At 41.8% G+C, this 57,671-nt stretch carries 52 protein-coding genes and 6 tRNA genes; 45 read left to right on the forward strand and 13 right to left on the reverse strand.

Annotated elements, in window-relative coordinates; translation table 11 throughout:
• Positions 1 to 81 precede the first annotated feature (81 nt).
• The 7 genes from EP58_RS00005 (at position 82) to EP58_RS16840 (ending at position 9,198) form a co-directional block, all read left to right on the forward strand.
• Entirely contained in the window at positions 82 to 1,365 is a 1,284-nt protein-coding gene (locus EP58_RS00005) for a lipopolysaccharide biosynthesis protein (protein WP_036088745.1), read from the forward strand.
• On the forward strand, positions 1,346 to 2,671 hold the full coding sequence (locus EP58_RS00010) for a hypothetical protein (RefSeq protein ID WP_036088747.1): 1,326 nt from the start codon (positions 1,346 to 1,348) through the stop codon (positions 2,669 to 2,671). The genes EP58_RS00005 and EP58_RS00010 overlap by 20 nt, the downstream gene beginning before the upstream one ends.
• Entirely contained in the window at positions 2,628 to 3,758 is a 1,131-nt protein-coding gene (locus EP58_RS00015; protein ID WP_036088749.1) for a glycosyltransferase family 4 protein, read from the forward strand. Before EP58_RS00010 ends, EP58_RS00015 begins: the two co-directional genes overlap by 44 nt.
• Position 3,759: 1 nt before the next feature.
• On the forward strand, positions 3,760 to 4,953 hold the full coding sequence (locus tag EP58_RS00020) for a glycosyltransferase family 4 protein (protein WP_159106203.1): 1,194 nt from the start codon (positions 3,760 to 3,762) through the stop codon (positions 4,951 to 4,953).
• Positions 4,928 to 5,617, forward strand: a complete 690-nt coding sequence (locus EP58_RS00025; RefSeq protein ID WP_077917775.1) for a sugar transferase — start codon at positions 4,928 to 4,930, stop codon at positions 5,615 to 5,617. The genes EP58_RS00020 and EP58_RS00025 overlap by 26 nt, the downstream gene beginning before the upstream one ends.
• Positions 5,547 to 6,671: an aminotransferase class I/II-fold pyridoxal phosphate-dependent enzyme gene (locus EP58_RS00030; RefSeq protein WP_036088750.1), complete on the forward strand. Its 1,125-nt coding sequence runs from the start codon at positions 5,547 to 5,549 to the stop codon at positions 6,669 to 6,671. Before EP58_RS00025 ends, EP58_RS00030 begins: the two co-directional genes overlap by 71 nt.
• A 118-nt stretch (positions 6,672 to 6,789) precedes the next feature.
• Positions 6,790 to 9,198, forward strand: a complete 2,409-nt coding sequence (locus EP58_RS16840; protein WP_052171317.1) for an LPXTG cell wall anchor domain-containing protein — start codon at positions 6,790 to 6,792, stop codon at positions 9,196 to 9,198.
• A gap of 310 nt (positions 9,199 to 9,508) precedes the next feature.
• Here EP58_RS16840 and EP58_RS17620 read toward each other — a convergent pair whose 3' ends face one another.
• From EP58_RS17620 to EP58_RS00045, 3 genes are all read right to left on the reverse strand, one after another.
• Complete coding sequence (locus tag EP58_RS17620) at positions 9,509 to 9,754, reverse strand: SGNH/GDSL hydrolase family protein (RefSeq protein WP_241480991.1); 246 nt, start codon at positions 9,752 to 9,754, stop codon at positions 9,509 to 9,511.
• A 47-nt stretch (positions 9,755 to 9,801) separates the two neighbouring features.
• On the reverse strand, positions 9,802 to 10,074 hold the full coding sequence (locus EP58_RS17625) for an SGNH/GDSL hydrolase family protein (protein ID WP_241480992.1): 273 nt from the start codon (positions 10,072 to 10,074) through the stop codon (positions 9,802 to 9,804).
• A gap of 374 nt (positions 10,075 to 10,448) precedes the next feature.
• On the reverse strand, positions 10,449 to 11,159 hold the full coding sequence (locus tag EP58_RS00045) for an SGNH/GDSL hydrolase family protein (protein ID WP_036088753.1): 711 nt from the start codon (positions 11,157 to 11,159) through the stop codon (positions 10,449 to 10,451).
• 208 nt (positions 11,160 to 11,367) lie between these two features.
• Here EP58_RS00045 and EP58_RS17400 point away from each other — a divergent pair, with 208 nt between their 5' ends.
• The 10 genes from EP58_RS17400 to EP58_RS00090 all read left to right on the forward strand — a co-directional run bounded on the left by EP58_RS17400 (position 11,368) and on the right by EP58_RS00090 (position 20,615).
• A complete protein-coding gene (locus EP58_RS17400) occupies positions 11,368 to 11,520 on the forward strand; it encodes a hypothetical protein (protein ID WP_156110577.1) in 153 nt (50 codons plus the stop codon).
• A 32-nt stretch (positions 11,521 to 11,552) separates the two neighbouring features.
• Positions 11,553 to 12,203 carry a uracil-DNA glycosylase gene (locus tag EP58_RS00050; RefSeq protein WP_036088755.1) on the forward strand — a complete coding sequence of 217 codons (651 nt, stop codon included), beginning with the start codon at positions 11,553 to 11,555 and terminating at the stop codon, positions 12,201 to 12,203.
• A gap of 110 nt (positions 12,204 to 12,313) precedes the next feature.
• Positions 12,314 to 12,823, forward strand: coding sequence for a GyrI-like domain-containing protein (locus tag EP58_RS00055; RefSeq protein WP_036088757.1), 510 nt, complete (start codon positions 12,314 to 12,316; stop codon positions 12,821 to 12,823).
• Between the two features lie 211 nt (positions 12,824 to 13,034).
• Entirely contained in the window at positions 13,035 to 13,850 is an 816-nt protein-coding gene (locus EP58_RS00060; RefSeq protein ID WP_036088759.1) for a formate/nitrite transporter family protein, read from the forward strand.
• 295 nt (positions 13,851 to 14,145) lie between these two features.
• The gene (abc-f, locus tag EP58_RS00065) at positions 14,146 to 15,711 is read left to right on the forward strand and encodes a ribosomal protection-like ABC-F family protein (RefSeq protein WP_036088761.1); all 1,566 of its coding nucleotides are present in this window, start codon (positions 14,146 to 14,148) and stop codon (positions 15,709 to 15,711) included.
• Positions 15,712 to 15,780: 69 nt separating this feature from the next.
• Positions 15,781 to 16,995, forward strand: coding sequence for a GNAT family N-acetyltransferase (locus tag EP58_RS00070; RefSeq protein WP_036088763.1), 1,215 nt, complete (start codon positions 15,781 to 15,783; stop codon positions 16,993 to 16,995).
• A 234-nt stretch (positions 16,996 to 17,229) separates the two neighbouring features.
• Positions 17,230 to 17,931, forward strand: a complete 702-nt coding sequence (locus tag EP58_RS00075; RefSeq protein WP_036088765.1) for a carbonic anhydrase — start codon at positions 17,230 to 17,232, stop codon at positions 17,929 to 17,931.
• A gap of 88 nt (positions 17,932 to 18,019) precedes the next feature.
• Positions 18,020 to 18,562, forward strand: coding sequence for an HD domain-containing protein (locus EP58_RS00080; protein WP_036088767.1), 543 nt, complete (start codon positions 18,020 to 18,022; stop codon positions 18,560 to 18,562).
• 136 nt (positions 18,563 to 18,698) lie between these two features.
• A complete protein-coding gene (locus tag EP58_RS00085; RefSeq protein WP_036088769.1) occupies positions 18,699 to 19,571 on the forward strand; it encodes an ROK family protein in 873 nt (290 codons plus the stop codon).
• 114 nt (positions 19,572 to 19,685) lie between these two features.
• Positions 19,686 to 20,615, forward strand: a complete 930-nt coding sequence (locus EP58_RS00090; RefSeq protein WP_036088771.1) for a nitronate monooxygenase — start codon at positions 19,686 to 19,688, stop codon at positions 20,613 to 20,615.
• Between the two features lie 67 nt (positions 20,616 to 20,682).
• On the opposite strand, the gene EP58_RS00095 is transcribed toward EP58_RS00090, so the two are convergent.
• The 3 genes from EP58_RS00095 to EP58_RS00105 form a co-directional block, all read right to left on the reverse strand.
• Complete coding sequence (locus EP58_RS00095) at positions 20,683 to 21,090, reverse strand: VOC family protein (RefSeq protein ID WP_036088774.1); 408 nt, start codon at positions 21,088 to 21,090, stop codon at positions 20,683 to 20,685.
• A 126-nt stretch (positions 21,091 to 21,216) separates the two neighbouring features.
• A complete protein-coding gene (gene argH, locus EP58_RS00100; RefSeq protein WP_036088776.1) occupies positions 21,217 to 22,587 on the reverse strand; it encodes an argininosuccinate lyase in 1,371 nt (456 codons plus the stop codon).
• Between the two features lie 3 nt (positions 22,588 to 22,590).
• On the reverse strand, positions 22,591 to 23,805 hold the full coding sequence (locus EP58_RS00105; RefSeq protein ID WP_036088777.1) for an argininosuccinate synthase: 1,215 nt from the start codon (positions 23,803 to 23,805) through the stop codon (positions 22,591 to 22,593).
• Between the two features lie 241 nt (positions 23,806 to 24,046).
• On the opposite strand from EP58_RS00105, the gene EP58_RS00110 reads away from it, so the two are divergent.
• From EP58_RS00110 to EP58_RS00135, 5 genes are all read left to right on the forward strand, one after another.
• Positions 24,047 to 25,093 carry an alpha/beta hydrolase gene (locus EP58_RS00110; RefSeq protein ID WP_036088780.1) on the forward strand — a complete coding sequence of 349 codons (1,047 nt, stop codon included), beginning with the start codon at positions 24,047 to 24,049 and terminating at the stop codon, positions 25,091 to 25,093.
• Positions 25,094 to 25,177: 84 nt separating this feature from the next.
• Positions 25,178 to 25,867, forward strand: coding sequence for a response regulator transcription factor (locus EP58_RS00115; protein ID WP_036088782.1), 690 nt, complete (start codon positions 25,178 to 25,180; stop codon positions 25,865 to 25,867).
• A gap of 627 nt (positions 25,868 to 26,494) precedes the next feature.
• Positions 26,495 to 27,415 carry an ABC transporter ATP-binding protein gene (locus EP58_RS00125; RefSeq protein ID WP_036088785.1) on the forward strand — a complete coding sequence of 307 codons (921 nt, stop codon included), beginning with the start codon at positions 26,495 to 26,497 and terminating at the stop codon, positions 27,413 to 27,415.
• On the forward strand, positions 27,412 to 28,209 hold the full coding sequence (locus tag EP58_RS00130) for an ABC-2 family transporter permease (protein ID WP_036088787.1): 798 nt from the start codon (positions 27,412 to 27,414) through the stop codon (positions 28,207 to 28,209). Before EP58_RS00125 ends, EP58_RS00130 begins: the two co-directional genes overlap by 4 nt.
• Before the next feature lie 36 nt (positions 28,210 to 28,245).
• Positions 28,246 to 29,130 carry a sensor histidine kinase gene (locus tag EP58_RS00135; protein ID WP_052171318.1) on the forward strand — a complete coding sequence of 295 codons (885 nt, stop codon included), beginning with the start codon at positions 28,246 to 28,248 and terminating at the stop codon, positions 29,128 to 29,130.
• A gap of 61 nt (positions 29,131 to 29,191) precedes the next feature.
• Here EP58_RS00135 and EP58_RS00140 read toward each other — a convergent pair whose 3' ends face one another.
• The gene (locus tag EP58_RS00140) at positions 29,192 to 30,316 is read right to left on the reverse strand and encodes an AI-2E family transporter (RefSeq protein WP_036088790.1); all 1,125 of its coding nucleotides are present in this window, start codon (positions 30,314 to 30,316) and stop codon (positions 29,192 to 29,194) included.
• 181 nt (positions 30,317 to 30,497) lie between these two features.
• Between EP58_RS00140 and EP58_RS00145 the strand changes: the two genes are divergently transcribed.
• Entirely contained in the window at positions 30,498 to 30,890 is a 393-nt protein-coding gene (locus EP58_RS00145) for a GntR family transcriptional regulator (protein ID WP_036088793.1), read from the forward strand.
• The gene (locus tag EP58_RS00150; protein WP_036088796.1) at positions 30,890 to 31,993 is read left to right on the forward strand and encodes a DUF1648 domain-containing protein; all 1,104 of its coding nucleotides are present in this window, start codon (positions 30,890 to 30,892) and stop codon (positions 31,991 to 31,993) included. The genes EP58_RS00145 and EP58_RS00150 overlap by 1 nt, the downstream gene beginning before the upstream one ends.
• A 50-nt stretch (positions 31,994 to 32,043) precedes the next feature.
• On the opposite strand, the gene EP58_RS00155 is transcribed toward EP58_RS00150, so the two are convergent.
• The 6 genes from EP58_RS00155 to EP58_RS00180 form a co-directional block, all read right to left on the reverse strand.
• Positions 32,044 to 32,116: transfer RNA gene (locus EP58_RS00155), tRNA-Lys, on the reverse strand.
• Positions 32,117 to 32,122: 6 nt separating this feature from the next.
• Positions 32,123 to 32,197: transfer RNA gene (locus EP58_RS00160), tRNA-Gln, on the reverse strand.
• A gap of 6 nt (positions 32,198 to 32,203) precedes the next feature.
• Positions 32,204 to 32,287, reverse strand: a tRNA-Tyr gene (locus tag EP58_RS00165).
• An 8-nt stretch (positions 32,288 to 32,295) separates the two neighbouring features.
• A tRNA-Thr gene (locus EP58_RS00170) sits at positions 32,296 to 32,369 on the reverse strand.
• A gap of 61 nt (positions 32,370 to 32,430) precedes the next feature.
• Positions 32,431 to 32,506: transfer RNA gene (locus EP58_RS00175), tRNA-Val, on the reverse strand.
• A gap of 72 nt (positions 32,507 to 32,578) precedes the next feature.
• Positions 32,579 to 32,650, reverse strand: a tRNA-Glu gene (locus EP58_RS00180).
• A gap of 322 nt (positions 32,651 to 32,972) precedes the next feature.
• On the opposite strand from EP58_RS00180, the gene EP58_RS00185 reads away from it, so the two are divergent.
• The 21 genes from EP58_RS00185 to glmM all read left to right on the forward strand — a co-directional run bounded on the left by EP58_RS00185 (position 32,973) and on the right by glmM (position 57,654).
• Positions 32,973 to 34,796: an APC family permease gene (locus tag EP58_RS00185; RefSeq protein WP_036088798.1), complete on the forward strand. Its 1,824-nt coding sequence runs from the start codon at positions 32,973 to 32,975 to the stop codon at positions 34,794 to 34,796.
• A 365-nt stretch (positions 34,797 to 35,161) separates the two neighbouring features.
• Complete coding sequence (locus EP58_RS00190; RefSeq protein WP_036088800.1) at positions 35,162 to 36,061, forward strand: arginase family protein; 900 nt, start codon at positions 35,162 to 35,164, stop codon at positions 36,059 to 36,061.
• Positions 36,062 to 36,294: 233 nt separating this feature from the next.
• Positions 36,295 to 36,537: a hypothetical protein gene (locus tag EP58_RS00195; protein WP_052164781.1), complete on the forward strand. Its 243-nt coding sequence runs from the start codon at positions 36,295 to 36,297 to the stop codon at positions 36,535 to 36,537.
• Positions 36,538 to 36,693: 156 nt separating this feature from the next.
• Complete coding sequence (locus EP58_RS00200) at positions 36,694 to 37,659, forward strand: LacI family DNA-binding transcriptional regulator (protein WP_036088803.1); 966 nt, start codon at positions 36,694 to 36,696, stop codon at positions 37,657 to 37,659.
• Positions 37,660 to 37,793: 134 nt separating this feature from the next.
• On the forward strand, positions 37,794 to 39,545 hold the full coding sequence (locus EP58_RS00205) for a glycoside hydrolase family 13 protein (RefSeq protein WP_036088806.1): 1,752 nt from the start codon (positions 37,794 to 37,796) through the stop codon (positions 39,543 to 39,545).
• A gap of 262 nt (positions 39,546 to 39,807) precedes the next feature.
• On the forward strand, positions 39,808 to 41,070 hold the full coding sequence (locus tag EP58_RS00210) for an extracellular solute-binding protein (protein ID WP_036088808.1): 1,263 nt from the start codon (positions 39,808 to 39,810) through the stop codon (positions 41,068 to 41,070).
• Positions 41,071 to 41,175: 105 nt separating this feature from the next.
• Complete coding sequence (locus EP58_RS00215) at positions 41,176 to 42,480, forward strand: carbohydrate ABC transporter permease (RefSeq protein ID WP_036088809.1); 1,305 nt, start codon at positions 41,176 to 41,178, stop codon at positions 42,478 to 42,480.
• 1 nt (position 42,481) lies between these two features.
• The gene (locus tag EP58_RS00220; RefSeq protein ID WP_036088811.1) at positions 42,482 to 43,333 is read left to right on the forward strand and encodes a sugar ABC transporter permease; all 852 of its coding nucleotides are present in this window, start codon (positions 42,482 to 42,484) and stop codon (positions 43,331 to 43,333) included.
• A 239-nt stretch (positions 43,334 to 43,572) separates the two neighbouring features.
• Entirely contained in the window at positions 43,573 to 44,358 is a 786-nt protein-coding gene (locus tag EP58_RS00225; protein ID WP_390176041.1) for a DUF1189 family protein, read from the forward strand.
• Positions 44,355 to 46,637, forward strand: a complete 2,283-nt coding sequence (locus EP58_RS00230) for a glycoside hydrolase family 65 protein (RefSeq protein ID WP_036088812.1) — start codon at positions 44,355 to 44,357, stop codon at positions 46,635 to 46,637. Before EP58_RS00225 ends, EP58_RS00230 begins: the two co-directional genes overlap by 4 nt.
• Positions 46,638 to 46,826: 189 nt before the next feature.
• Positions 46,827 to 48,836, forward strand: a complete 2,010-nt coding sequence (locus tag EP58_RS00235; protein ID WP_036088815.1) for a BglG family transcription antiterminator — start codon at positions 46,827 to 46,829, stop codon at positions 48,834 to 48,836.
• A 5-nt stretch (positions 48,837 to 48,841) separates the two neighbouring features.
• Positions 48,842 to 49,321 (forward strand): PTS sugar transporter subunit IIA, encoded by a 480-nt coding sequence (locus EP58_RS00240; protein ID WP_036088817.1) that lies wholly within the window; start codon positions 48,842 to 48,844, stop codon positions 49,319 to 49,321.
• Entirely contained in the window at positions 49,318 to 49,593 is a 276-nt protein-coding gene (locus EP58_RS00245) for a PTS sugar transporter subunit IIB (protein ID WP_036088820.1), read from the forward strand. The genes EP58_RS00240 and EP58_RS00245 overlap by 4 nt, the downstream gene beginning before the upstream one ends.
• Positions 49,594 to 49,620: 27 nt before the next feature.
• Positions 49,621 to 50,967: a PTS galactitol transporter subunit IIC gene (locus tag EP58_RS00250; protein ID WP_036088822.1), complete on the forward strand. Its 1,347-nt coding sequence runs from the start codon at positions 49,621 to 49,623 to the stop codon at positions 50,965 to 50,967.
• The gene (locus tag EP58_RS00255) at positions 50,964 to 51,896 is read left to right on the forward strand and encodes a 1-phosphofructokinase family hexose kinase (protein WP_036088824.1); all 933 of its coding nucleotides are present in this window, start codon (positions 50,964 to 50,966) and stop codon (positions 51,894 to 51,896) included. The genes EP58_RS00250 and EP58_RS00255 overlap by 4 nt, the downstream gene beginning before the upstream one ends.
• Positions 51,897 to 51,903: 7 nt before the next feature.
• The gene (locus EP58_RS00260) at positions 51,904 to 52,554 is read left to right on the forward strand and encodes a class II aldolase/adducin family protein (protein ID WP_036088826.1); all 651 of its coding nucleotides are present in this window, start codon (positions 51,904 to 51,906) and stop codon (positions 52,552 to 52,554) included.
• Between the two features lie 6 nt (positions 52,555 to 52,560).
• Positions 52,561 to 52,761 (forward strand): hypothetical protein, encoded by a 201-nt coding sequence (locus EP58_RS00265; RefSeq protein WP_036088827.1) that lies wholly within the window; start codon positions 52,561 to 52,563, stop codon positions 52,759 to 52,761.
• 275 nt (positions 52,762 to 53,036) lie between these two features.
• Positions 53,037 to 53,522 carry an SGNH/GDSL hydrolase family protein gene (locus EP58_RS00270; RefSeq protein ID WP_036088828.1) on the forward strand — a complete coding sequence of 162 codons (486 nt, stop codon included), beginning with the start codon at positions 53,037 to 53,039 and terminating at the stop codon, positions 53,520 to 53,522.
• Between the two features lie 335 nt (positions 53,523 to 53,857).
• On the forward strand, positions 53,858 to 54,679 hold the full coding sequence (cdaA, locus tag EP58_RS00275; protein ID WP_036088831.1) for a diadenylate cyclase CdaA: 822 nt from the start codon (positions 53,858 to 53,860) through the stop codon (positions 54,677 to 54,679).
• A complete protein-coding gene (locus tag EP58_RS00280; protein ID WP_036088834.1) occupies positions 54,676 to 56,091 on the forward strand; it encodes a CdaR family protein in 1,416 nt (471 codons plus the stop codon). The genes cdaA and EP58_RS00280 overlap by 4 nt, the downstream gene beginning before the upstream one ends.
• 207 nt (positions 56,092 to 56,298) lie before the next feature.
• Positions 56,299 to 57,654 (forward strand): phosphoglucosamine mutase, encoded by a 1,356-nt coding sequence (gene glmM, locus EP58_RS00285; RefSeq protein WP_036088835.1) that lies wholly within the window; start codon positions 56,299 to 56,301, stop codon positions 57,652 to 57,654.
• The last annotated feature ends 17 nt before the right edge of the window (positions 57,655 to 57,671 follow it).

The following is a 57,671-nucleotide window of genomic DNA, read 5'->3' on the forward strand; positions in this document are numbered from 1 at the left end:
ATGTTTCAAGGGGAAAATAGCGAGAAAGTCTTTCGTATCGGTTCTGGGTTGCCAGAGCGTACTGCGATGATGCAATAGGGAATGAAGAAAGCTTTTCAATCTTCCTTTTTGAAGAATTTGACGAAAGTGTTTTCTGGAAATGTCGTGGCGCAACTTATTTTAGTCGGGTTATCGCCCATTTTGACACGGATTTTTACGCCGGCGGATTTCGGGATATTCGGAACGTATACGAGTTTGCTAGGGATATTCTTGGTGATTTCGGCGTTTGCGTATGAGAAGGCGATTCCGATGGAGGAAGATCGGGATCATGTTCGCCATATTGTGTGGCTGTGTATCGGGATTTCGCTTGTCTGGTTTTTAAGTGGCTTGATGCTGTATGTGGCAACAGGATGGTCGGTGTTTAGCTTGATGGGCGTACCGGTTGCGTATGTTGTGCCGATTTTATTCGGGATTGGTGTTTTTGCCGCAAGTATCCAGCAGATTTTGACGTATTGGGCGATTCGACAGGACCGATATGGACCGATTTCATTCGCCAAAATATCGCAAAGTGGTGTGAATGGAGTGGCGCAAATTGGCTTGGCGGGCGTGATAACGAAGACGGGTGTCGGACTTGTTACGGGTGATGTGCTGGGCCGGATCGCGGGCTCGATGAACTTATTGGTTCGATTTGTGAGGCAGGAAGGTTTTTCGTGGCAACGCGGTAAGTGGCGATTATTGGTCAAGAAATACCGCAAGTTCCCGCTGTTAGGCATGCCATCCCTCGTGTTGAATAATGTGGCGATACAGTTACCGACGTTACTGTTTGTTGTTTTCTTCGGTGTTGCGGCGAGCGGGCAGTTTTCGTTAACGCAGCGGATGGTTGGGATTCCCATCGCGATGATTACAACGGCGGTTGGGCAAGTGTTTTACGGCAAGGCAAGTGAATTACTACGAGAAAATCCAGACGCATTGCAAAAAGTGTACTGGAAACTAACGAGTCGCTTGTTTCTGGTTTTTCTATTGCCGATGGGATTGTTTGCCGCAGTGGCCCCGATGCTCTTTGCTTGGTTGTTTGGACCGAGTTGGGAGATGGCGGGTGTATATGCGCAACTATTGACGCCGATGTTTTTTGTGCAGCTGGTTGTACTTCCGGTGTCGCAGATTTTATATATTACGGGGAATCAAGGGTGGCAGCTCGTTTGGGATAGTTCGCGGTTTGTGTTATTACTCGCCGGTTTCTTCTTGATTTATCAGTTGGAATTGGGCATGACGGCCGCGGTTTTATTTTTCAGCATCACGATGACGTTGAGTTATGTGTTCCTATTTTTACTTGGCAATTGGGGGATAAAACGAAAGGATACGGTATATGCAGATCAAATGGAATAAAATTGTACTGATTATCGGTATATCGCTTTATGTGTATGGCTTGAAATTAGCGTATACCGACTTTATCTCCCCAGCCTTTTCTTATTTTGGATTTATTAATCTTCATCCGAGCGCGATGGAGCAGTTCGTGTCGATTGTATTCGTGTTTATCCCGATTTTGTGGTCGAATACGCATGCTTATCGACCGTCGCGAATCGTGTATTGGATTTTGTATATGATGGTGTATGTCCCGGCGATGATTGTTCCGGATTATGTGCGAATGAACAATTTTGATGCGATTATCGCGCTAAAATGTGTTCTGCTGTTCTGTATGGCGCTGATTTACATGACCGGAAATTTCAGGCTGATTCCTGTTTATTATACAAAAGTGAAGACGAATGTCATGCTGTTTGTGATTGCTTTGTTTTCCCTTTCTTTGTGGGGCATCATCATTCAGACGTTTGGGATTCATTTCAACTTTTCGCAAGTCGATGATGTGTATGACTTGCGGGAAGCGTATCGGGATCAGGTAAACCGATTGTCAGGATATGCAATGAACTGGCAGTCGAAAATTATCAACGCGTTACTTCTGGCGCTTGGATTTGTGAATAAGAACAAGTTACTCATTTGTATCGGGGTATTGGGACAACTCTTCATCTTCTCTATCACGGGGCAAAAGAGCGTCGCGTTATCGAGTGTTTTTATTCTTGTGATTATCTTCTGCTTACGAAAAAGTGGCCGTGATTTTGTCTTGTATTTTGTGTATGGAATCACAGCATTAGTATTTTTGACGATGGCACTAGACTTAGTGACGAATAGTTCAGAGTATACTTCGTTGTTTATTCGCCGGATGTTGATTACGCCAGGACTTTTGCTTAGTTATTATTTTGATTTCTTTTCGGTCAATCCGCAAGTACACCTTTCGCACAGTATTTTAGATCCATTTTTAACGTATCCGTACGATAAATTGCCACCGTTTTTGATTGGGGAGCATTATTTCGGGCGTGTTGGTTTGGCAGCAAATGCGAACCTTTGGGCAGACGGTTTTGCGAATTTTGGATATGCAGGGATTATCGGTTTTACAGTATTGCTTGTTGGCATCTTGTATCTGTACGATAGTATTTCGGCGAATCGGAACTTTATTGTGAGTGCGGCATTGATTGCGATGCCAGCTTGGAGTCTGGTCGATACGTCGTTGATTACCAGCTTACTGACTCACGGTATAGTCATTGCTTTCATCATTAATTATTTTTTGAAAACAGAAAGGAAGGTCGATCCGCTTTATGAAAAAGATCATCGTCTTAAGCTCCGTTCATCCTTGGAATGATTCGCGAATTTACCATAAAGAAGTGCTGACATTGCTTCGTGCTGGTTATCAAGTCGATTATTACGCAGTAGAGGGTACGAATGCTACTATGCCAAAGGATTCTCGTTTGACGGTAACGCTGTTGCCAAGAAGGAGTTTAGCGAAACGGTTCCTGACGTGGTGGTATTTCTTGCGGGAAATAAAGCGGAAACAGCCAGACGCGGTACATTTACATGATCCAGAGTTGTTGTTTTTAGTGCCCCGAATCAAAAAAGTAACGCGAGCTAAGATTGTGTTCGATATGCATGAGGATTTTCCTTCCGCGCTGAAGAGTAAGCGGATAAAAGGGATTTCGGTGCCTAATTGGTGCATCAAACGCATTGCGACGTATGAAAAAAAGCGATTGGCGCAGGTGGACACGATTTTGTTTGCGGAGAAATATTATAAAGCAAATTACTTGGACATCGTAGTACCTAAAGAAGACATTTTGAATTATCCCTTTTTGAAAGAAGAAGTAGATGCCACTGATAAATTTGAGGTAATGACATTGGTCTATGCTGGGGCGATACATGAAATTCGTGGTTTTAAAGAGATGTTGGAAGTTGCAAACATGTTGAAGCAACGAGGCCACGATTTTCAATTGTTGATTATCGGGCAGGTTCCAGAAAGGTTGCAGGAATGGGCCGCAAGCTATTTGGAGGCGAATGGATTAGAAAAAGTCGTGTATTTGAAAGGACGGCTAGATTTAGAAAGGCTCAATCACTACTACGAAAAGTCGGATATTGGGCTTGCTCTTTTGCATCCAGAACCGAATTACTTGAAATCATTGCCGACGAAGCTTTTTGAGTACATGTCGTTTGGCTTACCTTACGTGGCTTCTGATTTCCCACTGTGGCGCAAGTTAATGGAGGATAGTGGAAGCGGGACTCCGGTTAATGTCAAGAATATAGCTGAAATTGTGGGGGCTATTGAGGAGCTTTTGAGTCAATCAGAAACGTACATGAATTATGTGGAAAACGGTCGATATGAGCATGTTTCGCGATTTAATTGGCAACACGAGGAAAAAAAATTGTTGAATGCTTATGAACTACTTTTTGAAAGGATATGACATGAAATTACTTTATATTCATCAACACTATGAAGAGACTCAAGGTGCCACTAGATCTTATGAGCTGTCTAAGCGTTTTTTAGAGAATGGGGCTGAGGTCGTCATGGTAAGTGGTCAGGGTGATTCGCACGTAACAAAGGAAGGTATTATTGTGAAGTCTACGCATACGGCATACAATCAAAAAATGTCGAAACTAAGACGGATATTAGCGTTTATTCATTTTTCCCTAAAGAGCATCCTGATAGGCATACGAGAAAAAAACATTGATAAAATATATGTCACATCGACGCCGCTGACAGTTGGGTTGGTGGGTCTGATTTTAAGTAAATGGAAGCGAAAACCGTTTATTTTTGAAGTGCGGGATGTATGGCCAGATGTGCCAATTGCGTTAGGGTTCATCCGAAATAGAGTTGTGATTCGATTACTGAAATGGTTAGAGATTCAGATTTATAAAAGTGCTACGCATATCGTTGTTTTGTCGGAAGGAATGAGGCAGAATTTGTTACAAAAAAATATTCCAGTGAGCAAAGTGACCATCGCAGAGAATTTTGCAAATCAAAGACTTGTGAAAGAAAGTAAGGAGATGCCTTTAAAAGATGTATTGTTAGCGAATTGGATGAAAGGTAAATTCGTTGTTGTACACCCTGGTACAATGGGGCTTGTGAATGGCGTACACTATGTCATCGCTTGTGCAGAGAAGCTGAGGCACAATGACTCGATTCATTTTCTACTCATCGGTGAAGGTTCTGAGAAACAAAAAATGCAAGCTGAGATTAAAAAGAGGCAGCTTACTAATATTCGTATTTTAGATGCGAAGCCAAAGAAAGAGACGTTGCAAATCGCTTCTCGGTGCCAAATGGGAACGATGCTCATCAAAAATGAACGAATTTTATGGGATAACAGTGCGAATAAGTTTTTCGATTTTCTGGCGTGTGGATTGCCAGTTGTGCTGAATTATCAAGGTTGGCAGAAGCGAGCATTAGAAGAGAGCGGTGCTGGGAAAGGCTTTGCGCATGCAGATGTGGACGCGTATTGTTCGTATGTACAACATCTAGCTGCAAATCAGCAAAGTTGGGAGCAGGCGCACCAAGCGTCGAAGCAGTTAGCTGAAAATTATGATGTAGACAAAATAGCCAATCGAGTTTGGCGTGTTATTACAAATAGGAGGAATGTTCCTGGTGAAACGCTGTATTGATTTTTGTTTTGCGATGCTGTTACTCGTTCTTGCAAGTCCGATTATTTTGATGTGTGGCGGTATTTTTTACGCCTTATATCGCGAGAAACCATTTTATATTAGTCAACGTGCGGGTAAGGATGGGCTGCCTTTTACGATTTATAAATTGAAGTCCATGCGCACGCAATATGATATGGATGGGCAGTTGCTTCCTGATGCGGAGCGCTTAACGAAGTACGGTCACTTGATTCGTAAATTGAGTCTCGATGAATTGCCGCAACTTCTCAATATATTAAAAGGCGAGATGAGTTTTATCGGGCCGCGGCCACTGCTTTTAGAATACAACGCGCTTTATACGGAGGAGCAGAAGGTGCGACTGACTGTGTTGCCGGGAATCACTGGTTTGGCGCAGGTGAAGGGAAGAAATAGCCTGAGCTGGGAAGAAAAATTCGCTTTTGATTGCGATTATGTACATCATCAATCCCTCTTACTAGACTTGAAAATAGCCGTATTAACGATTTACAAAGTAGTACAACGAGATGGTATTTCACAAGACAACCAAGCAACGATGTCCAAATTTACAGGAGTAACTCCGAAACGAAAGGAAAGTATATATGAATCAGATTCCATTAGCCGTCCCTCACATGAGCGGGAACGAACAGAAATATATCCAGCAAGCTTTTGATACGAATTGGATTGCGCCACTTGGACCAAATGTGGATCAGTTTGAAGCTAATTTAGCGACGTATACTGGTGCCAATGGTGTCTTAGCTACTAGTTCTGGGACAGCTGCGATTCATTTGGCGCTGACACTTTTGAACCTACAGCGCGGTGATACAGTATTTTGTTCCACATTTACATTCATCGCAAGCATTAATCCAGCGCTCTATCTTGGAGCGACACCAGTTTTCATCGATTCTGAAACCGACACGTGGGGAATGAGTCCAGTCGCACTCGCGAAAGCACTGGAGGATGCAGCGGCTAAAAATAAACTACCAAAAGCGATCATCATTGTACATCTCTATGGTCAAAGCTGCAAAATGGACGAAATCATGGAACTTGCGAATCGTTACGACATCCCGGTTATTGAAGATGCGGCGGAATCGTTAGGCTCTACTTATAAAGGGCGCAAACTAGGAACAATTGGCACGTTTGGCATCTATTCTTTCAACGGCAATAAAATTATTACAACATCTGGCGGCGGAGCTCTCGTATCCAATGACGCCAAGCAAATCGAAAAAGCGCGTTATCTTGCGGCTCAAGCAAAAGAAGATGCGCCGTATTATTCTCATAGCGAAGTCGGCTTCAATTATCGACTCAGCAATGTGTTAGCGGGAATCGGCATCGCGCAACTAGAAGTTTTAGACGAGCGGATTGCGAAGAAGCGGGAAATATTTGAGGCGTATAAAGCTACATTTGAAAACAACGCAACGCTCACTTTTTTACCAGAATGGCAGGAGACATTCAATAATCGCTGGCTATCGACGGTTTTATTAGAGGGTATCGCACCAGAAAAAGTAATGGAACAATTAGCGAAAAAAGGGATTGAAAGCAGACTCCTATGGAAACCGATGCACACGCAGGAGCTATTTCAAGATGCCGCATATTATAGTGAAAAGATAGAGGGAAGTAATGCAGATATGTTATTTCAGAAAGGGCTATGTTTGCCATCTGGCACGCAGCTTACAACGAATCAAATTGACTATATTTGTGAAATGCTCAGGGAAATAATTGCATAATTTTGTGTAAGAGGCGTCATCTATGCAGATGAAGTCTTATATGCCAGGAAAGCTGAACCTGTGGCTTTTGGAAGGTCATCAGGTTTTTATATAGATAGTCAATAAGAGGAGGGGGAAAATGATGAAAACAGTCTTTAGAATACTTATCATCTTAGTTTTACTTTTAAGTAGCATCCCAAATGTGGCCAATGCTGCAACATCCACACATGAGGTGGTGAAAATAAGCATTACGGGAGATACATCCAGGAACACAATTAGTATACCAGTAGAAAAAGCACCCCGAGAAAAGAAATTAGATTTAGTTATTGTGCAAGATTTATCGGGGAGTTTTCGTGATACGTATTCTAATGTAGCGAATGAGCTGAAACAAGCCATCGATTTAATGAGCCCAGTGATTGACCGTTCGCAGTTCATTGGTTACACTTCCATAAAAGCTAGTGATACAGACTTGCCGATATACAACGACCCAAAAACAACGCTAGAAGCTCAGAATGAAGGGCAGTATAATGAATTTTTCAATGTGCTTTATAAAAATGAGATGACGCATTCGCTCACGGATACAAAAGCAACGATTGATAATGTGACAACAAAGCAATTGTATGGTAATGGGACACCAACAGCCTACGGAATTCAAGAAGCATTAGAGGATTATCAAGCGAATAATCCAATCAAAGAATCGAACCGAGAGACACTTTTTCTTGTTGTAACAGATGGTTTTCCGAATGGTGATATAGATGGCAAAGCCTTGACACCAAGTACCTCGATGGTTCAATTGCTCGGTCCAACCACAGGTATTAATGCAGCATTAAGTCATGTTACATCTGCAGGCTACTTAACTTCTTTTGGCTTATGGCAGAATAAAGTTTCACTAGAAGCAGAATGGGGGGCTAGCCTATACAATAACTACAACAATTATATTAATACGAATGTACCCAATTTCGTTTCTCGTAGCGAATTTTTCTTCAATATGAATAACAACGATAATTCAATTGGAGAGTTTGCATCTGAAGTGAAGGATATTATTCAAACAAACCTAAACGATCAATTGAGTATATCAGAAAAAGTAAGCGCTGGACAAACCTATGTTGCAGGTAGTGCGAAAGTGGAGAACAGCGCTGGTCAAACAATCGCTATCCCCGCACCATATCAAGAACCAACTTTCGTGAATCAAACGCTAACATGGAACTTAGATGCTTTACCAGAAGGCGAGTACACTGTCACATTTGACGTTACCGGAAAAGTGCCAGTTAGCAGTACCCCAAGTATTACAGCAGAAGATATAACGCTATCAGAAGGAGCCATGTTTGATCCCATTCAAACAGTGAATCCAACAGCAACAGATACAGCATCGAACAATTTAACGTCCAAGATTAGGGTAAAAGCAAACGATGTAGACACGAGTAAGCCTGGAGTGTATCATGTTACGTATGAAGTTATGGGAGAACTTCCTGCCAACGCCAATCAAGCTATTTCACTCATAGACTCAGGCGAAATTACGTACCGGGACGCCTTGCTAAAAACTTTAGAAAAACTAGATTTTGTACCAAGTGTTACTAGGAAAGTGGCTACAAAGACAATTAAAGTCACGGTAACAGGCAAACCAATCATTGAAGCAAAAGATCATACCATCTATGTAGGCGATAATTTTGATCCGTTGGCAGAAGTCAGCGCGAAAGATGCGAAGGACGGAGACCTGACAGGTAAACTAGAGCTAATCAAAAATGACGTAGATAACATGACCCCCGGCGTATATGACGTTACGTACCAAGTAACGAATAGTGTAGGGGAAAGCACAACCAAGACCATCCAAGTAACCGTTTTAAGCAAACCAATCATTGAAGCAAAAGATCATACGATCTATGTAGGCGATAATTTTGATCCGTTGGCAGAAGTCAGCGCGAAAGATGCGAAGGACGGAGACCTGACAGGTAAACTAGAGCTAATCAAAAATGACGTAGATAACATGACCCCCGGCGTATATGACGTTACGTACCAAGTAACGAATAGTGTAGGGGAAAGCACAACCAAGACCATCCAAGTAACCGTTTTAAGCAAGCCAATCATTGAAGCAAAAGATCATACGATCTATGTAGGCGATAATTTTGATCCGTTGGCAGAAGTCAGCGCGAAAGATGCGAAGGACGGAGACCTAACAGGAAAACTAGAGCTAATCAAAAATGACGTAGACAACATGACTCCAGGCATATATGAGGTTACGTACCAAGTAACAAATAGTGTAGGGGAAAGTGCTGTTATTACAGTTAAAGTAACCGTGCTTGAAAGGGCAATAATACCTGAGAAAGTAAATCCAGAGAAACCAGAGAAACCAGTAAATCCAGAGAAACCAACAAAACCCGTTCTTGGAGTAGCAGAGACGCCAATTGAAAAAGTTCTATCGGTAGAGAGTAATACCATAGAATCGGAGAGAAGATTACCGAAAACAGGTGACAGCAATGGTCCATCAACATTAATTGGTTTAGGAATTATTGTTTGCACAGCATTGTTTGTACGTAGAAGAATTAAGTAAGTACACGATGCCAATAGAAAGCACTGGTTTTAATATTCGGTCTATCGGTTTTGGGTATCGCTTTTGAATTCAAGTGACATAAATGTTATGAGCTAAAATATAATAATATTAGTAGGTAAGGCTAGGAGTATGGTCTTGCCTACTATTTTTATGTGTCTAGCATGTGATGAAAGGTTACGACAAACTTGGTGGGAAAAACTGAACTGACGGATAGAAAACGCATAAAAGGCTGTAGATAGATGGAATTGATAAATAAAGATAAAAAAACCCAGAACAAAGGCATCAAACCTTGTCCTGCGTTTATTATCTATTACAATCCCTTAATAAAAACTTCCATCGTATCAGCGAGGTGACGATGGCCTTTATTGTTCAAATGAATCCCATCCCCAACGCTATAACCGTTTACATCCGGCTTTGATAAGTCAAAGGAGTCTAGATTATATAAATTCAAATGTTTAATATTATAACGATGACAAACTTCGATGGAAGCGTTGATGTATGCGTAATCTGGAATACCTAATTTGTTCGTTGGCGGGAAGAATGATTGCTTATACATAGAAATAAAGCCAATTTTTTGACCGGGATATTTTTTAATCAGACCTTTTATAGGACATCGAGTGCGCCGTAATATGTTTTATTTGTCGTGTCACTTGGCATGCCGAGCGCTTGGCCTTTGCCGTAGTCATTTATACCTGCAAAAACGGTAATCAGGTTAGCACTATTGTCCATTGTTGTATAACGCTCACTTATCGGTGCGAAAAGGTTGCCAACTGTGGAGCCATTCATACCATAGTTGTTGACTTGCTTGATGTGTAGATCCTCTTGAATGTAATTAAAATACCGTTTCGTTGCCAGTGTATTGTTCTCTGTTGTCAAACTGTCCCCCATGACAGTCCGTCCAAGTGACCTTTGTCCAATCTGTTGTTTCTGCAGCGCTTACTTTACTCGTGCTCATAGATAAGGCCAATAAGAGTAAAAGAAGGCCTAGCGCTATTTTCCCCCATGTTTTGTTTTGTTGCATCTGAATCTCTCCTTCATAGTTAGTTTGTTCTAGCCGCCGAAATGACGTTTAAAACTATTTTAATTTACCACGAAAAAAGATTTTTAGTAATATTGAATTTATAATGAGTAAAAAGGTATAAATATTTGCAATTCTTCTGTTAATTTATAGGGAATTTCGATTGCTAGTGCGAGGTTAAAATAAAGAAATCCCTCTAAACTAGATAAATTAGTTTGAAGGGATTTCGATGCTATGGTAATTCTTTAATAAATTTCTCCATTATTTTGGCTAGGTGTTGATGCCCAGCATTATTCAAGTGAACGCCATCGAGAGCTCTAAATCCCTGTGCTCCTGATAGAGAAATATTAATTGAATCCATTTCATATAAATTCAAATGTGGGATGTGATATCGCTCGCAAATCTCGATTTCAGCATTAACATAGGCATAATCAGGAATCCCTAATTTATTCACTGGTGGAATAAAGTTTCGAGCGTACATTGAAATATAAGCTATTTTTTTATTAGGGTATTTTTTAGTTAAGCCTTTCATGAGAACATCAAGGGCTCCGTAGTATGTGCGGTTTGTCGAATCACTTGGCATACCAAGGTCTTCATTTTTACCATAATCATTCAAACCTGCGAAAACAGTAATCAAATCAGCATCATTCTCCATGGATGCGTAGCGCACACTGATTGGCGAAGAAACGCTACCAACTGTGGAAGCACTTATACCGTAGTTATTGATTTTTTTTATGTGTAAATTTTCTTGAATAAAATCAAAATATCGCTTTGTTGCATAAGTATTGTCTTTGGCAGTTAAACTATCTCCTATGACATTCCAAGTGACATTCGACCAATCTGTTGTTTCTGCCGCGTGCACATTATTTGTACTTGCAGTTAAAGCGGCTAGTAACAAAATAAGGGCTAGTAACACTTTTCCCCATGTTTTCTTGTGTTGCATCTGTATCTCTCCCTAATCAGTTAGTTGTTTTAAAGCCCGAATGACGATGAAAACTATACCAGTCTATCATGAAAAAATTCAAATAGCAAATTAGAACTATAAATAGGTAATAAATCTTATTTATTTCTATTTATTATGTAAATTAATATACTTTGTGTTTTTCTTAAAAAGAAGCTATACTTGTGATGAAAAGAAGGGAGCTGTCATTATGTGGTTTATTATTGTACTCCTTATTATAATAGTAGCTATTTTGTTTTTCCTACCAAGTTTGTCAGATAGAAAAAAATCAGATAATCAGGAACGAGCAATGGCTGATGTTCGAGAAAAAATGAAACAAAATGATCAAGGACCGCATCTATAAAGCGGGTATACATAAAGAAATGAGGAATTTTTATGCAAAATGATTGGCAAGCACTTTTAAAAGAGGAGCAGGAGAAGGCGTATTTTCAGGATTTACAGCGGTTTGTAGAGGAGGAATATGAGACGGCAACTGTTTATCCACCGCGTGAGGCGATTTATCATGCCTTGGATTTGACGAGTTATGCGGATACGAAAGTGGTGATTCTGGGGCAGGACCCATATCATGGCCCAAATCAAGCGCATGGTTTGAGTTTTTCCGTGGCATCAAGTGAGGCGAAATTCCCGCCGTCTGTTCGAAATATGTTTAAGGAACTCGATACGGATTTGGGCGTGTCGCGGACGGATATCAACTTGACGGATTGGGCGGAACAAGGCGTGTTGCTTCTGAACACGGTGTTAACGGTACAAGCTGGAAAAGCGGCATCTCACCGCAAAAAAGGTTGGGAGCAGTTCACCGATTCAATCATTCGACTGCTAAACGAGAAAGAAGAGCAAGTGATTTTCGTGCTTTGGGGTGCAGACGCGAAGAAAAAACAGGTTTTGATTACGAATCCGCAGCATAAAGTGATTACGGCAGTCCATCCGAGTCCTTTATCCGCTTACAATGGCTTTTTTGGAAGTAAGCCGTATAGTCAAATTAATGCTTACTTGGAGTCCGCCGGAAAAGCTCCGATTTCTTGGTAGAAACTAAATTGTCATTTTATTCATACTTATTATGAGATTATTTTTACGTTTTGTGGTATGATTTACGTGATTAGAAGAAGCAATGAAATCCCATGAAGGAGTTGATTAAAATGGCTTTATCAGCTGCACGTTTTGAAGAACATGAAGGATTTACTGCGCTTGCTTTTGTTTGGAAGGGCACTTTTGAGGAAGCGTTTCACGGTGAGGTGCACAAAACAATCAAGAGAATACAAAATTGGGCAGAGTCCGAAGCTAGTCTGAAGCACGATAAGACGCTACTTGGGATGTCTGTGCATAATTTAGAGGATGGTTTCACGTATTATTCTGCTGTGAAGGCCAATTGGAAACCAGAGAATATCCCGGATGACATGGAGTGGATCGAAATTCCAGCACATACGTATTTTGTGTGCGACCATATCGCGGGTACGGATATTAATGAAACGTACAAAGAAGTCGCGGAACGCATTGCAGCACGCGATTATCGACCATATATTACGGTGGAATATCCCGTTTTTGACGAATTACCGTTCAAAATTGAGGTGTATAATAGCGCAATAGATGTGCCAAGAGCGGAACAGGAATTTCATATTATGATTCCTATCGTGAAGCATCTAGGTTAGAATGCAGAACCGAATAAGCAGCTTTTCGCAGAGTTGTTTATTTGGTTTTACATAGTATAAAAGTAACCGGTTACAACTACTTGGTTTACCACAAATCAAGAAATGCAAGGCTCTTTCGGCGTGTTATTGTGATATAGCGAACATATTCTAAGTGTGGGGACTCCAAGATCAATATAAATAAAACATACATGAGCAGAAAGAGGGGATTTTTGTGGCTGCATATTTCACACCACAAGAGGTGGTAGACGAAACAATAAAGAAAGGGGTAGCAAAAGCTAGTTCTTCCACGCTGGCACTCATTATTTTGGGCTTTCTAGGTGGCGCTTTCATTTCACTGGGTTTTTTACTTTATATTCGCGCAGTTGGAACGATGCCGCATGAATGGGGAAGTTTTGCGACGTTTATTGGGGCGAGTTTGTTCCCAGTTGGGCTAGTCTGTATTTTACTTGGCGGGGGCGAGTTGATTACAGGAAACATGATGGTTGTAGCGCTTGCATGGTTCGATCGCAAAATTTCTGTTAAGCAGCTACTGCGGAATTGGGCGATTGTAACCGTTATGAATTTTGTCGGCGCGATTGCGGTTGCGTTTTTCTTCGGACATTTTGTAGGTCTCACAGAAGGCGATTTTCTTGCAAAAACAGTTGCCACGGCAGGCGCGAAAATTAAAGATCCGTTCTGGGTCGCATTCGTATCGGGAATTGGCTGTAACTGGTTCGTGAGCATCGCTGTTTGGCTTTGCTACGCCGCGAAAGATTTCACCGGCAAAATTTTAGGCATTTGGTTTCCCGTTATGGCATTCGTTGCGATAGGTTTTCAACACGTTGTCGCCAACATGTTCATCATTCCAGCCGCGATTTTTGCAGGAAGCTACTCATGGGGACAGTTCATCAATAATGTTATTCCAGTTTACCTAGGTAATGTTGTCGGCGGAGCGGTATTTGTTTCACTATTCTACTATTTGGCCTACAAAAAGAAAACCGCACCAAAAGAAAAAGAATTTGAAGCAAAGATTCCACTAGAAGATTGATGGTTGTAGTTTCATGAAGGTTGATTTTTTTTGAGAAATGCGTTATGATGAACCCAACAAATGCAAAGGGGTGTCTTTTGAGCCGATGAAAATGTAATCCTATTTTTTTAAGAGAATTCGAATAAGCGTGAAATGAACTGGACTGAGGTCGGTTTATTCGCGAACGAAATTTTCTAGAATGGGATTGCTGTGCTCAAAATGACGCAGAGCGAATAAAGACGGGTTTGTGTGTTGGCAAAATGGCTAACAGGCTTGTTTTCTGACTTCCTATTCTAGAGAAATAGGAGGTTTTTTTATGCTGATTTTAGAGATTAATGATGTGAAAAAAGAGATAGCGGACCGGGTTTTGTTTGAAATTCCGCATGTGATGGCGAATCGTGGGGAACGGATTGGGATTGTTGGCCGAAATGGGCTGGGCAAGACGACGTTGCTTGAGATGATGGCTGGGGTCACGACGCCGGATCAAGGGATTGTGACGCGAAACGGAACGACGGGTTATTTGCCGCAAATTTTGCCGGAGGATGCAAAACTTTCTGGTGGCGAAAAAACGCGGAAGGCTGTGCAGAGGATTTTGGCGGAGCAGCCGAACTTACTTTTTGCTGATGAGCCGACGTCTAACTTGGATGTGGATAGCGTGAAACATTTGGAGCGCCAATGGAAGCGGTATGCTGGGACGTTGTTTGTTATTTCGCATGATCGGATGTTTTTGGATGCGATTTGTACGACGATTTGGGAGCTGGATCAGGCGCGAATCACGGTTTATCCAGGGAATTACAGCGCGTATGAGGCGGCGAAACAGGCGGAGCGAGATAAGGCTGAGGCTGGATATGAGCAGTATCAGGCGAAGAAACGGAAACTGGAGGAATCGCAACAACATCATGAGAAGACTGCACAAGGTCTGCGGAAGCCGAACAAGCGATTTTCGTCAAGACAGATTCGGGCAGCGAAACCGGGCAAAGGTGTGCAGGAGAAGAAACAGCACAAAACCATTAAGGCGCTGGAGCAACGCATTGATCGTTTGGAGAGAGTGGACAAGCCGTTTCACCAAAAAGCGATTAAGATTATGCTTCCTGAACAGAACCAAATCAAGCAGGGAAATACCGTGATTCGTGTTAATCAACTTAGCACAAGGGTTGGCAAACGGGTCTTGTTTTCGGATGCGACGTTTAGTTTGAAGAGCGGTGAAAAAGTGGCACTTATCGGGAAAAATGCGAGCGGGAAAACGACTTTTTTACGTCAAATTATGCAATCAAATGAGGCGATTAAGCGTGGCGATAAAGTGAAGATTGCTTATTTTGATCAGCAGTTAAAGCAGGTAGATTTGACGAAGACGTTGTGGGAGAATATTCAAGCAGTGAGTATTCATGATGATCAGATGAACCGGGATTGTCTTGGTAGTTTGCAGTTTGTCGCGGCTGATTTGGCGAAAGATACGACGGTTTTATCTGGCGGAGAACGGGTGAAGTTGGCGCTCGCGATGCTACTTTTGAGTGATGCTAATGTGCTTATTTTGGATGAACCGACGAATTATTTGGATATTAATGCAATGAAGGCGTTGGAAAGCTTGATTAGCGGCTATTCTGGGACGGTACTTTTTGTATCGCATGATCGGACTTTTGTTAGGAAGGTCGCGACTTCGCTTTTAGTTTTGGAAGAGGAGAAGTTGACGTTGTTTGACGGGACGTATGCGGATTGGGAAAATGCGAAAAAGACAGTGGAGACGCGGGTTGAGGAGGATAAATTATTGCTGGAGATGGAGATGTCAGCGATTGCGGCCAAATTAATGGAACCAAGGTTAACGGCTACCGAAAAAGCGGAACTTGAGAAACGTTACCAAGAAGTTGTCGCGAAACGGAAGTAAAGGAATTGCGAAAGGGTGTGACTTCAATGTACAATAGAGAGGTAGATTTTGAGGAGAGAGGTAGAAAATATGGGGCAGCAGAATGTCCAAGATAGGTTGAAAATGAAAACATTGGAGATGGAGCATTTAACGCAATTCAATGATTTGCTACGGTACGTGTTCCAGGTAACGAATCAGGAGCTGCATGAAGTTGGCTGGGCGGAGGACGAAATTGAGCAAGCCAAACGCCCAGTCTTGCGAAAAGCGGATGTTATTGGCTGGTTTGATGGGGATAAATTGATTTCGCAAATGGCCGTGTACCCGATGAATGTGAATATTTTTGGTGAGATATATAAAATGGGCGGTGTGACAGGGGTTGGGACGTATCCTGAGTATGCGAACTTTGGATTGATGCACCGTCTGATGCGACAAAGCTTGAAGGAAATGCGTGACCGGGAGCAGACGATTTCTTATTTGTATCCGTATTCTATTCCGTATTATCGCCGGAAAGGTTGGGAGATTATTTCGGACGTGATGACGTTTACGATTAAGGATACGCAGCTTCCGGAGAATGTTCCTGTGAAGGGGATGGTGGAGCGCCTCGATATTGAGCATGAAGATGTGTTGAAAACGTATGACCGTTTTGCAAGGAATCAGCACGTTGCGATGATTCGTGATTCGCTGGCCTGGGAAGAATACTGGCGCTGGGAACGCGAAGAGATGATTGCGGCTGTGTATTATGACGAGGCGAACGAACCCCAAGGATTTATGTATTATTGGATTGCTGATGATATTTTTCATATGAAGGAAATGGTGTATTTAACGCAAGAGGCGCGGCATGGTTTGTGGAACTTTATTAGTGCGCATTTTTCGATGGTGACGCATGTGAAAGGGAAAATGTACACGAATGCACCGATTGCTTTTTTGATGGAGGATAGTGATATCACGGAGACGATTCATCCGTATTATATGGCGCGAATTGTGGATGTGGAAGGCTTTTTTAAGATGTATCCTTTTGCGGAGAAGCAGGCGGATTTTCATTTCAGGGTGACGGATGATTTGCTGGATTGGAATCAGGGTATTTTCGCTTTTACGTGGGATGAGAACGGTGATTTTGAGATGGTCAAAGAGGCGCGAGGGGAGGCGGTTGAGATTGATATTCAGACGCTGACGACGATGTTTTTTGGCTACAAACGCCCGAAATATTTGCGCAAAATTGGGCGGTTAATGGCGAGTGATATGGTCGTGAAGCAGCTGGAGAAAATGATTCCTAACGAGACGCCGTATTTTTCAGATTATTTTTGAGTGTGGAGGAGACTACTGAGTTTAGTGGTCTTCTTTTTTTGCGTGACGATTGGCTATTTAGCGGGATTTTGAAATTATTTTTTCCACTTTCGAGAAAACATACTGGCAATTTGACGGATTTTCAGTATAATAAAAAGAACACAAAAAAATAACTTGAAGAACTATTCACGAAATATTCGCATAATAAGGATTACAAAATAGAGCGCAATTTTTTTATGAAAAGAGGAATGATGCATGACAGAGCCGCTTGTGAAATGGTCCTATAAAGGGGAAAAGGGACCGCATTATTGGGGACATATTTGTGATGAGTATGAAATCGCGCACACAGGAAAGAATCAGTCACCAGTTGATATTCATATGGAGAAAGTGATGGAAGTACAGGGGGCTCCGCCGCTCGAACTGGATTACAAGGAAACGAAATATACGGTGAGACGTGTGGAGAATTCGGTACATCTTTTTCCGCAGAGTAAGGAACAGGGCTTGACTTATGGTGGGCAGCGGTATAATTTGATTGCTTTTCATGGTCATGTTCCGAGTGAGCACACGCTAAACGAGCATTATTTTGCGATGGAATGGCATTTGGTGCACATGAATGAAGCGGGTGAACGACTTGTTTTGGGCATTTGGATGGAGCAGGAATTGGAAGGTAGCGATTTTGGTGAGTTAGCTTCGATTTTTCCAGAGGTATTTGCTGATTTTGGCATTGAAAAAGAACTTCCGCTAGATGTTAGTGGATTTTTACCTGAAAATAGGGCATACTTTACGTATCAGGGATCACTCACGACGCCACCAACTTTTGAAGGTGTGACGTGGATTGTGCTGAGAGATGCGACAAGCGTTGCTGAAGAAGATTTTGAAGCTTTCCAAGATATTATCGAGGATACGAATCGGCCGCTTCAAGCGCTTGGTGATAGGCAAATTCATCACAGCGCGTGACGACAAACGTTGTATTTTTAAAGAAATGCACTCAAACTGGGGCTTTGGTGATTTCCAAAGCCCTTTTAAAAAATAGGAGGGAATTGGGATGTATCGGCGAGCGAGTGATTTTGCAGAACAGGCGCATCGGATGCAGCGTCGTAAGATAACGGGAGAGCCTTATTTTTCGCATCCGCGGAATGTGGCTCATATATTACGTGATGCGGGTTTTCGTGAGGAAGTTGTCGCAGCGGGATTTTTGCATGATGTGGTGGAGGACACGCCGGTAACGCTGGATGAGATTCGAGCGGCTTTTGGTGATGATGTGGCAGAGCTTGTGGCTTCTCATACGGAGGATAAATCGCAGTCATGGGAGGAGCGCAAAAGTCATACGATCGATGTTGTTCGCACGGGAACATTGGAGCAAAAAGCTATTATTGTGGCGGATAAATTGGATAATTTACAGTCGATTAAATATGCGCTCAGCTCTGAAGGAAACAAGGTTTGGGGCTATTTTAAGCGCGGATATGATTTGCAGAAATGGTATAATGAGAGCATTGTGGCGAATATGTACGTGGGACTTGAAAAAGAGGAGATTCCGAGTTATTTTAAGCAATTTGAGCAGTTGTGCCAGTGGATTTTTAGGAAGTAATTTTCCTTGATTTTAATTATCTGTTAAATTAGGTATATATAATCTTATTTGATAATTGTTAGACAATAAGCTTCTCAAGTTGCGATTTTTGATGTAGAATGAAAACGAATACATAATGAAAGAGGAGTGGATTGGAATGGTTTTTGGAGCGATTGAAGCTGGCGGTACGAAGTTTGTTGTGGCGGTTGGCGATGCGTCGGGTAAGGTTTTGAAACGGGAGACGTATCCTACGACAGAGCCGGCTGAGACGATGAAGTCTGTGGAACGGTTTTTCAAGCAGTATGAGGGGGATTTGGAGGCGATTGGTGTTGGTTCGTTTGGTCCGATTGATGTGCGGAGATCGAGTCCTACGTATGGCTATATCACGTCGACGCCAAAATTGGCATGGCGGAACTATGATATTGTCGGCGCGCTGAAAAAAGCATTTGATGTACCGATTGGCTTTACGACGGATGTGAACGCGGCGGCGCTTGGCGAGGTGACGCTTGGCGCGGCAGAAGGGCTTTCGAGTTGCATGTATATCACGATTGGAACAGGTATCGGTGCTGGAGCTGTGGTAAATGGCAAAATGTTAGAGGGTTATTCGCATCCAGAAATGGGGCATATCATGGTTCGCCGGCATAAGCATGATCGCTATCAAGGCAATTGTCCGTATCATGATGATTGTTTGGAAGGGCTTGCAGCTGGTGGTGCTATCGAAAAACGCTGGGGTAAAAAAGGCGTGGAACTAGCGGAAAATGAGGAAGTTTGGAATCTGGAAGCGCATTATATCGCACAGGCTTTGATGAATTATAGTTTGATTTTGTCGCCGGAGCGAATCGTTATTGGTGGCGGGGTTATGAAGCAACGCCAAGTTTTCCCACTCGTTCGCCAGAAATTAAAAACGCTAATTGCGGGCTATATTCAGTTGCCGGATTTGGAGGAATATATTGTGCCGCCGAAATTGGAGGATGATGCGGGGATTATGGGATGTATTTTATTAGCCGTGCAGACGAAGAATGAAGCTTAAATTTTGCTAGAAAGACAGCCATTTTTAGGAGAGGTGGTTGTTTTTTAGATGTCTTTGTGAGAAAATATACATGAAATAAGGAACGTATGCAAAATTGTATCGGAGGAAAAAATCATGTCAATAACAGAATTGCTACACATTAAATATCCAATTATGCAAGGGGCGATGGCACAAATCGCGAAGGCACCGCTTGTTGCAGCTGTATCGAATGCTGGTGGATTAGGAATTATCGCGTCTGGTGGTATGAGCGGAGAGGAATTGCGCGCGGAGATTCAGAAAACGAAGGCATTGACGGATAAACCGTTTGGTGTCAATTTAATGCTGATGATGACAAATATTGAGGAATTGACAGCGGTTATTATAGAAGAAGGTGTGAAAGTTGTGACGACTGGGGCTGGGACGCCGAAAACGTATATGCCGATTTGGAAGGAAGCTGGGATTACGGTGATTCCGGTTGTGCCGTCTGTGCTGATTGCGCGCAAGATGGAGCAGCTTGGCGCAGACGCGGTTGTGGCGGAGGGCACGGAAGCGGGTGGACATGTTGGCGAAACGACGACGATGGCGCTTTTACCGCAAGTAGTTGATGCTGTTTCGATTCCGGTCATTGCGGCTGGTGGAATTGGCGATGGGCGCGGGATTGCGGCTGCTTTTGCATTGGGAGCTCAAGGTGTACAAATTGGCACGCGCTTCCTGGCAACCGATGAATGTCCGGTTCACGAGAACTTTAAATTGGCGTGTTTGAAGGCGAAAGATCGCGATACGGTTGTGACAGGTCGCCGAAATGGTGCGCCGGTTCGTAGTATTAAAAATAAGATGATTAAAGAATACCAGCGCTTGGAGGATGAGAACGTGGATCGCGATGTGTTGGAAGAATTGACACTCGGTTCATTGCGTAAAGCGGTGCAGGAGGGCGACACGGAAAATGGATCGGTGATGGCTGGGCAAATTACGGGCATGATCACTGAAATAAAACCCGTAGATGCGTTGATTCAAGAAATGATGACGCAAGCAACAGAAACGGCAAGTGCATTGACTGTAAAATAAGTTTTGTATAAAAAAGACAGTCTTGAGAACCTACGAGATGTAGGGGGATCAAGACTGTTTTATATATTTATTGTACGAAGTTGGGATCCATGTACATGACTTCCCACAAGTGTCCGTCGATATCTTGGAAACTTCCGCTATACATGAAGCCGTGATCTACTTTTTCGTTGGATGGAGAACCACCAGCAGCGAGCGCTTTCTCAACAAATGTGTCAACACCTTCGCGGCTATCGGCAGAAAAACCTAAAATAGCTTCAGTTGATGTTGTAGCATCCGAAATATTTTTCTTTGTGAATGTTTTGAAGTAGTTTTCTACGACCAACATAACAAACGTCGTATCATTTAAAATCAGACATGTCGCATTTTCATCCGTGAATTGCGGGTTGAATTCAAAGCCAAGTGCTGTGAAAAAGTCCACCGATGCGTTTAAATTTTTTACAGGTAACGTTAGAAAAACCATTTTTGCTTGTACCATTTTTTCACTCCTTAATAGTTGTAATCCTCATTATTATACTTTATTTTTATCGAAATTTGTATTTTCAGAACTCGCGCCTAAGAAATAAGCTAGGACTGCTCGGAATATTGGCAGGCCTAGCTTATTTTATAGTGTTTGTTTTGCTTTTTCAATCATGGCTCTAATTTGGTCAAAGCCAGTGCCGCCGTAAGAGTTACGTTTTGCGACTGCGGTATAAGAGGCGAGCGCGTCATAGATATCTTCCTCAATAACGGGCTGAATCGCCTGATAATCTTTGAGCGCTACATCTTGCAAATAGATCCCTTTTTGCGTGCAATCAAGAACGAGTTTCCCAACAATTTCGTGGGCTTCGCGGAAGGGCACGCCTTTTTTAGCGAGGTAATCAGCCAGTTCGGTCGCATTTGAGAAATCTTTTTGCGTCGACTGTTCCATCACGGACGTGTTGACTTTCATTGTTTCAATCATCCCAGCGAAGATATCAAGACTTGTTTTTACCGTATGAACCGTGTCAAACATGCCTTCCTTGTCTTCCTGAAGATCCTTGTTATACGCGAGCGGCAAGCCTTTTAGCACCGTCAGCAAGCCGAAGAGGTTACCGTAAACACGACCGGTTTTCCCGCGAATTAGCTCGGCCATATCTGGGTTTTTTTTCTGAGGCATAATGCTACTTCCCGTCGCGAACGCGTCAATCAACTCGACAAACTGAAATTCATGACTCGTCCATAAAATCAATTCCTCACAAAAACGCGATAAATGCGTCATCAAAAGGGCGCTATTACTCAAAAACTCAATAATAAAATCGCGATCACTAACGCCGTCTAAACTGTTATCGTACATCGCGCTAAAACCGAGCTGTTCGGCACTATACGCCCGATCAATCGGAAAAGTCGTCCCAGCAAGCGCCGCGCAACCGAGCGGAGAAATATCAATCCGCTTCACGCTCTCCGTCAAACGCTCCAAATCACGACTAAACATACCGTAATAAGCCAATAAATGATGCGCAAAAGAAATCGGTTGCGCGTGCTGCAAATGCGTATAACCAGGCATAATCGTCTCGACATGGTCCTCCGCTTTCGTCACAAGCACCGTCCGCAAATGCGCCAACGAAGCGATAATCTCCGTCACGGCATCCTTCAAATACAAATGCATATCCGTCGCGACCTGATCATTCCGACTCCGCGCCGTATGTAACTTCCCAGCAACAGGTCCAATCTCTTCGTGCAGCAATTTCTCAATATTCAGATGAATATCCTCATTCACAACGCTAAATTCGAGCTCACCAGCCGCCAATTTTCCAGCAAGAACCTCAAGTCCCACCTTGATTTGCGCCGCTTCATCTACCGAAATAATGCCACATTTCCCGAGCATCGCGACATGCGCCAAGCTTCCCGTAATATCCTGTTTTGCCAGTTTTGCATCAAAGGAAATCGAGGCGCCGAATTCATCGATCCACGCCTCACTTTTACCTTGAAAACGACCGCCCCATAATTTTTCCATGGTTTACACCTCTGTTTTCGCGTTTAATTTTGCATTGACCTCAGCGCTAACTTTCGTTGGTAGGCCCCAAAGTTTGATGAATCCAACCGCAGCATCTTGATCGAATGTATCCGCCGAAGTATACGTCGCCAAGTTCTCATCATACAGCGAATTCGGTGATTTCCGACCTTCCACAATCGCGTGTCCTTTGAAAAGTTTCATCCGAATCGTGCCGTTCACATATTTTTGCGTATCTTTCAAGAAGGCCACGAGAGAACTTGTAAGCGGTGAAAACCAAAGCGCGTTGTAGATCACTTCACTGATTTTCTGCTCAATCACCGGTTTGAAATGCGCGACTTCACGAACAAACGTCAAATCTTCCAGTTCTTTATGCGCCGTAATTAACGCAACCGCGGCAGGGCACTCGTAAACTTCCCGTGATTTAATGCCGACAAGACGGTTTTCAATATGATCAATCCGACCAACACCGTGCGCGCCGGCGATCTTGTTTAATTTTTGAATCAAAACGGCTAAACTTAGCGTTTCACCGTTCAAAGCAACAGGAACACCTGCTAAAAACTCGATTTCGATGATTTCGGGTGTGTTTGGCGTATCTTCAAGGGCAACCGTCAAATCATACGCCGCTTCTGGCGGAGCAATCCACGGATTCTCTAAAACGCCACACTCATTCGAACGTCCCCACAAGTTTTGGTCGATAGAAAACGGATTATCGAGGTCAATCGGAACTGGGATATTATGTTTTTGTGCGTATTCGATTTCTTCTTCCCTCGACCATTTCCAGTCACGAACGGGCGCAACAACCTTCAAATCTGGTGCTAATGCGTGAATCGCGACTTCGAAACGAACTTGATCGTTCCCTTTTCCAGTACAACCATGAGCGATAGCGGCAGCGCCTTCTTGTCTAGCAACCTCCACGAGTTTCTTCGCAATCAATGGACGAGAAAGCGCTGAAATCAGTGGATATTTTCCTTCATAATAAGCATGGGCTTGCAAAGCGATTAGAGCAAATTCTTCCGCAAATTCTTCCCGCGCGTCAATCGTGTACGACGCAGATGCACCGACAGTCAGGGCTTTTTCTTTAATGAATTCCAAGTCTTTTCCTTCGCCAACATCTAAACAACAAGCAATCACATCATAATTTTCCTCGGTTAACCATTGAATCGCAACGGAGGTATCTAAACCACCAGAATAAGCAAGAACGATTTTTTCTTTTGTCATCTCTACATCCCCTTTTATTAATAAATATACATTTCGATAAAACTAATAATACCATCATACGAATGTTATTTCAACTATTTTATTTATTATTATTCATAAAAATGATTAAATATCCATAAAAATAAAAGCGAAATCGCATCAACTTGCGCGTTTTCCTAGCCTACAAATTGGTTAAAATTTTTCAAAACTGCTATACTTATAAGGTGAATGACCTGAGATTATTTTGGAGGAGTGAGCGTAATTGAAACAGACATTGAAATGGATTGGTATTGTTTTAGTCAGTATCGTATTGTTACCGCTAGTTGCTATTTTCTTCATCTACAAGAAGGCAACCGGTAAACGGGAGTACGATCCAAAGGTTCTTGACAATCTAGAAGAAGCAGCACAAGATTATGTGAAAAAGACAGCACCATTATCGGATGTAGATTCGCGTTATAAGTACATCCGCCTAGCTGAAAAAGCACTTCCAGCAGCAAAAAATATCGAAGTTGGCGAAATTGAAAATAAGAAAATTGATGGCCCAGGTGGCAAAATTAGTCTTCGTATTTATTCACCAGAAGCAGACGGCCCGTATCCTTTAATGGTATATTTCCACGGTGGCGGCTTTGTAACGGGTAGCGTGCAGTCAACAGATGGCATTGCCCGTAAATTAGTCCAAACAACAGGATATCGCGTGATTTCGGTTGATTACCGCTTAGCACCAGAAAATCCATTCCCAGCAGCGATTGAAGACGCCTATGCGACGGTCGCTTGGGTTTCGAAGCATTTAACAAGTTTACGTGCGAAATCAAAGGATATCGTTGTAGCAGGGGACAGCGCTGGCGGGAACATCGCGGCAGTTGTTGCCCAATTAGCGAAGTCAAAAGGAACACCGAACATCTCGAAACAAATTTTGCTGTATCCGCCTGTTGATATTTTCTCACGGGATGCGTCCGTGCTTTATCCGTCGATGGATGAGTTTGCGGAAGGTTATGTTTTGACGAAAGAATCATTGGATAAATATTTCAAACTCTACTTATCTGGTGCGGGCGATCGTAAATATGATCCACTTGTTGCGCCAATTCGTCATAAAGACGTTTCTGATTTACCAGCAGCATTTGTAGCGACGGCTGAATACGACCCATTGCGCGATCAAGGCGAGGCGTATGCGGAGAAATTAAAAGATGCCGGCGTGCCAGTTTACGCGAAACGTTTGGAGAAGGTACCACATGGCTTCATGAGTACACCTTCTGCGGCAACGGATGAGACGTACGAATTGATCAGCGAATTTTTACAAGAGAAATTATAAGCGACGAAAAAGGTAGCGATCTTGGATTGCTATCTTTTTTTGCGATTTTGAGCTACTATGGATAAAAAGAAGGAGCGTGAGATTATGAGCTTAGGAAAAATTTTGATTGCAGAGGACGATAATGATATTAACCATCTGATTTCAGACGTGTTGACGCGCGAAGGCTATACCGTTACGCAAGCATTTTCAGGGACAGAGGCAAAATTGTATTGGAACAGTGAAACGTTTGACTTGTTGCTGTGCGACTTGATGTTGCCAGGGCTAACTGGTGAGGAATTGGTGGCGGAAATTACAGCGAAGCAAAACGCGGCGATTATCGTGATTTCGGCTAAAAACACGGTGATGGATAAAGTGGATTTGTTGAAATTAGGAGCTAGCGATTACATGACAAAGCCGTTTGATATTGAAGAATTAGTGGCGCGCGTGGAGGTTCAGTTGCGAAAAGCGAATGTTGCGTCGCTGGGTGACAAGGACGATGCGCTGGTTTGGAATGGTTTATCGTTGTCGGAAGATCGTTATAGCGCCCAGGTTGATGGTGTGGATGTTCGTTTGACTGCTCGCGAGTTTGGAATTTTGCAATTGTTACTTAGTAATCCGAGCAAGGTTTTCACGAAAGAGAACATTTTTGCGTCTGTGTGGGGTGAGACGGAGTTTATTGATGAGAATACGGTGAATGTACATATGAGTAATATTCGTGGGAAATTGGGAAAAGTAGCGCCGGATCGCGAGTTTGTGGAGACAGTTTGGGGGATTGGGTTTAAAATGAAAAATTGAAAGAGCTAAAGGAAGGCAGTTTCATTCCACTGCATATGGAGGTTCTAAAAAGGCAAACGACGCTTTTTAGGACCACAACAAAGCAGGATCCTAAGGCGGGGAACGTGATGTAACGTATGGAGATGTATACTCACTGACGTTCCTATACATCTGATTATATAAGAGAAGACTGAGCGGGGGACACCGTTCGGTTTTTTCGTTTGGTTTGGAGGAACATACGATTTTAGAGATTGGTGGGGCGTCATACTCGGCGCCTCCGGATCCAGCTTCAACGGCCAGACCCTCGAAATTTTCGTGACCTCCGCAAAAACCAAGTGCGGGTTTTTACTGCGCCCCCTATGTTGTGGCTCTTATAAGGCATCACTTGCCGATTTAGAGCCTCAATACGAGTGCGAACAGAGTGAGCATTCGTTCCTTGCATTCTGTCGAGGCTAAACGGGCCGTTTCAGCTTTGTTGTGGTTCTTATGAGGCATCACCTGCCGATTTAGAACCTCAATATGCATGAGAACGCAGTGAGCATGTAATCCATTTTTCATTCTTAATACTTTCTTAAGCTCCCCTTCACACATCCTTGAGACCTCCTTGTTATAGTTAACCTATCGAAAAGAAAGAAGGGATTGAGCGATATGAGAGAAACGATTTTGGAGACCGCTGCGCTTTCGAAAAAATTTGGGGACAATTATGCGGTGGATCATGTGAATATGACGGTTCAAAAGGGGGATATTTATGGCTTTATTGGTAAAAATGGTGCTGGGAAAACGACTTTTATTCGTCTGGTAACGGATCTAATGCATACGAACGGCGGCGATGTTACGCTGTTTGGCTCGAGTCACCCGAAAGATATTCGCCAGGCTCGGACGCGAATCGGCGCAGTTATTGAAGGCCCGTCTTTATATCCAAACTTAACAGCTTATCAAAACTTAAATTACTATATCCTCCAAAAAGGGATTCCGGATAAAAAACGTATCGATGAAGTGTTAGAATTTGTAGGCTTGGAGAACACCGGACGCAAAAAGTATCGCAATTTTTCCATGGGGATGAAACAACGGCTTGGCATTGCGCTTGCCATCTTACATCATCCGGACTTCTTGATTCTAGACGAACCGATTAACGGACTTGATCCGATGGGCATTATCGAAATTCGAAATATCATTCTAAAATTAAACGAAACGTATGGCACAACAGTCTTCATTTCGAGTCATATTTTGACAGAATTGGCGCTCGTCGCAAACCGTTACGGTATTATCAACAACGGCCGTCTCGTGAAGGAGCTCTCAAAAGAAGATTTAGAATCCGAAAGCAGGCGCTACCTCGTGCTGAAAACAGTGAACAAAGAGGCCGCCGTCATGCACCTAGAAAGCTTCCTAGAATTGCATCAATACGAAGTCCACAGCGACGGCAGCATCCGGATTTTTGATTACATTGATCAACCAGAAAAAGTCAGTCAAGTCATGTTTGACGCAGGAATTATCATTACCGAACTTCGTGTTGTCGAGGCGAATTTGGAAGAATACTTTATTGATTTAATTGGAGGGGAAGACAAATGATAGGATTGATTCGAGCAGATAGTTATCGGTTAACAAAGGGAAAAATGTGGATGCCTTTCGTCACGTTGATGGTGATTGCAGTCGCGGTCGCAGGTTTAATTTACTTAGCCTTAAATGTAGATTGGATTTCCTTAACACAAGACGGAGAAACACTCACAGCGCAAGACAAAGCACTACTTAGCCAAACCTTAACAGGAACTCAAATGACGCAATTGATGCTATCTTTTAGTATCGTCCTAGCCATGGCGTTCATCTCGATTTTCTCCAACCTCTGGAGCATCGAATTCTCAGCTGGCGTTGCGAAAAATGTCCTCGTATCAGGCGTTTCACGTACCACTTTCTACTTCTCAAAATTATTAACAGGCTGGGCGGTCGGCGCCTTGATGCTACTCGTGTATACAGCATCCATCGCGATCTCCTCACAGCTTTTTGTAGGGCATGTCGATTTTGTAACGATATTGCTCGGGATGTTAGCGCAACTCCCACTATACCTAGCGCTAATCACGATTGGATTTTTCATCTTTATCATTATTCCAAAAGAAAGCATCGCAATCGTGACATACATCTTAGCATTTTTATTCATCGAACCGATTATCAGGAACCTAGTCAACGTTTTCCTACCGAAATGGACGATCATCAAAGACATGTTCCTATTCAGCAAAATCAGCACGATGTCCGACCTCTCCGCACTCAGTCAGCACGCGATTACGACCAATATTTTAACCGGTTTAGCGTACATGGCAGTTTTCACAATCCTCGGTTGGATGGTGTTCCGATTTAAAGAAATCAAGTAATATGATAGAATAAAGACGAAGGAAGGAGCGGATAGCATGGTTTACCTCTTAGGCGCCGTAATCGTAGTCTTACTCGGCTGGATATTTCTAATCAAAAAACAACTACGAGCCACATCAGCAAAAATAAAAGATATCGCGACAAGACGAGGTTCCAACGAGCGGCTAACCATGGACATCGCCTCACCAGAAATCAGGCAACTGCTCCTTCACGTCAACGAATTATTAGAAGCCAAGGCAAAAACAGAACGGCAATTCCAGACGCTAAACAAGGAGTTACGCGAGACAATCGAAAACGTCTCCCATGATTTAAGAACGCCGCTAACCTCCTTGTCTGGCTATTTACAACTCATGGACCGCGACACACTCACACCAGAAGAACGCGAGAAATACAGCCTTGTCATCAAAAATAAAATCCAAACCCTAACCGAACTCGTCGAAAATTTCTTCGTGTTATCGAAGTTATCGAGTGACGAAGGGAAGTTGCAACTAGAACCAGTGAATCTATCCGATTTCATGACAGAAGCCGTGGCCTCGTATTATGAAGACTTCTCAAAAAAAGGCGTCACCCCAGAACTGTCAATTGCCTCTGATATACGCGTAAATGCAGATCGAAAAGCATTACAACGCATGGTGGATAATTTTGTTTCGAATATGTTGAAGCACGGCGAAGGCCCTATGCAAATAACGCTGGCGAAGCAAAATGGTAAGGCGGTTCTATCATTTTCCAATCAAGCGAGCCAACTCACAGAGGCAGACGTTCCACGCTTGATTGAGCGATTCTACACAGCTGACCGCGTCCGTAGCGGCAATAACACGGGGTTGGGTCTAGCGATTATCGATTTACTGGCGAAAAAGCTAGGAGCGAGCTTCACAGTCGAATGGAAAGAAGAAGTATTGATGTTTATCGTGATTTTTAAATAAGAAAAGCGCTGAAATCAAGAGTTATCAAAACTCAGATTTCAGCGCTTTTTTAAGATTCCATTTAAACGACAGGTTTCTCACTATTTTCAGCTTCGATTCCTTCGCGCCGCAGTTTTATCAGTCGTGCTAGGTTAACAATTAACGTTTTTGCAAGAGCGTACGTTGGCACACCTAAAATCATGCCGAGAATTCCTGCCAAGTTACCAGCCACAATCAAGATGATAATGATCGTTAGCGGGTGGATGGCGAGCGATTTACCCATGATGTAAGGCGACAACAAGTTCGAGTCGATTTGCTGCACGATTGTCACGACAACAATAACGAGAACTGCTTGTAACGGGGAATCAAACAGGGCAACGATAACAGCCGGAGCCGCCCCGATAAATGGCCCTAAATAAGGAATAATATTCGTCACACCAGCGATTAAACCGAACAACAAAGCATACGGTTCGCCGATAATGAAATACCCAATCATCGTAAAAATACCAACAAACATACAGTCAATCGCTTGGCTTGAAATATACGTGGAGATGGTTTTGTTCATGGCCTTGATAATTTCACGAGCCTCCGTACGAATACCTTGCGGGAAAAATTTCTCGGTCGAATCAAGGAATTTATGCCCATCCTTGAACATGTAGAACAAGATAAATGGCACCGTCACGAGAATCATCACGAAACTGGAGATAAAACCAAAAATTAGGCCCAAGCTCCCAGTTAAACTACCAACAACGGTATTTAAAATTTTCGGAATCGAGATGTTCAGTTTTTCCATCTCCGCTTTAATATCGATGTTTTTAATGTTACTATTCTTCACTAAATTGTCCCACCAATGCTGGAACTGCTCCCAATATTGAGGTGCGGCTTTCACGAGAGAAGCCACTTGATCCGCTAAGATAGGTCCGAGTTGTACGACCGCTAATACTAAAAGCACAATAAAAACAACAAAAATACTCAAGACACTAAGTAAGCGCGGAACCTTCCTTTTTTCCAAAAACAAAACGATTGGGTTGAATAAGTAGAATAAAAAACCAGCAATCATAATTGGCAGGAATAGCGTAGAAACAACCGTTCCGATGGGGGCGAAGATAAAGCTCATCTTATTAAGTACAAATAAAATCGCCACTAACGCCAGAATTTCTAACGTCCAAAAAAATAATTTGGACTCTTTGAAGCGTGATATTTTCATGATAGGTCCCCTCTCTATACTGGATTTGTAAGTAATATTACTGAGCCCAGCGTTTTCCATATGTAGACTATCATTAATAGTACCATTTTCGAACGGAAAAAACCACTCCCATCTGTAACTTGACTTATTTTGTATAGTTGTTATACTATATATATAACAGTTGTAGAAAGAAGGTGCGTAGATGCTACTCCAAATAGATTTGCAGGCCGAAGAACCAATATATACACAAATTATGCATCAAATTATTGAAGGCATCGCCAAGAGAGAACTCAAGCCAGGCGATGATTTGCCGTCCGTGCGCAGTTTGGCGAGCGATATCGGTATAAATTTTCATACGGTAAATAAAGCCTATCAGTTATTGAAGCAAGAAGGCTACATCCTGATTCATCGCCAAAAAGGAGTCGTGATTCATCCTGATGGAGTGGAGAAAGCAACAGAAGCCTTTTATGAAGAATTAAGACGAAAAGTAAGACCGCTCATTGCAGAGTCTATTTCCCGATCTGTCTCCAAAACAGAGTGGGAGGCAATCTGCGCGACTATCTATGAAGAAATTGAACCCGAGGAGGAGCAATAATGGAACTATTAATTTTTATCGCGATGATGCTCTTAGTAACTGTATTACAAGCTGTGACACCCTACGTCATCCGTCGCGGCGAGAGCTTTGGCGTCATGGTAGGTGAGAAAGCAGCCAATAATCCGACATTACGCAAAATGAAGCGGGAATTCTTACAGTGGAATATCGTGGTTGGCGTCATCATAACGATAATCGCGACTGTGCTTTTAGCTATGACATCCAGTGAAAGTGGACAAGCAACCATTTTTATCCTTGCGATTTTTGCTACGCTCATTATTTCGTTTCTGATTTACATGCGTTTTTATAAAGCTTCTCTGATGTGGAAAAGCGAGAATCTGCAAACGAACGAAAGTAAGGCGGACATCGTGATGGTAGATACAACATTCCATCGTCAAAAGCTAACGATTTCTTACGCTTGGTATCTAATTCCGCTCGTTCTGATCTTTATCACAGTAGGTTTGACCATTATTTATTATCAGCAAATTCCAAACCAGATTCCAATGCAATACAATTTTGATAATGAAGTAACGAGAACAGCTGCTAAGAGTTTGCGTACGGCGATGATGATGCCGACGATGCAATTAGTTATGCTAGGGTTATTTATATTTATCAACTATATGATGTCGCGCAGCAAACAAGTCATCGATAACGATAACCCGACAGATTCTATGCGAAGAAGTGTATTATTCAGGCTCATCTACAGTAAATACAATTTCGTCATGTGCCTCTTGCTCATCCTATTATTTATGTTCATCCAATTATCATTTATCTTCGCGATTTCACAAACAGTCATCATGCTTGCGTTAGTCGTGATACTCATCATTATTTTTGGCGGTCTGCTATTCCTAATGGTACGTGTAGGACAAGGCGGCAGTAGATTAAAACTAACAGAAAATGAGCAAAAAGATAAACCAAGACCAGTTCGCGATGACGACGCTAATTGGAAGTTGGGCGTGTTCTACTTCAATCCTAAAGATCCCGCTCTCTTTGTTGAAAAACGTTTTGGTGTTGGTTGGACAATTAACATGGCAAGACCAACTGCTTGGCTTTCCATAGTTGCTATTGTGGGTATTATCATCGTTATCACTATCCTATTTAGCTAAATACAAAAAAGGTAGCAGAAAGTTAAATTCTGCTACCTTTTTTTACTTGATGAGCCGTGATGGGCTCGAACCATCGACCCTCTGATTAAAAGTCAGATGCTCTACCAACTGAGCTAACGGCTCTAAAAATGGCTGGGCTAGCTGGATTCGAACCAACGCGTGACGGAATCAAAATCCGTTGCCTTACCGCTTGGCTATAGCCCAATAAAATGGTGGAGGGGGGCAGATTCGAACTGCCGAACCCGAAGGAGCGGATTTACAGTCCGCCGCGTTTAGCCACTTCGCTACCCCTCCATATAAAATGTCAACTGCAGGAATTGAACCCGCAACCTACTGATTACGATTCAGTTGCTCTCCCAGATTGAGCTAAGTTGGCAAAACAGAAAAACTGCTTGACCGCCCAAGAGAGCTGTTTCCTAGTAACAATTACAGATGAATGGTGGGGGCTAACGGGATCGAACCGCTGACCCTCTGCTTGTAAGGCAGATGCTCTCCCAGCTGAGCTAAGCCCCCATAAATGATACTATTTCATAATATAACATAATTTCTATTTTGACCAGTGTTTTGCTATAAAAATTTAAAAAATGACCCGTACGGGATTCGAACCCGTGTTACCGCCGTGAAAGGGCGGTGTCTTAACCGCTTGACCAACGGGCCATGTGGCTAGCAAATTTACCAGCCGAAAACTATTATATAAAGAGAATGGGTGGTTTGTAAATACTTAAATTAAAGTCTTTTTATTCTGAAAAATAAAAAATAGGTTTCAAGCTTAGAACAAGAAGGGAATAGGGAGATACATTACTTTTTAAATTTTATTTAGATACGCAATTTTTATAGGAGAAATGTAGCTAAATTTAAACGCATTCACTCAGATATACGGATTAAAATAAAAACCTATTTCATTTTAAAATAGCTGTGTTATAATGTGACGTATGGAATTTTTAGAAGAAAAATCTAGTTAAAAAAGGCAGGGAGTAAAATGGGATCTCCATTAAAAAGAATGCTGATTGGAAGGCCGCTTAAGTCATCAGAGGCCGGAGATCAAAAATTAGGTAAACTCAAGGCTTTAGCTGTACTATCATCGGATGCTTTATCTTCGGTAGCCTACGGGACAGAACAAATATTGCTTGTCTTGATAACGGTTGGAGCTACTGCGATGTGGTACTCTTTACCAATTGCGTTATGCGTGTTAGTGCTCTTGTTTGCATTAAGTTTATCGTACCGCCAAATTATATATGCTTATCCACAAGGTGGGGGGGCCTATGTTGTCTCACGCGAAAACATTGGGAAGAATGCTGGCTTGATCGCAGGCGGTTCGTTGTTAGTCGATTATATGTTAACCGTCGCGGTAAGTGTATCTTCTGGAACGGATGCTATTGTTGCGGCTATCCCATCTTTATATCAATTTACTGTACCGTTAGCAATTATACTTGTTATTGTCGTGACCATTATCAATTTACGTGGTGTAACAGAATCTGCTACTATTTTAGCGGTTCCGGTTTACCTGTTCGTATTTTCTATGATTGTTATGATAGTAACAGGACTAGTAAAGCTAGCGTTAGGTCAGGATGTTTCGCATGAGACGGCATCTGTAGGAACCCATGTTTCGGGTGTAACACTTATTTTATTACTTAGAGCTTTTGCTTCTGGATCAGCATCATTGACTGGTATTGAAGCGATTTCGAATGCGGTTCCTCTATTTAAAGATCCAAAGGCGAAAAATGCATCTAGGACTTTAATTATGATGGCATCTATTCTTGGCTTCTTCTTTGTTGGCGTGACATTGTTAGCTTATTTCTATGGTGTAGTGCCTGAACTAAAATCGACGGTGTTATCCCAAATTGCTGAAAATATATTTGGTCGGAATTTCTTTTATTATTTTATTCAAGCAACAACGGCACTTATTTTAGTATTAGCTGCGAACACAGGATTTTCAGCTTTTCCAATGCTTGCTTTTAACCTGTCTAAGGATAAATATATGCCCCGTATGTATCTGGATAAAGGGGATCGACTAGGCTATTCGAATGGTATCATCACCTTAGCATTGGGTTCAATCCTGCTTATCATTCTATTCCAAGGAAAGACAGAATCACTTATACCGCTCTACTCAGTCGGCGTTTTCATTCCTTTCACTTTATCTCAAACAGGTATGATTATTAAATGGGTGAAAGAGAAGCCAGAAGGTTACATGAAAAAACTATCTGCTAACCTCTTAGGCGCACTCATTTCCTTTACGGTACTCATGGTTCTTTTTATCACGAGAATAACGGAAGTGTGGCCGGTGTTTATCTTTATGCCAGCGATGATTTATGTTTTCCACAGAACGCGTAGCCATTATGCAAAATTAGCGCCACAACTACGGATTGATGAGCAAATGGATCTGCCTGCTTTTGAAGGAAATGCCGTTATTATTTGTGTGTCCGATACCACAAAAGTAGTCGAAGGAGCACTTCGCTATGCCAAATCAATTGGAGATACGGTTATCGCTGTTCACGTTTCTCTCGATAAACAAGAAGGAAAAGAATTTGTGGAGAGGTGGAACAGGATACATCCAGAAGTCCGGATTGCAGATTTATATTCGACCTATCGTTCTATCACAGAGCCTTTGATGAAATTTATTGATACAGCACAGCAAAAAGCGAATCAAGATAATTATTCATTAACGGTACTAATACCACAGTTTATTCCTAAAAAAGGATGGCAAAATATATTACACAATCAGACAAGTTTATTGATTCGAACGAAACTGCTATTTAAAAAGGATGTTGTCGTAGCGACGTATCCATATCATTTAAAAGAATAGAAATGGCAAAGAGATGCCACGGTTAAACCTATAAAATTCTGGGGGAACTCCTAGGGATAAAAGGGGGGAGCGTGTCATCTCTTCACCTCACCTATTCTAACAACTCACAACTATACAGAAAGTTTGTACAGGAGGATTAACCCCATCCTAACAAATAAAGCAACAACTGTAAAAACAGTAAAAAATGAATTTGAAACCATTTTTGATCGCAAATTCGGATTTTGTCCTAAGAAGAAAAACGTCTTTTCGTGGCACAAAATGTTGCTAAAATACAAATTTAGCTAGAAATAAAAAGTTTTATATTTTTGAAAAGGCAGTTACTTGTGATAAAATGTAAGATAATATAGATAGAGTAGGTGAATGGGATGAAGAAAATTGGAATCCTCGGTGTGCCTTGGATGTTTCATGAGGATCGCCAAGGAGTAGCTTTAGCACCATATGCAATTAGGTATACAGGTGTTGTGAGTATGTTAGAAAAGTTAATAGACGAGGTTGTAGACTATCATAATATGGCTTTCTTCACCGACATGGAACAAGAAGCCATTTTAAAATCAAAGGATTTGAAAGCGATTACATACAAAGTGAAAGAACTACGGGAAATTGTCGCAGATATGAAAGTGGAGGTAGAGATGCCGATTGTATTCGGTGGGGATCAATTAATATCGCTGAGTTCCATTGCTGGTATGGGAGAAGAAGGCGTGGAGCAAACGGTTATTTGGGTGAATGCGCACGCAGATATGGGACAGGAGTTAAAGCAAGATAATTTGTGTCATAATGTGATGGCGACCGTTGTTGGGAGAGGACCGAAAGAACTTGCGACTATTATGGATCAGCGTTTTGTATCTGGGAATAACGTTTGCATGGTTGGAACAAGGCGAATTGATTACGAGGAATTGCGGGTGATTGAAGAGGAAGGGATTTTTCATTATGAAATGACGATGCTAGATCGAAAGGGATTTGGGATGGTGACAGATGAAATTATGCAGTGGCTGGCTAAGAAAAGCGGAAATGTTCATCTGGTTTTGGATGTGGATGCCATTGATCCAGAGTTCACGCCTGGAACGGATTTTATTTCACAAGGGGGGATTTATTGGCGAGAAATTCGTTACTTTATGAAAAATTTGGCGCTTAGTGATAAAATTAACGCGATGACTTTCGTTGGAATAAACCCATTAAATGATGATAAAAATAAAACATCGCAGTTCGTCGTATCACTGTTAGAGGAATTTTTCCAAGTAAAAAATATGCAAATCGACTATTTTTGAGAGCAAAATAAGTATTACAATTTGTAGACAAATATTTCTTTTATGTAAAGTGCTAAATCAAGCGCAATGAAGATGAGTGATAGCAACGAGTGAGCGAGAAAAGCCATTTTTTATGATGCTGTTAATGTAAGCGTTGTACATGTTGAAAAAAGAGGTTTTTGGGAGTATACTGGAACTAAGATTTAGGTATAAAAGTCTAGTTATAGTATTATGTTTGCAAAGGAGCGCTTGGTGTGGGGGATCATGAGATACGGTATTTTGTTATTCCGATGATTGTTGTTTTTATTCTTGGTATTGCTGCTATTAGTGACCCTGTTTTCCCTGTTGTAGGTTTTCTGGTTGTGGGGCTAATTGCGATTCTAACTGGTACTGTGTGTGGCTGGCTTGTAGTTGGAATTAAATGGTGTGTTCGCTTCTTTCACAATTGGAAAGAACATCGCACTGTAAAAAAAGTTATAACGGTACCAAAAAGGTAAATTACATACATTTGAAGCATTTTTCCTATAGAGAGATGCTTTTTTTGTGGGCAGAATTGCTTTTTGAGCGGAATTACGGGAAATTAAATCACTACCTTTTTGCAAAAAACCTGCTACAATTGAGTTGAGAAGAAGTAGTAGTAAGGGAGGATATGGATGGCTACATTAGCTGATGTTGCGAAAAAAGCAAATGTTTCTAAGATGACTGTATCGCGTGTGATTAATCATCCAGACCAAGTTTCTGATGAGCTGAAACAATTGGTATACAAGTCGATGGAAGAATTGGAGTACGTTCCAAATTATGCAGCTAGAGCACTTGTACAAAATCGAACACAAGTTGTTAAATTTCTAATTTTAGAGGAAATTGATACGGTGGAGCCTTACTACATGAATTTACTAACAGGAATAAGCCGGGAGTTGGATAAGCATTCTTATTCGCTACAATTAGTGACGCAGAAATCTAAGAATATTGGGCCTTATGATGGGTTAATAGTTACAGGAATGCGTGATCGTGAAATTGAAAAAGTGATGGCTGGGCTAGAAAAACCAGTGATTGCTTATGGAGAAAATCGGCGTGACGTAGATGCGATTGATGTGGATAATCGGTTGGGTGCAGAGCTTGCCACGAAGCATGTGTATGAAATCGGGTTTCGTCATATTATTTTTTTTGGCATCAATTTGTTAGAGGAAGAGTTCATGCGCTCTAGGCTTACAGGGTACTCGGAAGTGATGAAGGAGCATGATTTGATAGAAGAGAGTCATTTTATGAAGAATAGTTCACGCATAGCCGAGAAGAAGGCGCTCGATATTTTGAGTAAGGTAAAGGAGCCGATTGCAGTTATTTGTGCGTCTGATCGCATGGCTGTAGGTGTTGTGCGGGCTGCGATGTCTCTTCATAAGCGTTTTGGGGAGGATGTTGCAGTAACAGGGTTTGATGGTGTTTTCTTAGACCGGATTTCCTCACCAAAAATAACGACGGTTCGCTCGCCGGTGATTGAGATGGGAGAAACGTGTGCCCAGTTGTTGTTGAAAAAAATCAATGAGGGCGGCGCAAAACAAGGATCCATCTTGTTCCCACCAGAATTGATTATTAGAGGGTCGACGGTGATTGGGAGAGAGTAGTTTGGAAACTTTAAAAAATAGGAGCGCCCTTTTTTAGAGTTTCATCCTGTTACCGATAACATGCAAAAATTGATTGTAAGTGTTTTCAAAGCGTGCTAACTTGGAGGTAGATATTAAAAGGAGGTTTTTTTGTTATGGAAAAAGCAGCAATTTATCATCAGCCTTTCAGTTCCTATGCGTATGGCTATGATTCACAAACGTTACATATCAAGATTCGCAGCAAGCGAGATGATATCCAAGAGGTGGTGTTAATCGCCGCAGATCCTTATTTGCAAACAGAGGCTGGGTGGGCGTCAGAGGAAACCGCGCTTCGAAAAGTAGCTACAACAGAAGAGCATGATTACTGGTTTGTTGCGATAAAACCAGAGCAACGTAGATTGCAATACGGATTTGTTTTGACGGATACGACTGGAGAAGATACGTTCTATGGTGGTCGCGGTTTCTATGAGAATACGCCTGAAAACCGTGCGATTATGGATTATTATTTCAAATTTCCTTTTCTGCATGAGACGGAGGTTTTCAAGGCCCCTGAATGGGTGAAAGAGACGATTTGGTATCAGATTTTCCCAGAACGATTTGATAATGGAAATCCAGAACTTTCGCCGGCGAACGTGTTACCTTGGGGAAGTAAGGATCCTGGGCGTGATGACTTTTTTGGTGGGGATATTGCTGGGATTATCAATCATTTAGATTATTTGGCGGAGCTTGGAATTAATGGAATCTATTTAACACCAGTGTTTGAGGCGTCGACGAACCATAAGTATGATACGCTGAATTATTTTGAAATTGATCCGCATTTTGGAGATAAGGAGATGTTCCGCAAGTTGGTGCAAGAAGCGCATAAGCGTGGCATTAAGATCATGTTGGATGCGGTTTTCAATCATATTGGGGACAAGTCTCCGGAATGGCAAGATGTGTTGAAAAACGGTGAGAAATCGAAATTTGTTGACTGGTTCCACATTCATTCGTTCCCAGTGACGCCAGGCGAGAATGGGAATATCGAAGGGAAGAATACGCTGTCGTTTGATACATTCGCGTACACGATGAACATGCCAAAATTGAATACAGCGAATCCAGAAGTTCAGAAATATTTATTGGATATCGCGACTTATTGGGTTCGAGAATTTGATATTGATGGTTGGCGTTTGGATGTTGCGAATGAAGTCGATCATGCGTTTTGGAAGCAGTTCAATCAAGCGGTACGTGCAGAAAAAGAGGATATTTACATTCTCGGTGAAATTTGGCATGACTCGTGGTTGTGGCTACTTGGAGATGAGTTCGATTCTGTGATGAACTATCCATTTACGCAGACGATTATTGAAAATTTTGTTGAGGAGCGGATTAAGCCGACGAAAATGGTTTCAGGAATTAGTGAGCAGTTGATGCGCTACCAAGAACAGGTGAATCATGTCATGTTTAATATGCTTGATTCCCATGATACGGCACGCTTGTTGACGCGTTGTGAAGGGGATAAAGATAAGGCAAAAATGGCGCTTGCTTTCATGTTTGCTCACACAGGTTCGCCGTGTATTTATTATGGTACGGAGATTGGGATGGATGGCGCTGATGACCCGCTGTGCCGTAAATGTATGGAATGGGATGAAACGAAGCAAGACCAAGAGATGCTCGCCTTCATGAAAAAATTAATAGCGTTCCGTAAAACGAATCAGAAAACGTTGACTTACGGCGATTTAGTTTGGCATATTGTTGATGATGAAAATCGAATAGTTGCTTTTTCAAGAACGCTAGATGACAAGCGGTTGACGTTTATTTTTAATCAAGGTAGTGAGGCTAAAACGATTCAAAAAGCGGATGTGGGAATCACGAAAGAAGCTACTCAAGGCATAGAAGTTGCAGCGAATTCATTTGCTATTTTAGAAGACTAAGAAGAATATGGCTATATGTGTGGGATGTGCGTTGAAACCATGCATATAGCCCCTGTTTTAGGCGTAACAATAATCTTGTTATCGGTAACACGAAAATATACCTTGAAAACGTTTTCGTTATCAGCCTATAATAGCGTCAGAGGTTAACCTGTTTCACAATGCTTTACCAAGAATAAAAATTAGGGTGTGGAAAAGGAGAGCGCAAAACACAATCCAGTAAGGGGATGCGCAGGAATTTTTCAAAAGAGGAGGAAAAAAGGTAATGAGTTCATTCAAAAAGTTTAGCTTATTAGCAATGGTTTTGGTAATCGTAGCAAGCTTAGCAGCATGTGGTAGCGGAAGTTCGTCTAAAGATAGCAGTTCAAGCGACGGTAAAAAAACGTTGACGGTTTCCGTGGATGAAGGCTATGCAAAATATATTGACAAAGTTAAATCTAAATTCGAAAAAGATAACGATGTGACTATCAAAGTAGTTAAAAAAGATATGTTTGAAACACTAGAAGCACTGCCATTAGACGGTCCAGCGGGTACAGCGCCAGACGTGATGATGTCGGCGTATGACAGAATTGGCAGCCTTGGACAACAGGGACATTTAGCCGAGGTGAAATTAGGAAATAAAGATCAACTTGACGATAATGACGTGAAACAAGTGACGATTGACGGTAAAATTTACGGCGCGCCAGCAATTATTGAAACGCTTGTGTTGTACTATAATAAAGATTTGCTAGACAAAGCACCAAAAACTTTCAAAGAATTAGAAGCTTTAACAAAAGATCCACGTTTTAACTTTGCAACTGAAAAAGGAAAATCAACAGCTTTCCTTGCTAAATGGACAGATTTCTACTTCTCTTACGGTCTATTAGCTGGTTATGGTGGTTACGTATTTGGCGATAATGGTACAAATCCAAAAGACATCGGACTAAACAATGAAGGCTCTATTGAAGGTATCACTTACGCTACGAAATGGTTCCAAACATATTGGCCAAAAGGAATGCAAGATAATAAGAGTGCCGATGACTTTATCCAAGATCAATTTGTAAAAGGAAAAGCAGGCGCAATCATCGGTGGACCTTGGTCAGCAGCAAGCTATAAAGATGCAAAATTAAACTATGGTGTAGCAGAAATTCCAACGCTTGATAATGGCAAACCTTACTCTCCATTCGCTGGTGGTAAAGGTTGGGTTATCTCAAACTACTCTAAAAACAAAGATATCGCTCAAAAATGGGTGGATTATTTAACAAATACGGAAAACCAAAACACGTTATATGAAATGACGAATGAAGTGCCAGCAAACCATGAATCTCGTGATGCTGCAGCAGCTAAGAAAGATGAATTAACAACAGCTGTTATTGCGCAATATGCAAACGCGCAACCAATGCCAAACATTCCAGAAATGGCTGAAGTTTGGACAGGTGCGGAGAACTTAATGTTTGATGCTGCTTCTGGTAATAAAACGCCAAAACAATCGGCAAATGATGCAGTGAAAGTAATCTCTGATAACATCGATCAAAAATATCAAAAATAAATAAACGAGTTTGGGAGCTTCAGAGTGCCAGCCATCAAGTTGTGTTGACACTCTGAAAGTCTTCCTAAACTACATAAAATAAGAGGTAGAAATGGGGATAACACGATGGATAAAGAACAACCAATAAAAAATGTTCGTAAGGCGACGCTGTTATCGATCATTCCAGGACTGGGTCAATTTTATAATGGGCAAATTTTTAAAGGTGTCGTGTTTATCGCCGTATTTATTGCTTTTGTTATCGAATTTATCGCAGTCGGTATTAACGCATTTATTGGTTTGATTACACTTGGCTCGGTGCCTGGCGTAGATCACTCGCTATTCCTGATGATTGAGGGAACGCTCCAATTAATTGTTACAGTTCTGTTTATCGGTTTTTATATTATTAATATATTCGATGCAAGACGTGTAGCGATAACATGGAATTTAGGCGAAACAGTTAATACGAAAACGATCGATATATTAAAAAATATGGTAGAGAAAGGGTTTCCGTATCTTTTCACGCTACCAGCATATCTCGTGATGACATTTGTTATTATTTTTCCAGTACTAGTTACGTTGTTCATGGCGTTTACAAACTACGATTTTTATCATATTCCACCAGCAAATTTGATTGACTGGGTGGGCTTTAAAAACTTCTTCAGTATCTTCTTCCTAAGCTCCTATCGTGATACATTCTTGAGCGTATTTTCTTGGACGCTCGTGTGGACGATTTGTGCGACGACATTGCAAATTGTGATCGGTGTTTTTACAGCGGTTGTTGCGAACCAGAGCTTTATCAAAGGAAAACGTCTTTTTGGAGTTATTTTCTTACTTCCATGGGCAGTACCAGCTTTCATTACCATCATGAGTTTTTCGAACATGTTCAATGACAGTATTGGTGCCATTAATATGCAAGTTATCCCGCTTTTAAACCATTTACCGTTTGTCGATATCCCGTCGCTCGCTTGGAAAACAGATCCGTTCTGGACCAAGATCGCATTGATATCGATTCAAGGTTGGTTGGGATTCCCATACATTTACGTCATGGTAACTGGGGTGTTGCAAGCTATTCCAGGTGAATTATACGAAGCAGCGAAGATTGATGGTGCAAGTGCCATTTCTCGTTTCCGCAAAATCACAATGCCGATGATTTTATTCGTTACAGCTCCAGTATTTATCACACAATATACGTTTAATTTCAACAACTTCTCCATCATTTATCTATTCAATGAAGGTGGGCCAGGAAGTGTTGGTGCGGGTGCTGGCTCGACGGATATTCTTATTTCATGGATTTATAAATTAACGACTGGGACATCGCCACAATACGCGGTCGCTGCTGCAGTCACGCTACTCATATCAATCGTTGTTATTTCTGTATCGATGATTGCGTTTAAGAAAACTAATGCCTTTGGTAATGAAGGGATGATGTAGGATGAAATCATTTTTGAAAGATCAACGAACAACTAATTTCTTGACAAAATTCTTCACGTATTTATTCTTGTTAGCCTTATCGATTGTGATTTTATATCCGATTCTAATTACGGCGTCATCGGCCTTTAAGCCAGGGAATATTGCGGCATTTACGTTGGAGTGGAGTGATAATTGGACGCTCAGTAACTTCTCGAGACTATTTAATGATACTCTGTATTTAGATTGGTATCGTAATACGTTGATTATTGCCGTAACAACGATGTTTTTCCAAGTGGCAATCGTTACCATTGCGGGTTATACGTACAGCCGTTATCGCTTTAAAGGGCGCAAAAATAGTCTGATTTTCTTCTTGATTATTCAGATGGTACCGACGATGGCAGCTTTGACAGCATTTTACGTATTGGCGATGCTCTTAGGCGCATTGGATCAGTTCTGGTTCTTAACGCTAATCTATATCGGCGGTGGAATTCCGATGAATATTTGGCTAATGAAAGGTTACTTTGATACAGTACCAAGAGATTTGGATGAGTCGGCGAAACTTGATGGCGCAGGACATTTCCGGATTTTTGGTCAGATTATTTTACCGCTAGTGCGACCAATGATAGCGGTTCAAGCTCTGTGGGCGTTTATGGGACCATTTGGTGACTTCTTGCTTGCTAAATTCTTATTGCGTACACCAGAGAATTTGACGATTGCCGTTGGTTTGCAAAGTTTCATTGCGAATCCTCAGCAACAAAAAGTAGCATTGTTCGCAGCTGGAGCTATTTTAGCAGCTCTACCGATTTGTTTATTGTTCTTCTTCTTACAAAAGAACTTCGTATCGGGACTTACTGCTGGCGGAACAAAAGGTTGATCGTCCGAGAAGCTACAAACGCTCATTTCCGTCGTTAAAGCCTGTGCTCCGGTGCTCATGTACACGAGTACATTCCGCTCCGGTGCGCGGCTTTGCCTAGGAACTAAGCATTTGTAGCCCCTCGGAAGTTTGGTGGGGAATTCGGGTATAGAAAATTAAGATTTATGGATTGTGATGTGATTAGAATGAAGCGTGGGTTTCCAATGAGTTATTTTTGGGGGATGTGCTCGCCGAAACGAATGTTTGCTAGTCGAACTATGTTTGGGTGGGGGAAGTTGGTGTTTATCTTTGTATTTTTGACGGCTTGTTTATTAATTCCGGTTTCGTTGCATTTTGTGAAGCAGGAATCGTTTGATTTGGAGTCGTTGATGCCGAATATGATGAAACAAGTGGATGATACTTTTGTTAGCAAGGTTACGGCGAGTTATCAACTGCAAAATGGGGTGTTAGCTGGTCAGCCGAGTGAGACATTGCAGGAATCGAATAATGGTGTGGCAATGGTGAAGCTGGGTGATACGAATGAGCCTGATGCTAAGAATATGCTTGTTCTAGGCAAGACGAGTATGGAACTTCGGGATGGTTCGGGATACACTTTTACAGTGCAATATACCAATGATACAAGCCTCGCGGATGTGACGAATGCGGAGGATATGCAGGCTTGGATTAGTTCGCAATGGTTTCTGCAGAACAAGGCATTTGTATTTTTGACGATGTCTGCGATGCTTGGCTCTGTGCTTTTTGCGAGTAGTTTGATGCTGGCGTTGTTTGCGGCCTTGTTTATCTGGTTTACGAAGCGAAATCAGATGTCGGAGATTCGGTCTTATAAAGAGGCGCTATCATTGACTTTGCTGGCATTGGGATTACCAACTTTATTTGCTACGGTGATTGGAATTATTTATTTTGATATCACTGTGATGATGGCCATTCAATCGCTTGGGATGGTACTCATGATTGCCTTTACCTTCATTAAAACACGCTTTAGACAGACGGATGATATTTTGGAATTGGGGGGACGAACAGGATGACTCAACGCTTATTTGAAATTGATGAATGGAAATTGAAATCTAGAAATGTTGAAAAAGATGCCAAACGATTACAGGAGAGCCTTACATCGCTTGGAAATGGCTATATGGGAATGCGTGGCAATTTTGAAGAACGCTATTCTGGAGATACGCATCAAGGTACGTATATTGCTGGCGTTTGGTATCCGGATAAGACGCGTGTCGGTTGGTGGAAGAATGGTTATCCTGATTATTTTGGGAAAGTGATCAATGCGCTGAATTTTATCGGTATTGATGTGGAAATAGATGGAGAAACGTTGGATTTATTCCAGGATACGGCGACGGATTTTAACTTGGAACTTGATATGGAGACTGGTATATTGCGCCGGTCTTTTAAAGTGACAAAGAATGGGAAGGCATTTTTGATTGAGGCTGAGCGTTTCCTTAGTATCGTGAAGCAGGAACTGTGTTTGATTCGCTATCACGTTACGGCGTTAGATGCGGATGCGGATATCGTGTTGACACCCTATATTGATGGTAACGTAACAAATGAGGATGCGAATTACGATGAGGTTTTTTGGTTGGAAGTAGCGCAAGAGGTGGATGAACATCGAGCAACAATTGTGACCAAAACGATTGAAAATAACTTTGATATTCCGCGGTTCACGATTGCGGCTTCAATGGAGTCTCGTGCGGCAAATCCAAATGACGTATCTGCTGAAGCAAAGAAACTATATGTTGAAAATAAATATCGCTTTCATGTGACAAAAGGTGAGGCGGCGAAATTGGAGAAACGTGTGGCGGTTGTGACGTCTCGTGATTATGAAGAGCACGAGTTGGCGCCCAAATCACAGCAGGTTTTAGCGGAGTTAGAAGATTCTAGTTATGAAATATTGTGTCAAGAGCATGCAGGTGCTTGGCGGGAACGTTGGCAGAAAGCAGATGTTTTGATTTCGGGTGATGATGTGGCACAGCAAGGGATTCGCTTCAATATTTTCCAATTATTCGCAACGTATTATGGGGAGGATGCTCGACTCAATATTGGTCCAAAAGGTTTTACTGGCGAGAAATATGGAGGTGCGACATATTGGGATACGGAGGCGTTTGCGCTACCACTTTATCTATCGCTTGCTGATAAGAAAGTATCTCGTAATTTGTTGCAATACCGTCATGATCAGCTGGATGGGGCTAAGGTGAATGCTCAGAAAATCGGCTTGAATGGAGCGCTTTATCCGATGGTCACATTTACAGGGATTGAGTGTCATAATGAGTGGGAGATTACATTTGAAGAGATTCACCGTAATGGCGCGATTGCACATGCTATTTATAATTATACGAATTATACGGGTGATCGTTCTTACTTGGAAAATGAAGGTATGGATGTGTTGACTGAAATTAGCCGTTTTTGGGCAGATAGAGTGCACATGTCGGAGCGTTTGGATAAGTATATGATTCATGGTGTTACTGGGCCAAATGAGTACGATAATAATGTTAGCAATAACTGGTATACTAACTATATTGCGACTTGGACACTACGTTATACGATAGAATCGCTTTCCAAAATCACATCTACAAAGAAAGCAGACTTACAAATTATGGATGCTGAGATTGATCATTGGCAGGATATTATTGATAACATGTACTTCCCATATGATGAGAAATGGCAAATATTTGTGCAACATGACACATTTCTGGATAAAGAATTGCGTTCTACAGATACACTTACAGCTGCCGATAAGCCTATTAATCAAAATTGGTCATGGGATAAAATTTTGCGGTCGTGTTTTATCAAGCAAGCGGATGTTTTACAAGGTATTTATACATTTGGAGATGAGTTTGATTTCGAGACGAAACAGCGCAATTTTGAATTTTATGAGCCACTGACTGTGCATGAATCAAGTTTGTCACCAGCTGTTCATACGGTTTTGGCTGCTGAGATTGGTCGGGAAGATAAGGCAGTCGAACTTTATAATCGGACGGCGCGTCTTGATTTGGACAACTATAATAATGATACGGAAGATGGGCTGCATATTACTTCGATGGCTGGAAGTTGGATTGCTATTGTGCAAGGCTTTGCAGGTATGCGAACCTTTAATGAACGCCTATCTTTTGCACCGTTTCTGCCAAAAACGTGGAACAAGTATGCTTTCAAGATTAACTATCGGGATCGTTTGATTGAGATTACGGTCGATGCTAAAACAGTTAGTATCGAGTTACTGGAAGGTCAGACGCTAGAATTAGACTTGTTTGGTGAGGCTGTTCAATTAGTCGATAAATTAGAAAAACATGATTACCACAAATAAATATAATGGGGGAGCTCCTTTTTTAGGGGGCTTCTCTTTTTGTTTGCCATTTTTTAATGATAACATCTCGAAGCGTATCAAAACTGTCGGTTCATCACAATTTGATTTTTATGATATTTATAAATTGTGATGAACCGATGAAATAATGGGTGGATTATCGTATAAGATAGAACTAAAGGAGGGATTCAAATGAGACGCGGCACAAAGGAGCTCTTGACCTATTTATTGTTGAACCATCATGTAGATGTCGCCCAGGTTTCTGAGAATTTAGATCAAACACGAGAAGAAATTAAGAGCTATATTGAGGAAATAAATCAATCTCTAAAATCAGAGTCCATTTGGATGGATCACCAGATGATTTCGATGACAGAGCGTTGCCGAGAGTGTTGTTATCGACTTTTAACGGAGAAGGAGCAGCAACTATTTTCTTATTATGAGGCGAACTTACGGCGGCAACTTATTATGATTCAGCTACTCATGGATGGGCGTTATTTGTCACTACAAGCGTTAGCCGATTATGTTTATGTCAGCAAAAATACGATGCTTAGCGATTTCAAACACATTAAGTCAGAACTACACCAGCTACAAATACAGCTTGACTATTCGAGGAAAGCTGGTTACGCGATCTCTGGTTCTGAATTCCTTATTCGTAACTTACTTGGAAAGCTCATTCGTGATGTCATTAAAACGCCTTATGGCAAGTTCATTCTTGATGAAAAGAAGTTGATTATGGTCAGTGAGGTATTTTTATTAAAAAAGCGACTGGAGAAAATCGAGACGGACCTCCAAATAACGTTTACAGATGAGCAACTAGAGGAGTTACCATACATTCTTTTCGGTATTGTTAAGCGTGCAGAAATTACGAATATCACATGGTCTTTTAAAATTGAGAAATATGATATCAAAAATACACGCGAATATCCGATTATCAAAGAAATGTTTTGGGGGTATGACTTCTTGAACGAGACGGATTTGCTTTACTTATCGTTACAGGTCTTGGCGTCAAATCTTGTTGAATCGGCGCTACTTTTTTCAGATAGCGAGGAAATTGCTTTTGCAGTGGATGATTTTACGGCGCGACTGGAGAACCATTTTGCAACGGAAATCATTCGTAAAGGAGAATTCAAAGAGAAGGTGATGTTGCATATTAGACCCGCAATTTATCGTAATTTACTAGGATTCCAAATAAATAATACATTAACGGAACAATTTATTGCGGAGTATACGACAACGTTCCGAATTGTCGAAAAAGCCTCAGCGCCGTTTGTGGCATTGGTTGGACATAAGTGGTCTAAAGAGGAAATGGTCTACTTATCTATGATTGTGCTTGGCTGGATGTATCAAACGGAAGAAACCGAGCAGAAAGTTTTCAAAGCCGCGATATTATGCCAAAGCGGCACGTCCATTTCGAAATTATTATTGGAGAATTTGAAAGGGATGTTCCCTACGATTGATTTTCAAGGCGCATTTGCGGTACGTCAGTTGGCCCAGGTGGAGCAAGATGTGGACTTTCTTTTCACAACAGTACCAATTCAGACAGATGTTACGGTATTTGTGGTACCTTCCATATTGGACAAAGCGAGTCGTAAGCTATTGCGATGCCAAGTCGAAAAAACGATTGATTTGGATATTGAAAAGAAGACAAGAGTGCTTATGGCGATGCTCCGTGATTCGATTCCATCGGAGAATATTCCTAGGGTGACAGAGCAGTTAGAGCGCTTCTTTGGACAAAAAGAGTTTGAGGAACAGTCCGTGGATATGCTTGATACGTTGCGGTTAGAAGCTCAGAATATCTGCATTTGGGAAGAGGCTATGCGCTGGAGTGAGCTAGTTATTAGTGCTTTTATGCCGTTATATCGACGTGGAAGTGTGACACAGAATTATATCACGACCTGCGAAATGATTTTTTATGAGAATTATCAGCATATGGTGATTGGACCAGGAATCTACTTGCCTCACGCCAAGCCGCAAGCGGGTGTACAGAGGGCGGATATTCAGCTGCATATTGTCAAACGCGGCATCCTTAATCCAAGCGGAGAAAAGGTACAAATGATGGTTGCCTTAGCGCCATCGAGACGGAATCGGCATATTCCATTGCTTTTAAAAATGAATGAGGTCTTCCTAGAACCGGAGAAGTTACAGTTTATTTTAACATCAGAAAATAGGACAGAGATTGCAGAAATGATTGAGAGGGGTTGATTCCGTTGGATTTTGATGATTTATTTCAGGAGGATTTCACATTAATGGGCGGCGAGTTCGAAAGTCGAGAAGAACTTTTTACGAAGGTAGCCACGATTTTAGAGCAGAAGGATTACGTGACGCCGTCTTTTTGTGAAGCGATTATAGAGAGAGAGAAAGTTTTTCCGACTGGACTTGAAATGAACGGGATAGTTATTGCCATTCCGCATACAGATACGGTGCACGTGAAACGACCATTTGTATTTGTGAGTCAACTTCGCAAACCGCTAGATTTTATTCAAATGGGCACGACGGATAAAGGGATTGCTGTAGAGATGGTTTTTGTGTTGGGGATTTGTGATCCTGCGTCTCAAGTGCCTTTATTAGCAAGCATTATGGAACGCTTTACGCAAGCTCAATTTATAGCGGGGTTAAGAGAGAAGCAGAGTAAAGAAGCATTGATAGATTTTCTGAAATTACAATTTGGAAGGATGATGAAAGGATGAAAAAAGTAATCGTAGCTTGTGGTTCAGGCGTTGCAACGAGTCAAACAGTGGCGTCAAAAGTAGAACGTATTTTGAAAGAACGCGGTGTACGAGCGAATGTCGAGGCGGTAGATATCAAGTCGCTTGATCAGCATATTCGCACGAGTGATGCGTACGTGGCCATTACGAAAGCAAATAAGGAGTACAATATTCCAACGCTTAATGGTATTGCTTTTTTAACAGGAATGGGCATGGAAGAGGAAGTAGAGAAGTTGGTTGATGCGTTAAAATAATACATTGAAAACAGGGAGAGTGGCAAAATGGGATCATTACAATCTGTTGTAGAATTTATTTTGAATTTAGGGGCAGCTGTTTTTGTACCGGCTTTGATGATTATTATCGGTTTGATTGTGCGGATGAAGGTTAAGGATGCGGTCAGTGCTGGGATAATTTTAGGTGTTGCATTTCTTGGTATGAACATCGTGATTGGTTTCATGATTGAGGCTCTGACGCCGGCAGCGCAAGGTTTAGCGGAGCGGACAGGGATAGAGTTGACAATTTTAGATGGTGGCTGGACGTCAATGGCGACGCTTGCTTGGGCTTGGCCGCTCGCATTTTTGATGTTTCCTCTGCAGTTGGGGATTAATGCGATTATGCTTGTTTTTAACGCGACGAAAACGCTGAATGTAGATTTATGGAATGTATGGGGTAAAATTTTGACAGCCGTTTTGATTGTTGGAGTGACGCATAATGTGTATCTGGCGTTTGCTGTTGCCGCAGTTCAAGTTGTTGTCGAGTTGATTTTGTGTGATGCGAACCAAAGACAAATTCAGGAACTCAATGGGATTCCAGGGGTTACGGTTTCGCATAGTATGATGATTTTCTGCGTGGTGCTGATGCCGATTGATTGGTTACTTAAGAAAATTCCTGCTTTGCGCAAAGATATGGATGCGAATGCGCTTAAAGATAAGATTGGAATTTTTGCAGAAAACCATGTGATGGGATTCATTGTTGGGGCCTTGCTAGGGATTGCTGCGGGTTATGATGTGGCGAAAACATTGATGCTAGCGATGCAAGCTGCTGCGGCCTTAACGCTATTTCCGATGGTTGCTAAACTATTTATGCAAGCCTTATCACCGTTATCTGATGGCATTTCGGACTATATGAAGAAACGTTTTAAAGATCGCGAGCTTTTTATTGGTCTGGATTGGCCAATTCTAGCTGGATGTAGTGAGGTTTGGGTGGCGATTGTTATTATGGTGCCGGTAACGCTAATTTTTGCGTTGATTTTACCTGGAAACGGCGTATTACCTTTTGCAGGTATTCTGAATATCTCACTTTGCGCACCAGCCCTTGTTGTGACGGGTGGAAACTTGTTACGCATGATTATTCTCGGCGTTATTACCACACCCGTTTTTCTGTATGTGGCTACGTTTTTCGCTGGAACAATCACGGATTTAGCAAATTCAACAAAAGCGATTTCCTTGAAAACGGGGCAAGAAATCACGTGGAGCACGATTGAATATCCTGTTTTCCGCTTTATCATGGCGGAGGCTAGTAAATTCTCGATTATCGGGTTGTTGCTATTAGCAGGATGGATTGTACTACTCATTTTCTATGTAAAAGTAATGCGCAAACGAACAGCAGAATTGGAGCAATTAGGATGATCTATACGATAACACTAAATCCTGCAATTGATCAGCTATTATTTGTAAAACGAGACGTCAAAAAACGGCAAGCAAACCGGATTATTCGAAGTGAATGGGATTGTGGTGGTAAAGGGTTGCATGTTTCAGGCGTTCTTAGTAAATTTTCAATAAAAAATGAAGCACTTGGTATTGTAGGATCGCAAAACAGAGCTCAATTATACGGAATCTTATCTGAAAAGCAAATTGCACATGATTTTTTAGTGCAACAGGGCGAGCAGACAAGAACGAGTTTTGTCATTATTAGTGAGGAATCAAGTGGCAGTATTATGATGCCAGAAGCTGGATTTGCTATTAGCGATGCGAACAAGATAGCGCTTCTAGAACAAATCCGACAAAAAGTGACGCAAGAAGATATTGTTGTTATTGCAGGCTCGCCACCGCCAGAATTCACGTTAGCAGACTTTGAGACGCTTTTGCAAACGGTGAAGGCGACAGGCTGTTTCTTAGCTTGTGATGTATCAGGAGAATATTTGCGATTGGCAGCGATGCTTGGTGTTGACTTCCTTAAACCAAATGAGCATGAAATTCAAGCTATTCTTGTGGATGAGGCGGCAGCATTAACAGAAAATATGCGTGAACTGGCGAAAAATATTCGATATCTTGTTGTTTCGTTAGGACAGCATGGCTCCTATTGTGCGCATGATGAAAAGGTATATCGCGTGATTGCTCCACCAGTCACCGAAAAAAGTGATACAGGAGCTGGCGACTGTTTTGTGGGGGCGTTCATTGCAGGGATTTCCGAGCATTTACCGCTACCAGAAATTTTAAAGCGCGCAACAGGTTGTTCGGCAAGCAAGGTGATGCACGCGGATAGTTCGACATTTAGTCTGGTTGAAGCAGAAATTTTGAAAGAGCAAGTGACCATAATCGAAGTTGAGGAGATGTGAGGAGAATATGTTATACCAAAAAGAACGCGAAGATTTAGCAAAAGTAGTGAAGGTCATGTTTGATCGGTTTGAAACGAATGCAGCGGGTGGGAATGTCTCGGTACGAATGAATGAGCAACATATTATTATGACACCGACATTGATGAGCCAGGCGAAGTTATGCGACTTATCGGCCTATGAAATTCTCGTGGTGAACAATAATAATGAAGTAGTAGAGGGTGACGGGAAGGTGACACGCGAAATCAATTTACACCGGGCCTGTTATACGGAAAATCCTGAAGTTGGCTGTGTTTTGCATGCGCATCCAAAAGAATCGATGTTATTCGCGACGCTTGGCATGGAGCTGCCGAATTTAACAGAAGCAACACAAAAATTAGGCACGATTCCAACGCTCGATTTCGCGCCAGCAACAAGTCCAGAGCTGGCAGAGATTGTACGCACCCATGTGATTGAATTAGGTGAAGCAGCTGTTCCGAGTGCTAGTTTACTTAACAAACACGGTATCGTTGTGCTGGATACTAGTCTGCATAAGGCCTTTGATTTGCTGGAACGCATCGAGTATAATGCTTACATCGCAGCAAAGGCACTCGTTTTCGATGCGCTTAATATTAAGAAACTGGAACACGATTTGGCTTTAAACTACAATTTAGAGGAGTAGGTAGCTATGGATAAAGTTTTTTTCAATGGCAGTCTATTTATTGGAGCACTCATGCTACTCATTGGTATTTTCAAAGATTCGCTTCTTTTGACAGCAACAGCTCTGATCTTCGCTATTATCGCGCAACATTTTTATCGTAAAAAATATCCAAAACGAAATCGGAGCTTCAAAGAATTATTGGTGAATCAGAGAGATATCAGAAAGTAGTGAAAAGAGCTAGAAAAATCGAGCGTGTACTTGATTTTTCTAGCTCTATTTTTGTATTTCTTTGCCATAGAATAACTACTATTTGGATGTAAATAGTTACCAAAACGAACTTGACAAAAACACAAAAATACAGTACGACTATATTCGCTTAAAATCATTGTTTCTGAACGGATTTGTAAGGTTATTTTTGATCAAAATATCAAAATCTGCAACTGTGCAAAACGATGATGGATGGCTTAATTAATGGAAGAATTTATCTAAGGAAGGTATGGGCAATGACGATTAAATTAAATAGACCAACGAATGCACTCCAAGGTGGCTCTTACCGCAATGCACTCAATCAAAATTGGGATATGCTTGAAAAATGGATGGCTGAAAATGGGATCAAGGAGTTAAGTGATTTTCTAGCGAATACTTCAACGATTGGCGGTGGGCGTCATGACACTACTTTTGACACGAATACAAGCTTAGGTGCTTTAAGAGCGATTATCGAGTACATTCGCATGAACTATCCTGGAACGGAAATATATTTGTTTACGCCACTGCAAAATGCAACGCGTGACATGGACAAACACGAGGTAATCACCAATGGAATCATAGCTATTGCTGACATATACAGTTTACCGCGCCTAGATTTATTTAGAATGTCAGGACTCGGAAAATATACGTATGAATTATATACGCGCGATGGTTTACACCCGAATAATGAAGGATTCCATATGATTGGGAAGCGGATTGTTCGAATGATGGAATCCAGTTAATAGATTTTAGAAAAACATAAATTGTACAAATTTTTACTAAATTATCGAAAAACATCGAATGGATTACAATCGATGTTTTTTTGCTTTATGCGGATTATTGGATGAAGTATTCAGGCAGTAGCTTCGGAGTTGTTAAACACTTCTCATTCGGATAGATTGCTAGCAGGACTCTTTATCAATTCTTAAACAAATCTTTCTTATTTTCCGTATCTCAAATCTTTTTCCGCCTCCCATTCTGTGCTATAATGGCAAGTATAAGCATTTTGAAAGGCTTATACTATTACAGAAGCAACAAAATGAAAGACGACTGCTTTTTTGAAAATGGAGGCGAATTTATGACCATTCCAGACGGATCGATTTTGCATTATTTAGCAAATGTGATTGATATTTTAGTAGTATGGTTCGTTATTTATAAATTGATTATGTTGATCCGTGGAACAAAGGCGGTACAGCTTTTAAAAGGTATTTTTATCATTGTGGTCGTAAAAATTGTTAGTAGTTTTTTAGGGCTCCAAACAGTGGAATGGATTACGGATCAGGTGTTGACTTGGGGATTTTTAGCTATTATTATTATATTCCAGCCCGAGTTACGCCGAGCGCTTGAAACGCTTGGGCGCGGTAGCTTTATTTCAAAAGCAGGGTCGAAGCGTGAGAAGGAGCAGCAACATCTCATTGACTCCATCGAGAAATCCGTTAGTTATATGGGAAAACGTCGAATTGGTGCTCTGATTTCCATTGAGCGCGGAACAGGTCTTGATGATTATATCGAGACGGGGATTTCGCTGGATGCAGACATTTCTTCCCAGTTATTAATCAATATTTTTATTCCAAATACACCGCTTCATGATGGTGCGGTAATCATCAAAAATAATAAAATCGCAGCAGCAGCGGGATATTTGCCACTTTCCGATAGTCCATTTCTTTCAAAAGAACTTGGAACACGGCATCGGGCAGCGCTTGGAATCAGTGAAGTCACGGATAGCATAACTGTTGTTGTATCTGAGGAAACGGGCGGTATTTCGATCACTAAAGGTGGCGAGCTTTTCCGCGAAGTAACGCCAGAGCGATTGCATGAAATTTTAGAACATGAATTAGTTGTGCCAATGCAAAAGAAACCGTCCATTTTCAGTAAGTGGAAAGGAGGCGGTGAGAAATGATGGATCGCATTTTAACAAATAAGTGGTCGGTTCGGATTATTTCGCTCATTTTTGCGGCGATTCTATTCACGTCTGTTACCGCCACAAGCACCAGTGTAACGAATGTCACGGACGGCGTTTATGTCGATGTCATCAACAATGTGCCGGTCGAGGTATATTACGACAAGGATAATATGAATGTTGCGGGCGTTCCTGATACGGTAGATGTGACTATCAGCGGTCCCAAAGGCCTCGTGCAGCTAGCCAAGACACAGCCTAACATCATCGCTTACATTGACCTTACCAACGCAAAAGCAGGGACTCAAAGCGTCAAAATCAAGGTGAAAAATTTATCTGATCGTTTGAAAGCTACCGTCAACCCACCAACCGCGAAAGTCACATTAGCAGAGAAAATGACGAAGAAATATTCCGTCGATGTCGAATTAAATAAATCAGTGATTGCAGATGGCTATCAAGCAGGGACCGCCAAAACAGATCCGAAAAAAGTCTCGATTACAGCTTCCAAAGAAATTTTAGATCAGATTGCGTATGTGAAAGCGACTGTTTCTGACGAAAAAGATCAAAAAAGTGACTTCACAACGAAGGCTACGATCAGCGCTTTTGACTCGAATCTAAATAAACTAGACGTCGAAATCGATCCAGGTGAAGTAGAAGTAGACGTGCCGGTTTCCAAAATAGGCAAGACGGTTCCGCTACGATTTCAGCAAAGCGGTAATCCGGCAGATAAAACGGTGACTATTACAAGCATCACTTCCGATGACGAGAAAGTAACGGTCATTGCACCGGAATCAGTTACAGACAAGATTGAGCAAATTACGATTCCGATTGATGTGACGCAAACGACAGCCGATAAAACAATTGAAGTCTCTGTGCCGGTTCCAACTGGCGCAACATCTGTCACGCCGGCCACCGTGAAAGTGAAAATAACGACTGGAAAAAAGCAGAGTGACCAGAGTTCTAATGGAGCAAGTGAGGGCAATGGTCAGACTTCAGAGGAAAGTCCGGATGTAACGACGCCGGATACTGGAACGGATACCGAAACAGACAAGGACAACGAAGAGGACAAGGCGGATACAGAGGATACGACGAAGCAAAGCTCAACAGAATTTACGGATATCCCGATTAGCATCATTGGTCTCGTTAATTCAGAAAGTTTCAATACAGCATTTATCGATCCGGCAAGTGGAAAAGTTAATATAACGATAAGCGGTCAAAAAAAAGAAGTAGACGCGCTTGGACGAAATGATTTCAATGTCGTAGCAGTTATGTCAAATCTACAAGATGGCACGCATACGATTCCACTAGCTGTCCATGGATTAGCATCTAATTTTACATTCACACTATCGCAATCGAAAGCTGAAATACAGGTTACCAAAAAGGTTGCAGATGCATCAGCCCCAGTTTTAAACTAATTATTAGCCCGATGAAAACCGCATTAAAAGCCAATTCATCGGGCATTTACATACGATTAGGTGTAAAAAAGATTAAAAAAAGGTATAATAAAAAGATACACGGATCAAACGTTGGTCTACATGGCGTCATAGTAGGAATTAAAATGGAAACACATATAGGGAAATAAGTATGGCCAACCTCTTAATGAAGAAGGAGCGAATTATAAAATGGGTAAATATTTTGGTACTGACGGTGTTAGAGGAATTGCAAATAAAGAGTTATCTCCAGAATTAGCGTTTAGACTAGGGCGATTTGGAGGATATATACTAACGAAGCATGTTGGGGAACACCCGAAAGTTTTAGTAGCGAGAGATACAAGAATATCTGGGGAAATGCTAGAATCGGCTTTAATCGCAGGTCTTGTTTCAGTCGGCATTGAAGTGATGCGTCTAGGCGTTATCTCGACGCCAGGTGTGGCTTATTTAACGAAGGCACAAGGAGCTGCAGCGAGTGTTATGATCTCGGCTTCGCATAATCCGGTAGAAGATAATGGCATCAAGTTCTTCGGTTCGGATGGTTTTAAATTGTCGGATGATCAAGAACTAGAAATAGAAGCCTTACTTGATGGAGCGAGTGATGAATTACCACGCCCAAGTGACGCAGGTCTAGGTACAGTGAGTGATTATTTCGAAGGCAAACAAAAATACTTACAATATCTAAAACAATCAGTAGACGGAGATTTTTCCGGTTTGCATGTCGCTTTAGATTGTGCGCATGGCGCGACGTCATCGCTTGCAACACACTTATTTGCTGATTTAGATGCAGATACAAGTTCTATGGGGGCGTCTCCAAATGGACTGAATATCAATGCTGATGTCGGTTCTACACACCCCGAGAAATTAGCGGAATTTGTGAAAGAAAAAGAAGCACATGTCGGTCTAGCTTTTGATGGCGATGGCGACCGTGTTATTGCAGTAGATGAGAATGGCGAAATTGTTGATGGTGACAAAATCATGTTCATCTGCGCGAAACATCTGAAAGCGCAAGGTCGTTTGACAAATAATACAATCGTATCTACGGTTATGAGTAACTTAGGATTTTATAAAGGCTTAGAAGAGCTTGAAATCAAAGCGATTCAAACAGCAGTTGGCGATCGTTATGTGGTAGAAGCGATGCGTGAGGGTAGCTACAGTCTAGGTGGCGAGCAATCTGGACATATCGTATTCTTAGATTACATCACAACGGGTGACGGCCTATTAACAGGTATCCAATTAGTAAATGTGATGAAAGAAACTGGGAAGAAATTATCCGAATTAGCAGCTGAAATGCAAACATTCCCGCAAAAATTAGTCAATATCCGTGTGACTGATAAAAATGGTGTTACTGAAAATGCTAAAGTTCATGCAGCGATTTCCGCGGTAGAAGCAGAAATGAATGGAAATGGTCGTGTGTTGGTACGCCCTTCAGGGACAGAGCCACTTGTTCGCGTTATGGTAGAAGCGGCTTCTGCTGAGGATACAGAGCGCTTTTGTGATAGTATAGCGAATGTTGTCATCTCCGAAATGGGGCTCTCGGCGGAGTGATAAGCGCTCATCTCCGT

It is taken from the genome of Paenilisteria newyorkensis (genome assembly GCF_000766145.1).
Lineage (GTDB): Bacteria > Bacillota > Bacilli > Lactobacillales > Listeriaceae > Listeria_A > Listeria_A newyorkensis.

What these genes read in the sequence shown, in the direction of transcription:
- EP58_RS00090 (WP_036088771.1), top strand. Translation starts at nt 19,686, where the DNA reads ATGTCAATAACAGAATTGCTACACATTAAATATCCAATTATGCAAGGG.
- abc-f (WP_036088761.1), top strand. Translation starts at nt 14,146, where the DNA reads ATGCTGATTTTAGAGATTAATGATGTGAAAAAAGAGATAGCGGACCGG.
- EP58_RS00080 (WP_036088767.1), top strand. Translation starts at nt 18,020, where the DNA reads ATGTATCGGCGAGCGAGTGATTTTGCAGAACAGGCGCATCGGATGCAG.
- EP58_RS00025 (WP_077917775.1), top strand. Translation starts at nt 4,928, where the DNA reads ATGTTCCTGGTGAAACGCTGTATTGATTTTTGTTTTGCGATGCTGTTA.
- EP58_RS00075 (WP_036088765.1), top strand. Translation starts at nt 17,230, where the DNA reads ATGACAGAGCCGCTTGTGAAATGGTCCTATAAAGGGGAAAAGGGACCG.
- EP58_RS00125 (WP_036088785.1), top strand. Translation starts at nt 26,495, where the DNA reads ATGAGAGAAACGATTTTGGAGACCGCTGCGCTTTCGAAAAAATTTGGG.
- cdaA (WP_036088831.1), top strand. Translation starts at nt 53,858, where the DNA reads ATGACCATTCCAGACGGATCGATTTTGCATTATTTAGCAAATGTGATT.
- EP58_RS00130 (WP_036088787.1), top strand. Translation starts at nt 27,412, where the DNA reads ATGATAGGATTGATTCGAGCAGATAGTTATCGGTTAACAAAGGGAAAA.
- EP58_RS17620 (WP_241480991.1), bottom strand. Translation starts at nt 9,754, where the DNA reads ATGTATAAGCAATCATTCTTCCCGCCAACGAACAAATTAGGTATTCCA.
- EP58_RS00095 (WP_036088774.1), bottom strand. Translation starts at nt 21,090, where the DNA reads ATGGTACAAGCAAAAATGGTTTTTCTAACGTTACCTGTAAAAAATTTA.
- EP58_RS00280 (WP_036088834.1), top strand. Translation starts at nt 54,676, where the DNA reads ATGATGGATCGCATTTTAACAAATAAGTGGTCGGTTCGGATTATTTCG.
- EP58_RS00135 (WP_052171318.1), top strand. Translation starts at nt 28,246, where the DNA reads ATGGTTTACCTCTTAGGCGCCGTAATCGTAGTCTTACTCGGCTGGATA.
- EP58_RS00270 (WP_036088828.1), top strand. Translation starts at nt 53,037, where the DNA reads ATGACGATTAAATTAAATAGACCAACGAATGCACTCCAAGGTGGCTCT.
- EP58_RS00005 (WP_036088745.1), top strand. Translation starts at nt 82, where the DNA reads ATGAAGAAAGCTTTTCAATCTTCCTTTTTGAAGAATTTGACGAAAGTG.
- EP58_RS00265 (WP_036088827.1), top strand. Translation starts at nt 52,561, where the DNA reads ATGGATAAAGTTTTTTTCAATGGCAGTCTATTTATTGGAGCACTCATG.
- EP58_RS00260 (WP_036088826.1), top strand. Translation starts at nt 51,904, where the DNA reads ATGTTATACCAAAAAGAACGCGAAGATTTAGCAAAAGTAGTGAAGGTC.
- EP58_RS00190 (WP_036088800.1), top strand. Translation starts at nt 35,162, where the DNA reads ATGAAGAAAATTGGAATCCTCGGTGTGCCTTGGATGTTTCATGAGGAT.
- EP58_RS00210 (WP_036088808.1), top strand. Translation starts at nt 39,808, where the DNA reads ATGAGTTCATTCAAAAAGTTTAGCTTATTAGCAATGGTTTTGGTAATC.
- EP58_RS00205 (WP_036088806.1), top strand. Translation starts at nt 37,794, where the DNA reads ATGGAAAAAGCAGCAATTTATCATCAGCCTTTCAGTTCCTATGCGTAT.
- EP58_RS00085 (WP_036088769.1), top strand. Translation starts at nt 18,699, where the DNA reads ATGGTTTTTGGAGCGATTGAAGCTGGCGGTACGAAGTTTGTTGTGGCG.
- EP58_RS00055 (WP_036088757.1), top strand. Translation starts at nt 12,314, where the DNA reads ATGGCTTTATCAGCTGCACGTTTTGAAGAACATGAAGGATTTACTGCG.
- EP58_RS00245 (WP_036088820.1), top strand. Translation starts at nt 49,318, where the DNA reads ATGAAAAAAGTAATCGTAGCTTGTGGTTCAGGCGTTGCAACGAGTCAA.
- EP58_RS00235 (WP_036088815.1), top strand. Translation starts at nt 46,827, where the DNA reads ATGAGACGCGGCACAAAGGAGCTCTTGACCTATTTATTGTTGAACCAT.
- argH (WP_036088776.1), bottom strand. Translation starts at nt 22,587, where the DNA reads ATGGAAAAATTATGGGGCGGTCGTTTTCAAGGTAAAAGTGAGGCGTGG.
- EP58_RS00045 (WP_036088753.1), bottom strand. Translation starts at nt 11,159, where the DNA reads ATGCAACACAAGAAAACATGGGGAAAAGTGTTACTAGCCCTTATTTTG.
- EP58_RS00215 (WP_036088809.1), top strand. Translation starts at nt 41,176, where the DNA reads ATGGATAAAGAACAACCAATAAAAAATGTTCGTAAGGCGACGCTGTTA.
- EP58_RS00070 (WP_036088763.1), top strand. Translation starts at nt 15,781, where the DNA reads ATGGGGCAGCAGAATGTCCAAGATAGGTTGAAAATGAAAACATTGGAG.
- EP58_RS00020 (WP_159106203.1), top strand. Translation starts at nt 3,760, where the DNA reads ATGAAATTACTTTATATTCATCAACACTATGAAGAGACTCAAGGTGCC.
- EP58_RS00030 (WP_036088750.1), top strand. Translation starts at nt 5,547, where the DNA reads ATGAATCAGATTCCATTAGCCGTCCCTCACATGAGCGGGAACGAACAG.
- EP58_RS00185 (WP_036088798.1), top strand. Translation starts at nt 32,973, where the DNA reads ATGGGATCTCCATTAAAAAGAATGCTGATTGGAAGGCCGCTTAAGTCA.
- EP58_RS00250 (WP_036088822.1), top strand. Translation starts at nt 49,621, where the DNA reads ATGGGATCATTACAATCTGTTGTAGAATTTATTTTGAATTTAGGGGCA.
- EP58_RS16840 (WP_052171317.1), top strand. Translation starts at nt 6,790, where the DNA reads ATGATGAAAACAGTCTTTAGAATACTTATCATCTTAGTTTTACTTTTA.
- EP58_RS00105 (WP_036088777.1), bottom strand. Translation starts at nt 23,805, where the DNA reads ATGACAAAAGAAAAAATCGTTCTTGCTTATTCTGGTGGTTTAGATACC.
- EP58_RS00225 (WP_390176041.1), top strand. Translation starts at nt 43,573, where the DNA reads ATGTTTGCTAGTCGAACTATGTTTGGGTGGGGGAAGTTGGTGTTTATC.
- EP58_RS00140 (WP_036088790.1), bottom strand. Translation starts at nt 30,316, where the DNA reads ATGAAAATATCACGCTTCAAAGAGTCCAAATTATTTTTTTGGACGTTA.
- EP58_RS00115 (WP_036088782.1), top strand. Translation starts at nt 25,178, where the DNA reads ATGAGCTTAGGAAAAATTTTGATTGCAGAGGACGATAATGATATTAAC.
- EP58_RS00015 (WP_036088749.1), top strand. Translation starts at nt 2,628, where the DNA reads ATGAAAAAGATCATCGTCTTAAGCTCCGTTCATCCTTGGAATGATTCG.
- EP58_RS00150 (WP_036088796.1), top strand. Translation starts at nt 30,890, where the DNA reads ATGGAACTATTAATTTTTATCGCGATGATGCTCTTAGTAACTGTATTA.
- EP58_RS00255 (WP_036088824.1), top strand. Translation starts at nt 50,964, where the DNA reads ATGATCTATACGATAACACTAAATCCTGCAATTGATCAGCTATTATTT.
- EP58_RS00230 (WP_036088812.1), top strand. Translation starts at nt 44,355, where the DNA reads ATGACTCAACGCTTATTTGAAATTGATGAATGGAAATTGAAATCTAGA.
- EP58_RS00220 (WP_036088811.1), top strand. Translation starts at nt 42,482, where the DNA reads ATGAAATCATTTTTGAAAGATCAACGAACAACTAATTTCTTGACAAAA.
- glmM (WP_036088835.1), top strand. Translation starts at nt 56,299, where the DNA reads ATGGGTAAATATTTTGGTACTGACGGTGTTAGAGGAATTGCAAATAAA.
- EP58_RS00010 (WP_036088747.1), top strand. Translation starts at nt 1,346, where the DNA reads ATGCAGATCAAATGGAATAAAATTGTACTGATTATCGGTATATCGCTT.
- EP58_RS00145 (WP_036088793.1), top strand. Translation starts at nt 30,498, where the DNA reads ATGCTACTCCAAATAGATTTGCAGGCCGAAGAACCAATATATACACAA.
- EP58_RS17400 (WP_156110577.1), top strand. Translation starts at nt 11,368, where the DNA reads ATGTGGTTTATTATTGTACTCCTTATTATAATAGTAGCTATTTTGTTT.
- EP58_RS00050 (WP_036088755.1), top strand. Translation starts at nt 11,553, where the DNA reads ATGCAAAATGATTGGCAAGCACTTTTAAAAGAGGAGCAGGAGAAGGCG.
- EP58_RS00200 (WP_036088803.1), top strand. Translation starts at nt 36,694, where the DNA reads ATGGCTACATTAGCTGATGTTGCGAAAAAAGCAAATGTTTCTAAGATG.